The following is a 52,042-nucleotide window of genomic DNA, read 5'->3' on the forward strand; positions in this document are numbered from 1 at the left end:
ATAATTTTCTCTTGCCAGATTTCATCTCCATTTTATCATGGTACAAAATACCTGCGATGAGAGATTCGTTCTGGCATCAAGGGTGGAATGAAATCCTCCTGATTGTGCCATCAAAGTATTCTCTTTTCGCTATCATTGGAAGAATTATGACAGTAAGAAGACATGTGGTAACCATCATCGTAGATGATATCGAAAAGGCCTTTCAACCTGTTAGTGAAATGCTGCATAGTCATGCCCCGCATATATTGTTGCGGGTGGGCTATCCTATGCGGGATTGGGGTGCATCTGTTATCTTTCTGATCATGGAAATGGAAACTTCCGAGATGGGAGCATTTTCTGGAAAGATGGGCATGTTGGACGGTGTGAGAGTGAAAACACAGACTTTGAAAATTGAACCAGGAGATAAAAATGAAGATTAGCACAGAAGGAATCAAATCCTTTATCCCAGATGCCACGATCGAAGCTTTGCTGGAAAGTGAAAAAAACGCTTCCGCAAGCAGAATCAGGGACATCATCCAAAAGTCACTGGATAAGAACAGATTGGAACCAGCAGAAACCGCAGCTCTAGTCAACGTTAAAGATCCAGAATTGCGAAAGATGATCATGGAAGGGGCACATGAACTGAAGGAACGGATATATGGAAACCGTATTGTTCTATTTGCACCTCTTTACGTGGGTAACGAATGTGTAAACGACTGCGTTTATTGCGGATTTCGTATATCGAACAAAGAATGCCAACGCAGCACCCTCAGTCACGAACAATTGGTTGAAGAAACCAAATCTTTGGTTGAGACGGGACATAAACGTCTTATCATGGTCTATGGTGAGCATCCGATGTATGATCCGAAGTACATCGCGGAGACAGTGCAAACGGTATATGACACCAAATACAAGAAGGGTGAAATTCGCAGAGTAAACATAAACGCTGCTCCCATGGATATTGAAGGGTACAGGGTGGTTAAGTCTGTTGGTATCGGAACCTATCAAATATTCCAGGAGACATACCACCAGAAGACTTATGAAAAACTACATCCCAAGGGTCCAAAGAGCAGCTTTCTGTGGCGCTTGGACGGCTTAGACCGTGCCATGAAGGCAGGGATCGACGATCTGGGCATTGGTGCGTTGATGGGTTTGTATGATTGGCGCTTTGAGGTAATGTCATTATTGTATCATACCATTCATTTGGAAGATACCTTTGGCGTAGGTCCTCATACCATTTCATTCCCGCGCATCGAACCTGCCATTGGAACCGCTTTTACCCAGCATCCTCCTTTCAGGGTATCGGATGAAGACTTCAAACTGTTGGTAGCTGTTATTCGTCTCAGCGTACCTTATACCGGCATGATTCTTACGGCTCGCGAATCAATTGAAATTCGCAATGAAGTTCTGCGCTTTGGAGTCTCGCAAATCGATGCCGGAAGCTCAATCGGTGTAGGCGATTATTCACACAAGGATGATGAGTCTCGCAAAAAATCCCAGTTTGTACTGGGTGATACGCGATCTTTGGACGATGTGATCTATGAACTTGCTAAAGGTGGTTACATCCCATCGTTTTGCACTTCCTGTTACAGAGCTGGTAGAACGGGTGAGCATTTTATGGAATTTGCCATCCCCGGTTTTGTGAAAAGGTTTTGCACTCCCAATGCTCTGCTTACTTTTGCGGAATACCTCTTCGATTTCTCATCAGAGCGTACCCGCAAGAGCGGATTAGAGTTAATTGACAGGGAGATTGCCAAGATCGAAGATCCCAAGATGAAGCAATCCGTGATTGAGAAACTGACCGAGTTGAAAGCTGGAAACAGAGATCTCTTTTTCTAATAAAGCCTGGACATACTTGTAGCTTTGCCAGAGCACACGAGATCGTGAACTCCCCGATCCTAAACGATTATGGTTTGGGGAGTTTGCTTTTCCAGCAAGCAATCTGTATAATCGTAGCTCAACAATGAATCAGTTGAAACCTGTTTTGGGTTACAATTAGTCGATTGCCATTAGGAGCTTGCATGGAGTCAGGATGCACTTATCTTCTCTATAAAGGACAATAAGGAGTATCACATGATAATAGAAGTTACAGATACGAACTTTTCTGATGTTATTGCACAAGGACAGGTTATCATTGATTTCTGGGCTCCATGGTGTGGCCCATGCAATATGATTGCTCCCATTTTGGAAGAATTGGCATCCGAGCATCAAGATATTACAATCGGTAAAGTAAATGTGGACGATTATCCCGAACTAGCTGGAAAGCATAGTGTGATGAGTATTCCCACTCTTTTGTTTTTTCGAGATGGTATACTGCAGGACAGTTCCATCGGTGCTGTGTCCAAAAATGTGTTGATGAACAAACTGAATGTGCTGAGCTGATAAACTTTGAAGACCAATAGTAAAGCCATTCAGAACGCCTTGGAGTACTATCCATTTAGAGCTTTGATAGCCCTGCTTGGTGCATTACCCTACAGGATTTGCAGAGCGATCATTATGTTTCTATTCATGACCATCGGTTATCATCTGCGCATTCGCAGGGATGTAGCTGATACTCAGATCAGACATGTGTATCCCACTTGGTCTACAGCCAAAATAAACTGCTTGATCAGAGGAATCTATCGTCAAATGGCCTTGAACATATTAGAAGAGTACTTTATGGACGATAGTGCCTTAAGCGAAAAGTCGATTATCGTAGGCTCCGAATATATGCAAGAAGCTCGAAATCTAGGCAAAGGAGTCTTGATGGCAGCAGCTCATTTCGGAAACTGGGAAGCAGCAAGGATTCTACCGCTCCAGGGAATTCCTCTAAGCGTGATTGTAAAGAAACAACGGAATACACTCTTTGATGCCTACACAAATGCCATCAGAACACGTAGCGGAATGCATATTATCGATATGAAGCATGGTCTGCGCAAAATCATCTCCGACCTTTCTGAAAAGCGCGTTGTAGCAATTATGGCAGACCAAAATGCCGGTAGCAAAGGTATCATTCTGGATTTTTTGGGATATCCCGCTTCACACTGGAAAGGTGTGGCAAAGCTAAGCTTGCGTTATCAGATTCCCATTGTCCCCGGTTTTGTGATCCGGAGTCCTGAAGACAAAATCATCTTTGAGTTTTCCAAAATGATATACCATCCGGAACTGGAAGACAATGAAGAGAATATTGCCATCATCCTTAATAAGATAATTCGCATAACGGAAGACTACATCCATAAATACCCCGATCATTGGTTTTGGGTACACAAACGCTGGAAGCACGGCTACGATATGTTCAAGGGAAAAAAGTGATCTGAGCATCATAGAACTATCGTTATGTAACCCCTTTTTCCAAACTTGGAACACTACAAACACTCTAGAACCGTAAACGGTAGAAGATTATAAGCATTGTTGTGCAACTATAGCGAGTAATTGGGGAGCTTAAATGCACGGAGTTCAAGACACCTATGCTATCTATCTCTGTTAAAATAAACTAAGGGGTGGCTTGGACTTCGTGTAATGCAGAGAATTCACCACAGATATTGAAGTACATTAGACCTTATAACTATAGATATACTATAAGATATAAGGTCAAATGAAATCCAATCGCATTATCCGAGTTAAAACTCGAAAACTATCCAGTGTCATGTCAGGCTTGGTGTGGTATTCCACGAATTGCCACAGCGACCCAAGGGAGCTTTTGAATCATTCTCCTCTTTCCCTTTGTTCTATGCAGTGTTGAAGCTGATATCAAGCCGTTATCATCCTGTGTTCCCTCGATGATCACCCGATAATATCAGGTTCAAGTATCGATAAACCAGAGGAGGAATGAAGCTTTTGAACCGTTTGGTAGATGTATCAATGTGCTGGAGTTCAAGATACCTATGCTATATATCCCTGTTAAAATAAGTTAAAGGGTGGTTTAGACTTCAGGCAATTCATAGAATATACCCCTGTAACTGAAGTCCATTTGACCGCATAACGTATAGGTATACAATAAGAAACGTAAGGTCAAATGAACTCCATTTTCTAAGTTTAATCGTTTGTTAAAAGTATCAGCCAAATTTGGGTATGGCAGCCTAGCAGCAGAACGACATTCGTACCTTGAAGAGTCACTAGGAAAGATTCTGATTGACAGTATGATTTATGTGGAAAAATAGGCTTATCATGCTATGGGAGCAGTTGATGTACATAGATCATCGTTATGAAGTTTTGGAGAGTCTCGGATCGGGAAGCTGGGCGAATGTATATAAAGTTCGGGATATCCGCACAAACAAACTATATAGTCTGAAGCTGTTTCAATATCTATCATCAGAAGAGCTTTACCGCTATTTTAGTGCGGAAGATATGCATCACATCACAAAGATAGAGCATCCCAATTTATCTCATGTTGTGGATTTTGGACACGTGGGTGACCACATCTACTTCATATCGGATTATTTTGAAGGCAAGACCCTAGTCAACTATCGATTCTCCAAAGCCAGGATCAGTTTTATCTATGACATTGTAGTCCAGATCTCATACGCTTTACATGCCCTGCACAATCAGAATATTCTGCACAAAGACCTCAAACTGGAGAATGTATTGTATCGCATGGAAGGCCCTCATATCGTGATCAATCTAATAGATTATGGTTTTTCTAAGGTAGATCCTTCGCGAGACAGTCAGCATGTATCTGGAACATTACCCTACATTGCTCCAGAATTGCTAATGGGGCAACAAGCTACCGAGCGCAGTGATTTCTACAGCCTGGGTGTGTTGTTGTATCGCCTTTGTACTGGTTCATTTCCTTTTAGTGTGGATCAATTGAATGCTCTGATAACGGGTGGGCATCAGTACTTTATTCCCAATTTTCCTTCCTCGCTTAATAAGAGCATACCACCAGAACTGGAGCGCTTTATTCTACGGCTTTTGGAACGTAATCCAGAGAACAGGTTTCAAAGCGGTCAGGAGATCATTGGTTATATAAACCGAATTCATCACGATGAATACCCGTTTTCTGCATCTTGGTCCATTGTAAACACTTTACGTTTCAATAGTTATATTGTGCGGGGTAAGTATTCTCATCAGATCCTTGATTTTGTCCCTTCCGTTTGTGAAGCAAATGGTAAGATTATCTCCGTGATAGGGGGAGACGGTCTCGGGAAAGACAGTATATTATCCCTATTCCGCTATCATTTGTTGGGCGGTGAATTTTTCCTTTTCGATTACTCCTGCACTCGCACTGAACATGAAGCCTTTTTCGCACTGATCAAGGAATATGTGCAGTCTCTCAGTGATGAAGAGGTAGAAGGTCATGAATTTCTGGCACAGATATCGAAAAAATTTAAACAATACCTGTTTGGTGAAGAGCAAGAAGCTAAAGCACTCAGTCAGAGCGCAGAAGAGCTCAAATTGGATTTTGAAAGCGTAAAGAGTCTCCTAGTTCATCTATCAGAGCATAAGCCCATCATATTCATCATTCGCAACTTCCATTATGTGAATCGGCACACCATAGATTTCATCAACTTCATGTCTCCGATCCTGATACAGAAAAAGATGATGATTGTGCTATCCTGCAACGACTTTAATAAAGTCAGCCAGATCAATCATACGGTGATGATTAATCTTCCTTTCTTGAACATTGATGAAAGTAAATCCTACATAGACAAGCTGCTACCTGTGCCTGCACCAGATAATATATGTGAAGAGCTATATCGGAGAAGCTCTGGTAATCCCCACTTCATCCGTGAAATTCTTATCGATCTGGTGCAGAGGAAAAGCATAGTATTGGAAGATGAAGTCATCTTTCCGGAGAGCCTTAAATATTATCAACTGCCCTCACGCCTCCTGCACTCGATCTATTCCAGAATGAGCCATCTTACTTCTCAAAATTATGCCTTACTGCAAAAGCTAAGCATCGTACAGACCCCCTTGAGCCGGGAATTGATTATTTACATACTCAAGTTGAAGGATACCGAACTCTACAACCTGCTGAATGATGCCACCTACAACGAGATACTCAGCAAGAAAGGCAAGTACTACAGTTTTAGCTTCATAGAAGCAAAAGACCGTATGTTCTCGGAATCTGACCACAAGGTTCATGTGCTGGTATCAAAACGGATTTTGAAGTTTTATGCCCGAAAAGAGATCATTGACAAAGACACCTGCTTGGGATTGATCGAAAATGCATTCATTGCACAGGATCTGCAATCTGCCCGCACGTATTATTTGAAGCTCTCAAATCTCTTGAGCGAAGACTATGAACAGTCTCAGGCTTACGATGCCATGTTAAGTGTTCTCAAACTGGATTTCGATCCTCGCACTGAAGTAGAAACCAAAGATGTGATAAATGATCTGGCAATCTTTCAAGAAAAGACTGAACTAACTGGCTTTTTTGAGCGCGCTGGATTTTTACTGGACAACGCAGACCAGATACCCGAGTTGTTTGAGAAATATCACAGTATCGGCACTATACTCTTTATGCGTGAAGATCTTAAAGCCGCACTAGAGAGCTTCCAAAAAGCAGAAAGCCTTATTATTACAGGTAAGCAACAACTTCTGGTTTGGATAGGTTACATTCAAGTATATCTGCGTTCTGAGCCGGAAAAAGCTAAGCAGTATCTGGATCTTGCGCTGGCATCTAAATTACCTCTTGATTTGCATATAGTCTTTACTGATCGCCTGGCAGTGTATTACGGACAAAAGAAAGACTATGACCGTGCAATTAAGACTCTTGAAGACTTTTTGGAGACTATACCTCCGGAGCACGATTCCCGGGTAATGGTTCGCCTGGCTTCCATGCACAATGATCTGGGGGTATTCCACAGCGATCTGAAGAACATCGACGAAGCCACTGAACACCTGAATATGGCTCTCAGCATCTGGAAACGATACAACATCAGGCGTTTCTGGGGACTTATCTACAATAACCTTTCGGATCTCTATCTCAAACAAGGCATCACAGTGCAATCAAGCAGTTACTCCCAGCTGGCATACAAATACGCAAATGAGCTGAATCTCACCACCATAAAAGCCTTGGCACTATTGAATCAAGGTGAGGCCAAGATCAAAATGGGTGAGTTTAGAGAAGCTGAAACCCTATTGATTTCTTGCCGCGATTTGATCCGATCCATCAGTAGTGTGACCTATATTGATTCTATCCAGCGAAACTTGGCACTGGCAAAAAGTAAAATAAAGGGTTTTGGTCATTACTACGAGTTTATTCTTGAAAGTCAACCGGAACTTACCCGAGGAAAATTGCGTGAGATAAATCCTTTAGTGAAGACATATTTCTATTATCTAAGCGAAATGATGAGTACCAAGAAACTTCGCAAACTTCTAAGCAGCAACGTTCAAATCGATTTCAAGCATCTGCATGAAGAGGAGTTTCATCACAATGTACTAAGCTTGATTGCTATGTCCGAACATGACTATGAGAAAGCTCTGGCGGAATTGAAGCTAGCAATCCGCCATGCTGGCGAGATCAATAATACTTACGCCATAAATGTGTTTTATATCTTGGAAACTGCCTGTCATTATGGTTTGGGTGACTATGAAAAAGCCCAGGAATTGATCGATAAAGCGCGCTTAATATCAGAAGAGAACCACTATCGCTATTGGTTATGCAAATTGGACATTCTGCAACTGCGAGTGGACTTGATGAATGAGAAGATTCCCTTACGAGAGATTTTGCGGAAGGTTAAAAAGTATTTCCTTGAATGGCAGGAATATGAATACTATCAGCTCTTTGTTGAGCTGTATCAGATACGTATCCAGGTTTTACTGGAACTGAAACAAGACGATCATGCAGAACATAGTTACGCAGAATACCAAGGCTATTTGGAACAAATTACTGAGAATACACCTGAAGATGATAGAAGCAACTACCTGGAAGTAAACCTATATAAACTTAATCAACTCCGCAAGTTCAATCTGATTCCTGTGAAGTCTCGAGCCAAGGACCTTAGACACAAGTGGAACGAGCTCCTCTTCAACATAGCAAACGTTTACAATGTGGATCGCATCAAATTCCTTATTGGAAAAGGTATCCATGAAGTTTTGAGCCCTTGGCAGTTCAGATTGATGGAATATAGTGACAGAATTCAGAATTACACTACTTTCCATCAATACAATAGTTCTCAATCCAGCGTGGTTGATCCGCAATTGGGGCAGGACATCGATAAAGCTATGCGTAATGAGAATCTTGTGTTGAGCGTGATTGATGGTAAGAACATGGCGATAATACCTCTGCAAACAGGCATGAAACGAGTGGGTTATCTTGCATTGAATGATGATGGGGAATTGCCTTTTACCAAGCAGGAAATATCTATTATGCGCAACATCAAACAGCACCTCTCTGCTCTGATAGTGCGCATTCAAGATTTCTCGGAAATAACTCTGCGCATCCAAAAGATGAACGATTTGATGAAGATCTCTCATGAAATGATGCGCATTGTGGAAATCAGCGATCTGGAACATGAGATTGTCTCCAGTGCCATAGATTTTACAAATGCCGGTAGAGGTTTTCTGATCAAAAAGGATAGCGACGGTAACAACATCTATAAAGTGCAGATTGACAGGCAAAAACAGATTCTGGGCAACGTCGCTGGAGTCAGCAAGTCTGTACTTTCGCTCTCACAAAGCACTCTGGAGATGGTCAGTACTTATAATGCTTTGGAGGACAACCGATTCAAAGCTGCGATAAGCGTTCAGGATTTTCAGCTTCACACCATATTCTGTGTGCCCATAACGGTTGATGAAAGTATCTTTGGCTTCCTATATCTTGATAATATGGATGACAATAGCAGGGGTATGTATCTTAAACAAGAGATCATTACACTATTTATAGAACAGATTTCCATTGCCATTAAAAACGCGATGCTATACGAAAGCATTCTGCAAAAAAGCACGGAGTTAAACTCCTTTGAGATGCTTAAGGATGAGTTTATGGCGATAGTCTCGCACGAACTCAATACTCCATTGACTACTTTACAGAGCTATGTGTCGCGCCTGAAACGCAATTTATACGTGGATGAAGATGAACGTAAGGACATCTTGAACAAGATCGAGAATTCCGTAAAAAAACTGATCATGACCACCGGAGATATCAACACCATGAACAATTACAATCTGAAAAAGAGTCTTAGTATGGCTGCTGTTGATATCTCGGAAATCCTGGAACTGATTCAGCAAGAAGTGGAAATACTATCACGGAAACGGAAGATGTTCATCCGCTTGGAGATAGAAAAAGACCTTCCTCCGATAATGGTGAACTGGGAAGCACTGCATCTGATGATCTATAATCTGGTTTTGAACGCGATTCGATTTACCAATGATTTTGGCACAGTGGTGATTGGAGCGCGTAAAGCAGCATTTCAACAGGAAAAACTGGAAGGTAAGGATAGCATGGTGATCTATGTTCAAGACAACGGTATCGGCATTCCAGAGTATCAATTGAAGAATGTTTTCCGCAAGTTCTATGAACTCAATGAAATCTATGCTCACAAATCTGGTACTGTGGAGTATCGTTCCAGCGGGCTGGGATTGGGACTATCTACCTCAAAACGTATAGCTGAACTGCATAAAGGCAAGATCTGGATCAGAAGCAAGGAGAATGAAGGAACTACTGTATTTGTAACCATGCCACTAAAGCATTAGAAGCTGTTCGTTCAGTGAATGTACTGATATTCTAATAGATGGAACTACGGGCGATCAATCGAGCAGGAAAGCACTGAGTCTTTTAACAGCTTCATCCTTTCCCAGGATCGATACTGTTGTGAACATGTCCGGTCCGTGTTGCTGACCAATCAATGCCAGTCTGAGAGGCAGATAAAAGTTCTTTCCTTTGATACCCAGTTCTGCTATCCCGCGATTCGCTAGCTCTGAAATTGCTTCTTCGGATTCCGTAGTGGCAACCAATGCTTCCACATACCATCTCAGTACTTTTTGCGAGCTTTCACAGCGGATAAACTCAAGGTCTTTCTCACATATGGGTGTGGGGGAGAGGAACATCTTGGAATACTCTGCCAACTCAGGCAGCAAAGTACATCTTTCCCGCGCAGCTGAGATAATTCTATGGTATGTATCGATATCTTTGATATCCAATGCGTCGAACCATGGTAGAGCGCGTTCGGCAACTGTCTCCAAAGGCAGACTGCGCAGATATTGGCCATTCATCCAATCCAGCTTGGATAGGTCAAAGATGGCTCCTGCTTTATTCACTCTCTCCAAGTCAAAAGCTTCACATAGTTCATCCAATGTGTATAGCTCACGATCGTCAACAGAATGCCACCCCAAGAGAGCTACAAAGTTTAATAATGCTTCTTTCAAGTAGCCTTTCTGTAGATAGCTATCAACGGATACATCGTTCATACGCTTGCTCAATTTGCTTCTATCCGTGTTCAGGATCAGGGGCAGATGTACCCATTGAGGTGCATCCCATCCTAGACATTCATACAGCCAGATATGCTTTGGAGTGGAGGATAGCCACTCTTCACCACGAATGACATGCGAGATTTGCATATAGTGATCGTCCACTGTTGCTGCCAAATGATAGGTTGGAAATCCGTCTGATTTGATCAACACTTGATCATCGCTTTGCGAGGCATCCATTTCCACATGACCACGAATTACGTCATCAAAACCAAATCTACGGTTGTCAGGCATTTTTAAGCGTATCACGCTGGATTCTCCGGCTGAGAGTTTGGCCTGTACTTCTTCCTTACTGAGCTCCAGGCATCTGCGGTCATACTTCACAAATTCTCCTCGAGCCTGCTGATCCTCCCTCATCTTCTGCAATGTATCAGGACTACAAAAGCAATGGTAAGCATGATTGCTTCTTACCAGTTCATCAGCATGTTTGCGATACAGTTCCAATCTTTCTGATTGTATGTAGGGGCCGAACTCGCCGCCTTGTACCGGGCTTTCATCAAAATCGATGCCCAGTTCATGGAGTGTGTTGATTAGCATTTCTGCTGCTCCGCTTACTTCGCGGCTTTGGTCCGTATCTTCAATGCGGAGGATGCATTTACCTCCAGTCTTGCGGGCAAAAAGGTAGTCGTACAGTGCGGTTCTCAATCCGCCAATATGCAGATAGCCAGTTGGGCTGGGGGCAAAACGAACTCGAATGGTTTTCATGTATTTAGCTCCAAAAAATCTTCTCGATATTGCTTCAAACTCATATCAACTAAACGGTAATGGGGTTCGTAATGTTGATGGAACAGCTTGGAATGAGAGGGCAGTTCACCTCTCTCTGCCAAGGAATCGGCCAATTGCCAGGCTTCAGGACTTGCAGGCAGCGCATTACTCAAAAGGTGTCTGTTGTTCCGCCAGCGTTCACGGAAGTCTTGTCTCACATCTTCGCATAGCATACAAGAAGCAAGAATCCAATTACTCAAGCTTTCAATTCTTTCATTGAGTCTATCAACGCTACCATCATGCTTGATAGAACTCAGGCTGATCCTGGTATAACCAGGGCCAATATCCTGATAGTGAGGAAGATATGGTTCTGTGATCCGCCAGATTTCTGCGCTTATCCCCAGACAGAGTTGTTTGAAATCCCGCACTATATGAAAAGGGCCGTATAGGGCCTGATAAAGCAGTTTATACAGATCAACAGGTTCCAGAAACGGATGCAGACGAAGCTCTTCAGATACCATGCTTTCGATTTCTGACTGATCAATCTGACATATTTTCATATAGAACTTGTTCTTTTTTGACCACCATTACTACTTTTTGTGCCAAATCTGGTTCTTTCGCTGAAGGTATATAATTTAACATGGTAAAATCCGCATCCATGCCTTTTTTTATCTCTCCCCAACGATGTTCATCATGAGACAAGCGAGCTGCATTGCTGGAGTAGATTTGCACTGCTTCGGCAAGGCTCAGCCGCTCATGGGGATTGTGGTGATTCATGGCGGCATAAAGAGACTTTCGGATGTCCAACTCCGTGATATACCAATCCGAAGAGCCGGTGATTGAGATGCCGAGGTTCATCATACTCTTAAACCGATTCATGCTTCGGGAACGTTCCGGACCCAACATTTGTGCATAGAATCCCTTGTCTCCACCCCAAAGCATATCAAACGCAGGCTGCATTACTGGAATCGCTGTAGAATCCTGGATTTGGCTCAGTAAATCGTTGTCCGTTACTTCACAGTGGATCAATTGATGCCGCAGATCCCTGTAATCCTCTTGCGCCAGTTTGAGATACACGTTATTTATCTGGCTGATAGCGCGATCTCCGATGCAATGAACTCCCACTTGAAGATTGTGATTATGAGCTTTACTGATGAAGTCGTACCAAAACTGATCGCTTTGGTACAGAGTACCAAAAATTGGCCGTCCTTGATAAGGCTGGAAGAATGCTGCAGTGAGGCTGCCAATTGAGCCGTCGGCAAGGATACATCCCCCGATTCTGGTTGCGCCCATATCCAATGCGGCTTCAATATTGAAAGATTGGGGGTACAGGACATAATCCACGGCAAGCTCAAACAGATGCTTTTCTAAGAGATCGTAATGCCCCATGGACATATCGGCATCACCTACCATAGTGTGAACGGTTCCAAAGCCTCCCTTCAAAGCAATCTGAGAAGCTGATTGATATGACCTTAGGATGAGCTCATTATCCAAATTGCTGTGAAACCAATGCACTGCTTTGTCGTTCTCTACACCTTTCAGTATATCGTCTTCACAAAAGGCTTTCCGGATTGTGCGGGTAATATTGTTGAAGGCAAAGGTATTTATTATGCAGCAATGTCCGTCGATTCTTCTTAAAACCAGGTTCTTGTCCGGCACTACTTTATCCAGTTCTGCTTTGGTTGGGAAGCGGCCTTCAGTGATTTTCCTCTCATCGAAGTTCCAGGCGAACACACAATTACCCTTGTCAACGCTGCCCTCGGCGATCATCGTAAATACATCCTCCAGATTTCGAGCTGAAGAAAGGTCTATCATCAGGGAATACAAGCCGCCTTCAAAGCTATGAGTATGAGTATCTATGAATCCCGGAAATACATAAGCGCCATGTAAATCTATGCCAAAGAGGTTGTTATCAAGATCACAATCTTGATACACGATATCCTTAATCTTCCCTTTTTCACAAAGGATTCCCCGCACATCCTCATCGAATGCATTGCCTATCCAAAAATGACCATTATAAAAGTAGTTCACAGTTTGCCTTCCAGTTTCATATTGCTGATGGTTTCGTAAAACCTGCGTACTGGGAAGCCCATCACGTTGAAGTAACAGCCTTCGATACGAGTAATAAATTGACTGCCAAAACCCTGAATACCATAAGCTCCGGCTTTGTCCATGGGTTCTTGGGTAAGTATATAGTCTTCAATTTCGTTGTCATTCAAAGGCGCAAAGAATACTTTAGTGCTTTCATAAGCGAACCTTTGATACTCTAGGCTACCAATGCAGATGCCTGTTATCACCATATGGCCTTTTCCGCTTAGAGATTTTAAGTAACTGCGCGCTTCCAAAGCATCAACAGGTTTACCCAAGATATGGTTTTCCAATACTACGATAGTATCAGCGGCAACCACCAAGTCCTGACTACCGGCACTGGCTAGAATAGCGCTACACTTATTCTTTGCATGCATCATCGCTTGTAGGGCGGGATCTTCTCCCGAGATTGGCTCATCGATGTCGCTTATGCGTATTTTGCACTCAATTCCCAAGAGCGCAAAAATTTCTTTGCGTCGAGGAGAGGCAGATGCCAGGATAACCTTATAATTCTTTAATATCTTATCTATCATTGGATTATTCCTTTGAGTCACACTTGGCAAGACCCATTATACGTCAACAAAATTCTCATGAGTAAAAAAATAGCTTGCCTGAAAGAATAGCATCTGAAATCCTTGCACCAAAGTACAAAAAATACATCCAGGAGGATCCAAATGGAACGCGTACACAATTTCAACGCGGGACCCGCAGTGCTCCCCGAAGAAGTTCTTCGTGAAGCTCAGGCAGACCTATTCAATTATAAAGGCATGGGCCTTTCCGTGATGGAGATGAGCCATCGCAGCAAAGAATTCCAAGCTATTATCGACGAAACTCACGCAGCCGTAAAACGCATTTACGGTCTTGGTGATGATTATGATGTCCTTTTCCTGCAAGGCGGCGCCAGCATGCAGTTCTTGATGGTGCCGATGAACTTCATTCCGGAAGGTAAGGTAGGAAACTACATCAATACCGGTGTATGGAGCAAGAAGGCCATCTCTGAAGCAAAAAAGATAGGCAAAGCTCATCATGTGGCAGCCAGTTCGGAAGACAAGAAATTTAGCTATATTCCCAAAAGCTATGAACTATCGGAAAATCCAGCTTACTTGCATATCACTACAAACAACACCATCTATGGTACCGAATGGCATCATGATCCGGATGTTGTCTCCGGTGTTCCTTTGATTGCCGATATGAGCTCGAACTTCATGAGCAAACCCATCGATGTGAAAAAGTATTCCATGATCTATGCCGGTGCTCAGAAGAACGTTGGTCCCGCCGGATGCGTGGTTGTGATCATTAAAAAAGACTACCTTGTCACTGCCCAGAAAGACCTGCCCTCCATGTTGGACTACAATGTCCACGCCAGCAAAGGTTCCATGTACAATACTCCTCCCTGCTTCACTATCTACATGATTGGTCTGGTGCTGAAATGGATTGAAGATATGGGCGGACTCACCAAGGTTGCCCAGAACAATCAAGCTAAAGCTAAATACATCTATGATGTGATCGATGCTTCCAACGGCTTCTACAAAGGGGCTGCAGTGAAAGAAGACCGTTCATTGATGAATATTACCTTCAATCTGGGTACCGAGGAACTTGAAGCTCTCTTTGTAAGCGAAGCCAAGAAAGCCGGAATGATCGGTCTGAAAGGACATCGCGACGTAGGCGGCTGCCGTGCCAGCACCTACAATTCACTCCCTCTGAACGCAACTTACGTTCTGGCAGAGTTCATGAAAGACTTCATGAAGAACCACGGATAAAAAAGATATAGAAAACAATAGCGGGAGCCCTTCTTTTAGCTGATGCTTATTTTGTGGGACTAAAAACCTGCACAATTGAGTAGCACGAAGAAGGGCATCTTTATTAGAATGAACTATGAGGTATTATGACTGTTCTTTCTCTTATGCTTCGCGGTGGCATCTTGATGTATGTGCTACTTCTCTTGTCAATTGCAGTGATCGCCATCGTAATCGAGAAGTATCGCCAGATCTTCAGAGTGCTGAAGAGCAATAAAAAGCTATTGAAGCACCTGGAACCATATAATGATCCCTCTTCGCTCAGGAAGGCCCTCTCCGAAGTTGATTCCGATAGCCCCATGGCAGTAATGCTGGATAAGCTTATCAATGCCAAAACTGATGATAGTGAATTGATAACCCAGAGCATGGAGACCGCTGCTCAGAGTGAGCTGCATAAACTGGAAAAAGGTATGGGATGGCTTAGCACCTTTGCAGCGATAGCCCCTCTTATAGGTTTTCTGGGTACGGTTATCGGCATGGTTCGCGTCTTCATGAGCATCCAGATTCACAGCAGCGGGGGAGTGGATATCAGTTTACTTGCCGGTGGTATCTGGGAAGCACTTTTGACCACTATTGGCGGTTTGATTGTTGGCATTGTCGCGATCATATTCTACAATGACATAGTTCAAAACCTGGAAAACATCGTAAAGACGATGCAGGAAAGTGGAGTAGAATACACTATCCGTATGAGGAAGCAATCGTGAAATTAGAGCTCTCCAAGAAAAAGATTAGCTCCACCGTTCTGATATCGATGACCGACGTTGTCTTCCTCCTGATTATCTTTCTCTTGATTGCCTCAAATTTTAGTAGCCAAAACGGATTACCGGTAAAGCTGCCAGGCTCCAAAACAGCGAGCCGGCACAGTCTGCAAAACATATCCATAACCTATTTTTCCGATGACAGGGTCTATTATAACAATGAAGCCATCTCCTTCGAGCAGTTAGATGAACGCCTCAGAAAGGACTATCAAAGCCCAGATCAGGTTGTAAGGCTCTCAGCAGAGGAAAATCTACCTTTGCAAAAGTTGATCAATCTGATGGATACCATACGTAGCTCCGGATTCGAGAAAATCTTTGTAGCCACAGAGGTGGAAGGTCAGTGAAATCCAGCAAAGCTTATAGTCCATATCTTATCTCCGGATTCATTCATCTGCTTCTATTGCTATTACTTGGCTTCCTGTATATCAACATTGATACTCGGCAAAGATGGCATCAGTTTGAGTGGATCACCGAGATGGAACCTGGTGTGGTAGGCAAAGCATTTCCCCAAGCAGAATTCGGCGAGGATAGCACAAAACCATCCGATCCAACAGCTTCTGAGGAGGTCGAGCCCACTACTCCTCTTATTGAGAATCCGCATTGGGAAAACACAGAACAGCAAAATGTAATCATAGATCCCAGTACAATCAGCCGTGATAACATCTCAGCTCTTAAGGACGACGGCCGGGTTGGTAATGGCGAATCCCTGGCCTATTCATCAAGTCTGATTGAAGGTGGGGCAGATGTCTTTTTTATCAGGGAAACAATCCCCTCTATCACGCCATTGATGGACGATAGTGTGGTGGTGGAATTTAGCATTAACCGGGATGGAACTGTGGATATGAACAGCATCAAAGTCATTTCTTATCGCAAGGCGGAACATTGGTACTCTTTGTATGAAGCCATGCGAAGCTGGCGTTTTGGCTTCACTGGTGCATACAATCCCCGTAAGCTCTATCAAATCCGGTGCAATTTCCGCTTGAAGTAGCTGCTATGTTGAAAGATATCTTTAAATCTATTAGCATCCCCAGTATCATGGGAATACTCAACCTTACCGAAGATTCATTTTCAGATGGTGGAAGATACCTTAGCACAGACTCCGCAATAAGCTACGCGCAAGAGTTGATCTTTGCCGGAGCGACAATTTTGGATATTGGTGCTGAATCCACACGACCAGGTTCAAAGGAAGTCTCTGCCGAACTCGAATGGGGGAGGATTGAACCTGTATTGACCAAGTTGAAGCAAAGCTTTCCCCATATACAGATATCCATCGATACGCAAAAAGCTTCTGTGGCACGCAAAGCCATAGCATTGGGTGCGGACATCATCAACGATGTCTCCGCTTTACGTAATGATCCTGATATGGTGCAGGTATTAGCAGAAGCCAAAGATACGCGTTTGGTTCTCATGCATATGCAGGGCAGGCCAGAAAACATGCAAGATAAACCTGAGTATCAAGATGTAGTGAAAGAGGTTCACGACTTTCTGAAAGAACGCAGTGAATATGCTATAATGATGGGAATCTATCCCCAGCGTCTGATCCTGGATCCGGGCATCGGATTTGGAAAGAATTTGGAGCATAATCTGAAGCTGTTATCATCTCTGGACAGCTTCAATGATCTGAATATACCCTTACTCTTGGGCACTTCGCGAAAACGCTTTATCGATGAGATAACTCGATCCGAAGTTCATCGACGCATCGGTGGAACACTCACAACCACAATGCTTGCTTGCCTCAGCAAAGCGCAGATCATCCGAGTCCACGACGTATATGAACATGCACAATTCCTCAAAGTGCTTGCCGCAGTTGCAGTTATGGGAGAAACATAATGGAATTTCTCATTCCACGCTTCAAAGATATTGTAGATATATTCATTATAGCCTTTTTAATCTACCAATCGCTACTCATCATACGCAAGTCCGGTGGCTATCAGGTACTGTGGGGTTTGCTCTTCCTGTTGGTACTCTACTTTATAGCAAGCTTATTCGAATTGAAGGTGCTTTCAGGTTTGCTAAGCGGCATACGTACCTATTGGATTATGGCTATAGTAATCCTCTTTCAACCTGAACTACGCACCATCATTTCCAATCTAAATCTTGCCAAGGAACTGAAGTCCGTCTTTACTCGAGGAGAAAAGTCCTCACTCTATACGCCTTTGATCGATGCGGTTTCATCTATGAGCTTTCGAAAGACTGGCGCTCTCATAGTCCTGGAAAACAAACGCAAACTGAATGAATATATCCAGGCTGGTGAACAGATCGACTCACTGATCTCCATGCGGCTGATACTTACCATTTTCAATACCAAAACTGTTCTTCACGACGGAGCCATCATTATCAGGGGAAACCGGATTATGGCAGCTAAAGTAGTATTACCACTCTCCAAAAACTCCGAGTACTCCCGTAAGTTTGGCACACGCCATCTGGCGGGAATCGGGATCACGGAGATTTCCGACGCCATAGCCGTCATTGTATCGGAACAAACTGGGCAGGTCTCAGTTGCTCGTGGCGGACAAATCACTCAGAACATTGCCTTTGAAGAATTGATGCAGATCATCAGCGATGCCGGAAAATAGAATAATGAACATCGGTATCACGGGCAATATCGGCAGTGGCAAGAGCAGCTTTTGTGCCTGTTTGGAAGCTTTGGGATACAAGGTATATTACGCAGATCTCATCGCTAACCGGATGTTGCCAGAATTGTCTCCTTTTCTCAGAAAGCGCTGGGGAGATGCTGTGTTTTCGGGTCAGAATCCCGACCGTTTACGCATCGCCGAGATTGTATTCAATCAACCACAAGAACTGGCGTATCTGAATAGCATTCTACACCCCTTGGTAGTAGCTGAAGTGGACAGATTACTCTCGGAACCTTCCGCAAAAGCCCGATTCTTTGAAATCCCGCTCCTCTTTGAAGCCAGTCTGGAAGATCGATTTGACTTCATCGTACTCGTCAGAAGTCCCTTGGAACTGGTCATCGAGCGCATAAAGCAAAGAAATCCCGATAGTTGGGAGAATCAAATCAAGCGGTTGGAACAGCAAATGCCGGATTATCAGAAGGCAACTATGGTGGATATGGTTATTGAAAACGATGAAGATCTCGAGAAGCTGAAAAACGCTGCCGTCATGCTGATTGAACAGATCGAAGACCTCAATAAGTAACTCCTATCCATTTTTCCATATAAATTTATTGCTGCATTTATCTCGGATGATGCGATGGAGTTCATTTGATCTCATGTATCTTATTGTATATCTATATGTTATATGGTCACATGGACTTCAATAACTGGGGTGGATTCTATGCATTGCCCGAAGTCCAAGCCACCCCTTAGCTTATATTAACATAAGATAGATAGCATAGGTGTCTTGAACTCCGTGCATTATTTGGGTTTATAGGCTTCCAATCAGGTAAGCTATATATTTCTTTACAATTGCATTATGTACAAATTATCAAAGGGAACTCCATATCAGAGCACTTCCTCTGCAGTCATGTGGCATAAAAAACCTTATGCGATTCTCCTGAGAGACTCTTCTGCCAGGCTCAAGTAGTGTTCAACCAGAAATCAAGGTGTTATCAAGCAGTCAGTACTCGATGATGACCCGATGATATCTGCTTCATGTATGGATGAAGCCAAGGGAAAACAATTGGTTCAGCTAACTTCAAAAGTATAATGAGTTCGAGGACGTAGATATTGTCTTCAAATAATACATCTGCGTTGATCAAAATGCCCGGGGCATAACCGGGAATATTTGTTTACTTTTTTTGTCCGTGAGACCGTCCGTGAGATTTGTGGCAAATGGCTGTAAACCCTGGAGCTAAATGGGGGATTCGAACCCCCGACCTACTGATTACGAATCAGTTGCTCTACCGAACTGAGCTAATTTAGCATATATATATTGAGGTTTATTTTGATATCGGGGATATCCACGAAGAATGTATCAATTCTTCTGAGTCCACCACTGTCTTCTTCTTTTATGATCCGATCCATGCTATGATAGATGGAACTCAAAGCATGAATATTCACTTCGGAACTGGCATTCAGATTACGGGGATAGAAGAAGGGGATGTCTCCCAGCATGATTGCCTTTCTACCGTCTTCGAGTACTGAGTAATCCGGCAGGGGTAATCTGTATTCAAGATAGATTTCTAAGGTGTCTGGCAAGTTTTCCAAGCTTTCGGCTGCGATTGCATAGCATGAGACATCACTGTCAGCAAGGATGAGATCATCCCTTTTCAACTCGGGCACGAAGTGCTTGGGATGCAGATTTGAGCATAGAAAGTACTGAGTATTCATTCCGTTTATATGGAGGTGTTCCAATAGTGCTTCTTTATTGAGGAAAAAGCTGTAGTAGTCCGTTTGGGGAAGATCTTGTTTGTTTACACTGTATTTCACATTGGCATAAAGGCGGCCTACATTTGCACCCAAGGTAAGGTTGAGATCGTAATCGAGCCCTTCCAGCAGGCTGAACCGGATGGGAGATCCATATATCGGTTCTTCGGCAAACAGGGCAAAAAACATACAGAGCAGGATCAGGCAAAAGGCTATACGTTTCATCGACTCTCCTTTATGGATGTGAATTTAATGATACTATGGATTTGAAGAGGTCATTTTCGTCAAGTGAAAAGTGGTCTAGATGGGATGATTACAAGGGAGTTGAGAATCTTTGGCTTAGTTCCGCAATGTTGCCTCTACCGCTTCATGAAGGGGCAATACTTTGAGGTTCTGTGCTTGCAGAAAGCTTAGAATGTTTCGAAATACCGGTGAAGAGCAGGAGTCCTGGTAGTCGTTGGTATCAGCGTCAAAGCGATGAAAACCGATGATGATGATTGATTCATTGTTCATGATGCCGCGCAGGATTCTATGTTTTACAGGTTCCTCCGTCCAACCGCTTTGAAAAGCCAAATATCCCAAAGCTTTACGGTCGATGGGGGAGTGCATGGCAAAGTCACTGCTGCCGCGGATGTTTTGATATAGATCCAGGATGATGGGATAGACCTGTTCGGGACATTGTCCGCGAGGTAGCGCAAAAGACCTGGGTCTCAAGCCATGAAGGCGGAGATTTTGATAATCTTGATTCAGGTTCTGCTCTGCTTCATCCAAGTCCAATTGGTTCAATTGTTCATGATGCAAAGTATGTCCGCCGGTTTCCCAATGGTGATCCAGTTCCATTTCTCTGATCTGTTCCCAGTTCATCAGACCCTGATTACCAATTGAAGCGCTATTTACAAAATTGGTACCCCGATAACCAAATTCACGCATGAGTGGGAATGCTTTTTCATATACGGATAAATGCTGGTCGTCGAAAGTGAGTACCACAATGGGAGTTTCGATGGATGAAGGAGATACTAATCTACATCCCGCTGGCAGCATCAGAAAGATCAAGGCCAAAAGACAGGGCCAGACCGATGCTATGGCGACCTTTCGTATCTGAGAAATAGCTGTATTCATAATAGAGACCAATTATTGATTGGGGTAGAACTTCGTAATTGCCTAGAAGCCGGTATTGCCACAGTTCTTCATTGTCCATTACATTCAGTTGGCAGATGGGAAGCACATCAATCTTGTCGGTGATTGAGTGTTCCAGACGGATTTGATAGCGGGAGTTTTCATAAGGTGCATATTCCCGCATTGTGTATGCTGCTCCCAGATGGAGAGAGCTTTCTTCCTTGATACTGTGCTTGGCTTCCGCTTGTAAATAGAGCTCATGATGAGCTTTGGTAGAATCCCATCCCGGTAGAATTGAGAGCGCGCAAGTGGAATTAATCTCCAGAGCAGTATTCTTTGCTTGAGCAGAAATGGCAGAGATAGACACGGGAGTACGCCAATGGTTGTCCATACTACGGATTTCCTCCGAAACCACGAGATTCATGCTTGGTTTACGGTAGTGGTAAGCAAACAATCCACTGGCTTGATTGTGAGTATTGCCGCCCAGATCGAGGCTGAGAATGGATGATGAGCCGCAATGATGGTGGATTCCAAGAGAATTCATACGCATCATTTGAAAATTGTAGGTATCATATCCATATATCAAGGGAGGCAAATTATCCATCCCAAAAGCTGTACCGTATCCAAACTCTCTGCTGCCTGCTTTTACCGTCCAGCGAGGATTGATCTCCGCGCTGAAAATGATGTTCTTTAGTTTGATGTGGCTTTGGTCAAAAAAATGTTCGGTGTTGAGCTCCATATCCAGGCACATCCGATCGTAGCGAAGTTCTTTGACGCCAATCTCAGCACGGTACAACTCGTCCCAGCTAAGTTCCTTACCATTCTGTGTCGCATCATAGTACATGTTATTTAGTGATTGCCATCTGGCATAAAAAGGAAGGGATACGACAGCCTGAAGGGAGCTAACGAGTATAAAAATGAACAGAAAAGCAAAGCATGCTTTATTCATTGATACCATATTTCAGGATGTCGCGTATGCTCTGCGCCACTTTCTCTATGTCCATTTTTTCCTTTTGCATCAACCACACACTCATTGAAAAGTCCATAGCCCCAACCAGAAGGATAGCAAAGGCTTTGGGGTCTATGGATCGGATACGTTTTTCGTTGATGGCCAGCTTTGTGATGGTCTCCACATAGTCCACATACCGCTTCAGGGGATTGTAATCTGGAAATGAGACATAGAAATCTTCATTTTGGCGTGCTTCCATCGTGAGAAACCTGGCGATAAAAGGCTTTGCTTCAACCAAGCGAATATGGAGAATGAAGAATTCATAGAGGCGGTCCATGGTGTCCGGAATGTCCTTTGTGGAATCAATAATAGATTGCAATACAGGGGCGATGATCTCTTGCATGCACTCATTCAGCAGGGCTTCTTTGCAGGGGAAATAGACATAGATAGTGCCCTGTGCGATCTTCGCTGCTTTAGCGATATCGGAGATAGTGGTTTGTTGCGAACCTTTCATTGCGAATACTTCGATCGCTTTCTCCAAGATTATCTCTTTCTTGTATTTTCTGTTCGCAGATCGTTTGAGATTCATCTTTCCTCCAGAGGATTGAAGTTATTTCAAGTAGTCGGGAGAGTGCATTTCTGTCAATTCTTTTTGCGCGCCACCAGTATTATTCCGGTTCCTCTGGGATTGTCCTGCAGCATATCAAGCAGCATAAAAAGCTGAGCTGGCAGGAAAATAACTGCATAATACAATGGCCATAATAAACAGAGCAGTTTATGCCGGGCATAAAGCGACAGGGGAGTCTTAATCATCAGATTCCAGGATATTGCGCCCCAAAAACCATAACTGAAGCGTGAAGAGACGATCTCAAAGCCGGTGTCTATCAGCTTTTGCTCCAGATCTGCTTTGCGGTATCCGGGGCGAACATGCTCTGCAGCAAAGGCTGCAGCTTCATCCATGTCGCTCGGAGTGGATATAATGAGGATACCGTCGCTAAAAAGTGCACTATGCAGGTTTTGCAGAACCGAGATGTCGTCTTCTATGTGTTCCAGAATATCTATGGCTATAGCAAGATTGTAGTGTTTTGGGGGTACGAAGCACTGCAAATCTGCACAATCGAAGCTGAAATGATCGCTGGCAATGGCAGCATAACTTTCTATGTAGTCACTTTTGATATCGCAAGCAAAAACCTCAGCTTTCGGATATGCTTTTAGTACGAAATCGCTATATTGGCAAAAGCCTGCACCAGCATCATAGAAAGAAAAGCCATCCCTGAAGTAACGTTTGATCTCCCGCTTCACATATCGTTGACGTAAAAGCAATTGATCCAGGATATGATAAAAGAGCTTTCGCAAAACAGGGAATATGGACACGTAGGTGGCAAGCTTGTCCTTGATGGGGTCATATTGCATTGCAGGCTCCTGTAAAGAATTTCATTGACGATTTTGACGACTATGCATTTTCGTCAATAGATAAAATGGCTTATGATAATAAAAGAAATAAATGACATCAGGCACATCAACCTGCACCTGCATACGCGTGCTTCTGATGGAGCATTCACGGTGGAACAGATCATCAGACACTCAAAAAGAATTGGTCTTGATCTGATTTCCATCACCGATCACGATACTGCAGACGCATATACCAGGCTTCCAGTCTCGGTAGCGCCCCTTCGCATTCTACCTGGCATGGAGATCAGCTCCATGCATCAGGGACACGACGTTCACATCCTGGCATACGGATGCGATTTTGATAATCAGGGACTCAAAGAACTAAGCGCAATGTATCTTGAAGGGCGAAGGAGCAGAGCCATCAAGATGATATCATTGCTAGCAGAATTGGGTATGAACATCACAATCGAGGAAGTGACATCGATGGCAGGAGCCCGGGAGTTGATCGTGCGTCCGCACATCGCTCAGGTTTTGATCCAGAAAGGATACGTGCAAACCAAGAATGAGGCTTTCGATAAGTATATCGGAAATTTCAAACCTGCATTTGTCCCAAAGCCAGAACTTAGCGTGTCCAATGTGATCAAGGTGATACATCAGGCAGGAGGTTTTGCCGTCATTGCGCATCCCGGGAAACTGGTGGATCAAGCCTATATATCCGAATTCATAGCCTTTGGAATCGACGGGCTGGAGGTCTGGCATCCGGATCATTATCAATTCCAAGTTGAGAACTATATCGACATCGCGCAAAGGAATGGATTATTCATGACTGCTGGAAGTGACTTCCACGGTGAAGGAACTGAAATAGCCCTTTCAGACATGGTTCCGGCCTCGGAAATCATTCTGGAAAGCGTACGCAAGCTATACAAGGAATACCAATGTCGAAGCAATTGAAGCTGGAATATGTAAGAGACAGGCTTCCCGTCTGCTATCGTTATAAACCTGTTATTCGCTGGTTCATGATCCTTATGTCCTTCTCAATTATGGTATATAGCATATACTTCATGATACGCTTTGTCAATAACAGTACTCCTATCTTCTTTAAAATGTTACCATTAGCCATTACTTTTGTTGGATTGGATTCCGTACTTAAGAAGATTAGTTCTTTGGACAGCGTGACCTTCCACAAAGATCACTTACGTTTGGGATTCATCGCCAGAAAGCCACTGGAAATACCCTATGACAACATCCTGGGGTTGGAGTTGCATAAGAAGATTACTTTCTATTTTGGTGTCAGATACATGGATTTGCACGGTAAGCAGCAGAAATACACAACTCAGGCTTCATTTCCTCATACATTGGAGATTATCCTGAATATAGCGGATATGGCACCAAAAGCGGAGGTTCCTGATCAGATGAAGTCTATAGTGGAATACTTGAAAGCGAGTGTGAATGATGAGATTCGACAAGATAATTGACCGCAAAGGAAGTGGATGCTACAAGTATGACGCGCTCAAAACAATGTATGGTCGAGATGATCTCATTGCTTTGTGGGTAGCAGATATGGATTTTACCGTAGCGGATGAGATCCAAAAAGCTCTTCAGGAGAGGTTGGAACATCCCATCTTTGGCTACAACTTCCCCAAAGAGATTTTTCATCAATCCATCCAAAACTGGATATTGAAGCACTTTCACTGGGATCCCACAGATCAGCAAGCTATATCCGTACCAAGTTTAATGACGGCACTTGCGATTGCGATATTGGCATTAACCCGATCCCAGGATAAGATACTTATTCAAACCCCTGTGTATCCTCCGTTTCACAGCACAGTGGTGGAACACTCAAGAACTCTGCTAACTAATCCTCTCAAAAAAGTAGATAATCATTATGAGGTGGATTGGGAGGATTTTGAAGCCAAATGCCACCAGGCTAGAATGTTCATTCTATGCAATCCCCACAATCCTGTCGGAAAAGTGTTTAGCCATCATGAATTGAAGAGGATGCACGACATCTGCACAAAACATGATGTGTTAATCTTCAGTGACGAGATACACGCTGACATTGTTTACTCAGGTTGCCAACACATTTCCATAGCTTCTTTGGGGGCAGAAAATGTGATTACTGGTATTTCGCCGGCAAAGAGCTTCAATCTGGCAGGTATGGCTACTGCTGTGATGTTTGCCCAGAAAGGAGACATTGCTAAGGCACTGACAGATATGAACAAATCATTACACACTTTTATGGGAAACAGCTTTGGCATCGCAGCCTTTACAGCTGCATACACAAAAGCAGAGTACTGGCTGGATGAATTGTTGCAGTACTTAACAGCAAATCGTGATCTGCTGAAGACCTACTTTACTAAAGAGCTACCACAAATCCCAATGGCGGATTGCGAAGGCACATATTTGGCTTGGCTGGATTGTCGACAGTTGGGTTTAGACGATTACAAATTGCAGGATTTCTTTGTGAACAGAGCTCGCTTGGCGCTAAATCCGGGGATCGCTTTTGGAGAGGAGGGGAGCGGCTATATGCGGCTCAACTTTGCCGTACCAAAGCAGATTCTCATCCAAGCACTTGATAGAATGAAAAAAGCTGTGAGTGAAATCTTATGAACATTAAAGAGCAAATCGTAGCGTTATACAATAATTCCAGTAGAAGTTACACCCCAGCTGATCGAGAATTGTTCCTCAGCTTTGTGAGCGCTTTGAATAGCGGGGAGATTCGCTCCTGCGAAAAGAGTGAAAAGGGCTGGATTGTGAATGCATGGGTGAAGATGGGTATCCTTCTGGGCTTTCGTATGGGTCAGCTTACGGAGATAACCGCGTACAATGGGAAAAGCTTCTTTGAGAAGGATACAATGCCGGAAAAACTCTTTAGTCTAGCCGATAAGGTTCGCATTGTCCCTGGTGGTAGCTCGGTACGCATCGGAGCATACATCGCACCCGGAGTAACCATTATGCCTCCCAGTTATATCAATATCGGTGCATGGGTAGATAGCGGTACCATGATCGACTCTCACGCTCTGGTAGGTTCATGCGCTCAGATCGGAAAAAGAGTGCATCTTTCTGCCGGAGCAATGATCGGTGGAGTTCTCGAACCTATCGGAACCAGACCTGTGATTGTGGAAGACGATGCTTTTATAGGTGGAAACAGCGGCATCTACGAAGGAATAATCGTAGGAAAAAGAGCCGTGATTGCATCGGGAACAGTAATAAACTCCTCCACTCCTATATTTGACAGTATAAATGGTAGTTTTCTGCAACGCGATGAATCCGGCAGCTTTAGCATTCCCCCCAATGCGGTATTGGTTCCTGGTTCAAGAGCTTTGAAGAGTAATCCCTCCTTCCATATTTATTGCCCTATCATTATAAAATACCGGGATAAAAAAACAGACGCAGCGGTAGTATTGGAACGTGAACTTAGACATTCGTTGGACTGAAGCTGAGCGTTTGGCTTCCATAGAGCTTTCGCTATTACGAAAGTTGATGGCAAGAGCCCCCCAAAATACCATCAATCTCGCTTTGGGAGAGCTTGGTTTCAAGTTCCCCCAAGTTTTGGCAGATAAAGCCATAGAATTGATGCAAAATGGGCAACCGAGATATAGCCCCAATGCTGGAGTGGATGTTTTACGGGAAAGGATAGCTCAGGACTACTCTGCATCGGGAGAAAACATCTGTGTTTGTAATGGTGCTGAAGAAGCCTTATACACTACTATCCATTCCCTTGTGAATCCAGGAGATAGAATAGCCATTCCAGATCCTGATTATCCTGCTTATCCGGTTCTGGCAAAACTAGCAGGTGCGGAAGTCATCCGCCTGCCTTTTGAACAAGACCTTTGCTCGATTGATTGGGATTTGTGGGAAAAGAAGCTTCAGGGAGTAAAAGCCATTTTAATGAGCAGCCCATCCAATCCCAGCGGATACTGCTTAAATAGGGGAGATGCGCAGCAATTAAATGAGACTCTGAACAATCTGGGTATTACTCTTATTTTGGACGAAATCTATCGTGAAATATATATACAGCAGCCTGATAAGATCGATTACTCCATGTTTGACCGACTAATCCGCATTGGCGGTGTGTCAAAATCCCACTTGATGAGCGGATGGAGAATAGGATGGTTATTCGCATCCAAGCCATTTATCACGAGCGCTATCAAGCTGAAACAATATATCTCTACATGTCCTGCCTGGTTATCGCAATATCTGGCACTATATGCTCTTGATTGCCCTCATATATCTTTATCCGTAAGAGACAGAATGAACCAGAATCATGCTCTGGTAAAAAATGCACTATCCCATAAAAGGATGCATATCCCCACTGCAACGCCTTACATCCTTATCCATTGTGATGAGGCTGATAAACAGGTAGAGACTTGGTTGCAAAAAGGGCTGCTGAGTTCTCCGGGCAAGGCGTATGGTTTTGTGACCAAGGATTGGATCAGGTTGAACTATGCTGTAGAAAAAGAAACTCTGGAAAGAGCAATAAGGATACTATTGTGACATACATCATTTATGGGGGATACATATACGGACAGCCCAATATTGAAGCTGTATTGATCGTAGAGAACAGGATCGTACATGTTGGCAAGCTCTCTGAATGCAGGAATCTGGCTCGAACAGAAAGTATCGAGATTCACTTGCATGGCAGATGTCTGTTACCTGCTTTTACAGATGCTCACACCCATTTTGTGGAATATGCCAAATCTAGATTATTGGTCAATCTATTGAGCTGTAAGAGCATTGATGATATTGATAGCGAACTGAGACGTTACCGTGATACACTCAGTTGGAACGCAGAATGGATTCTTGGTGGTGGTTGGGATCGCAATATCTTAAGTGATCCCATTGCGCTGAATCGGGACTTATTGGACAGAGTGTTTCCAGATGTTCCTGTTGCTTTGTTCAGTAAGGATTATCATGCCAAATTGCTTAATAGCAGGGCATTGAAGATAGCTGGATGGGATGCGAATACTCCCGATCCACCCGGGGGCAAGTTTGAACGAAGGTCAGACGGCTCTCTGAGTGGAGTATTGTTTGAATCCGCTACTGAGATGATTGATGCATTCATCACAGCGCCACCGGATCAGATTGTGGTGGACAGCATTATCAATACAATTCAAAGTATCTACGAGTGCGGACTGGTTGGTTTTCATTCCATGGAATGCCATGCGAGTGCCAGGTTGCTTCAGCAGGCTCTAGCTCAAGGTGCTCTCTTCAGAACTTGCTGGCATTTCCAATCCGGTGAGTTGGATATGGTGATAGAGCAGGAACAGAAAAGCTATGATGGAGATGAGTTCTTCAAGATAGGCGGGTTGAAACTGTTTGGTGATGGCTCTCTGGGTTCTCGCACGGCAGCTATGTTCGATCCATATCCCAATGACAAGACCAACCGAGGTATCCTACGCTATGAAGACAGCGATCTCTTCCGACAGATGGAAAAAGCAGCCAAAGCAGGCTTGGCGTGCACTATTCATGCCATTGGAGATAGGTGTGTGCGTCAGATTATTGATGCAGCATTACACTTAGGGATGAATCCTTCGTATCGGAACTTATTCCAGCGCATAGAACATGTTCAATCTATTCGCTTGAGTGATATTCCGAGCTTGAAGAAATCCGGTCTTTTTGCCAGTTTACAGCCGGTTCACATCGCCAACGATATCCCAATGATCCACAAGAGTTGGGAGCATATCAAAGAGGAAGCCTATGCATTCCGCAGTATGTTGAATGCTGGGATACCATACGCTTTCGGATCTGACAGCCCGATTGAGACTATCAATCCATTTATGGGTATCTACTGTGCGATAAAACGCAAGCATCTGAATGATCCCCAAAGAGAGGCTCTGAACACAAAAGAATGCCTAAGTGTGGAACAAGCCATTGATGGCTATACCATTGGTGCTGCAGCTGCTTCAAAGTCTGACACGATAAAAGGAAAGATTGCTTCTGGATATCTGGCAGACCTCATTGTGCTGGAAGACTATCGAAAGCTTCCGGATGAATACTGGTTGGAAGCACGATCTCTTTTTACCATGATAGACGGCGTTATAGTATTGAATAATCTATAACAGCATCACATCAAACTCTTTGTGGAAGCCAAGATTTGTATTGACACAGACTACAGTGTCCAAACATTTGATTTCAATAGTACGTGCGGGAGAAGAACATGCCTAATAAGCTGATATCTATATTACTTATGCTTAGTATAGCTTTGCTGTTTGCGGATGACTTGGATGACAAGGTGCGTGAATTGCAACGCTTGCAGTCTCAGCTTGAAAGCACACAAGCCAAAGCACAGCAGACTGCTGACAAGAGAAAGCAGACCAGCAGTGAAATACAGCGTAATTCTTCGTTAAAAAAGCTTGCAGATCAAAACATCAACAGATACAAGAGTGCAGAAAGAGTAGTAAGGGATTCTCTGTCTCAATTGGAGTTACGCATTGCCAATGCCAATGATCGACTGGGTACACTACAGAACGCCCAAAACTCTGAACTGAATATACTGATGAGGGTTGATCGCAGCTATTCTCCCCGCATGATCTCCCATCGGGATCACCGCTATTTGCAAAGCCTGATATTGCATCAAAAGCGGGAATTAGATATTCTGAATGGATATAAAGTGTCATTACTTCAAGCTCAGGATATCCACAGCAGCGAAGTAGCCAGAATAAACCGGAACCTGCTTAATGAGAGCCAGAAGAGCCGCAAGCTGAACAAGAGTATCAGCAACTTGAACACACAAATAAAAAAATTGAGTAAGGAAGAACAGGATTTACAAAATAAAATTGCCAATCTGAAACGAGATGCTGCTGCCCTTGAAAGCTTGATAGCTCAACTGATGCAAGACAGCGGCAATAAATCCCCCAGTTACGAATTTACCCAGATCAAGATCGCCTGGCCAGTGAGAGGCAAGATCATCCGTAGCTTTGGTGAAGAAACCAGAAACTACAATACCAGCATCGTAAGCAATGGAATCGACATAGCTGTGCCAGAGGGTACCAATGTCGTAGCTGTCGATGACGGGGATGTAGTCTTCTCGGGCAGATACGGCGGACAGGGGAAGCTCATTATCATCGATCATCTGAACGGCTATTTCAGCCTATACGCATACAACAGCGATCTTTTAGTGCAAAAAGACGCTAAAGTGAAACGTGGCCAAACCATCGCCCGCAGTGGGATGACAGGTTCTGCCAGCCAAGCCTCATTACATTTTGAACTACGCAAGAAAGGTGTGGCGGTAAATCCGATCCCATACTTTCAATAACAGGTAAACATCCTCTGTGCCAAAACTGATATTTTACTGCCAGTAGAAAGGATAAGCAGATGTATAAAGTCAAAAATCCCTCGGGAAAAAAGCTACAAAAGCTATTGATAAAGGATCCTCTTCCGGAATCAAGCATCTTGCATTACACTGGCAGCATGTGGGGAATTGGAGCTCGCTTATCTGCACATTCCACCATTGAGCGGATTAACCGCTTGAAGCAACGCAGTAAAGCTGGTATGATCGCCCTGATCCCAGATATATCCTGGTTTTCACATCAGAATATCCCAGTTCCCAAACGCTTATTTTCTTTAATGCAGCAATATTATCCCGGTAACCTCAGTATCTCTTTTGAAATGAAGGATTCACGTTTCGATCATATCGCTGTGGATAATAAAGTAGCTTTCAGAGTTCCTACAGCCCCTTTATTACGGTATTTTATCGACTTACTCGGTGAACCGATGGTATCTACGAGTGTGAACTTATCCAATCTCCCGGCAGAAAACGATTTACAGCGATTGGAGACAGTATTCGGTTCCTGGTTCGATTTTGCTCTAATTCCACACCCCAAGGCCATTCAGGATAATCCTGCTGAGTCCACTTTGGTTGAATACATCGGAAGTAATGAAATCGGGAAAGAGGATATAAAATGCCTTCGCGAGGGTTCGGTGCCTTTCTACGAGGTTAAGAATTCATTCAGTATGCCCCTGGTTATGTTTGTGTGTACCGCCAATATCTGTAGAAGCCCCATAGCGGAAAAGCTCTTTGCCCGCATGATAAAAGAACATGGGATGCGTTTGACTACGGACAGTTGTGGGCTCTTGGAGGGCGGGCACATGATTTCGATGTCTTCAATGCAGTTACTTATAGAGCAGGGTATTCTGGAAGCTCAAGAGCATGTATCAAAAATGATCAGCCCTCAGATGGTGGCTGCTTCCTGGATAATCCTGACCATGGAAGAACGGCAACGGGATCTCATTCGTCAAGCACATCCCGAAGCCGCACATAAAGTTCTTACGTTAAATGAGATAACCGGTTTCGAAGGAGATATCACTGATCCTTATGGCAGTGAGATCGATTTCTACCGCAAAACCTACCAGACTATTGAGGAACGTCTGAAGATACTAGTGCAACGTATCAAAAACAATGATATTATACTAAACAAGGATAAACAATGATCCAGATTACCGATCAGATAATCGCCGAGCACGGCATATCCCCGGAAGAATACCTTTATATAAAAGAGATTCTGGGCAGAGAACCAAACATCGTAGAATTGGGCATCTTCAGCGTGATGTGGAGTGAACATGCCAGCTACAAGAACTCCATATTACAGCTTAAAACCTTACCCAAAGAAGGCAGCATGATGCTTGCCAAAGCCGGTGAGGAAAATGCCGGAGTAGTAGATATTGGAGACGGTCTCGCCATTAGCTTCAAAATCGAGAGCCACAACCATCCTTCGGCTTTGGAGCCTTATCATGGTGCTGCCACAGGAGTAGGCGGCATCCTGAGAGACATTTTCACCATGGGCGCCAGACCCATTGCGGCTTTAAACTCCCTGCGTTTTGGCAATCCCGACAATCCCAATGTGAAACATCTGCTTGTAGAAGTAGTGCACGGGATAGCTGATTATGGTAATTGCTTTGGAGTTCCAACGGTTGGCGGAGAGGTCTATTTTGAAGAATCTTACGAAGGAAATCCCTTGGTGAATGCCATGGCAATAGGGCTATTGGAACACAAAGATCTGGCCAAATCTGCCGCTACTGGACCCGGAAATGCTGTGATAATAGTAGGGGCAAAAACCGGCAGAGACGGCATTCACGGCGCCACGTTTGCCTCCATAGAGCTATCCGAAGAATCAGAAGAAAAGAGAACTGCGGTACAGGTGGGCGATCCTTTCTATGAAAAACTACTTCTTGAAGCCACTTTGGAGATTATCAAAGCAGGACTGGTGGTAGGTATTCAAGACATGGGCGCTGCTGGACTCACTTGTTCCAGCAGCGAAATGTCCGGTAAAGGCGGAGTAGGAATTGAGATCGATGTAAACAAAGTTCCTCAGCGGGAGAGCGGCATGAGCACATACGAGATAATGCTTTCTGAATCCCAGGAACGCATGCTGGTGATTGTGGAACCTCAGAACATTGACCGGGTATTGGAGATATTTGGCAAGTGGGATCTTGATGCAGTTCAGATCGGAAGCATTACCGAGGACAAGATTCTGCGCGTTAAATCTGGGGACATGATCGAAGCGGAAATTCCTGCTGAATACCTTATATTGGGTGGGAAAGCTCCGGTTTACAAACGCGAAACGAAACGTCCGGAATATCTGGATGATGTTCAAAATCAAGATACTGAGAATCTGGAATGCCCCATATCGCCAACCCAGGTGTTGATGGATTTGCTGAGCAGTCCCAATATAGCTTCCAAACACAATATCTTCAGGCAATATGATCACATGGTGGGAATCGGAACCAGTGTGGAACCGGGAAGCGATGCTGCGGTTATCCGCATCAGGGATACTGACAAAGCCATCGCCGCTGCTACGGATTGTAATGGAAGATATTGCTATTTGAATCCTTATGAAGGCACCAAGGCAGCGGTCGCAGAATCGGCCAGAAATGTAGCTTGCAGTGGAGCGAAACCTATTGCTATTACGAACTGTTTGAATTTCGGGAATCCCTACAAACCAGAAGTGTATTATAGCTTCAGTGAATGTATTCGTGGTATGAAAGATGCCTGCGTGGCCTTCGATACACCTGTTACCGGCGGGAATGTGAGCTTTTACAACGAAAATCCCAATGCTGCCATTTATCCTACGCCTGTGATTGGCATGCTGGGTTTGATGAAAGATTTCAAAAAAGCTATAACCCAACATTTTAAGCAAGCCGGAGACAAGATATTCCTCTTGGGTAATGTAGAAAAGAGACTGGCGGGAAGTGAATATCTGAAAGTAGTGCATAACAAGGTTTGCGGAAGGATCGCACCGATTGATCTCAATGAGGAGAAACGCCTTCAGGAATGTGTTTTGGAACTCATTGATCTTGAGATGCTCCACAGCGCTCATGACCTTAGTGACGGCGGATTGGCCATAGCCCTAGCAGAAAGCTGCTTTCATCCCGAAAAATCTTTTGGCATAAAAGCTTCATTTACTTTGTCCCAATCTCCTATTACCGCATACTTTGGAGAATCTGGAGCGAACATTATCGTATCTTTGGATGATAAATATGAACACGATCTACATCGTATATCCCAAAAGCATGGAATTCACTGTATGAGCTTGGGCGAAGTAACATCCAGCGAAGCGTTTATCATAAACGATGATATTAAAATGTGTGTTTTATCGATGAGAGAAGCATACGAAAATGGGTTAAAAATCTAGAGAAAAGTGGAGGAGGAAATGAGAATGAATTTCTTCTTTGGAAACATCTTTTGGGGGATTCTCCTGATACTGTGGGGAGCCTCATTGATCTTGAAGACCTTCAATATCAATATGCCACTGGCAAAGATCTTTATAGCTGTAATAATTATCATGTTTGGCTTGAAACTACTTATTGGTACATCCAGTAAGACATATCATAAGCCTGGTCCTACCAAGGGAAGCTATTATCATAGCAATCGCAGTGGAGAATACAACATTATTTTCTCTTCTGGAACCATCGATCTGCGAGACATCACAGAGAACACTCCGTCATTGGAAATCACGGTTGTTTTTGGCTCTGCCACTGTAATACTACCGGCGCATCTCAATTATGATATTGAGCCTACCAGCGTGTTTGGATCCACGGTGATGCCGGAGAAAAGTCATTATGGATTTGGTGGAGGTAGGTACCGAAGAGGAAATGAGAAAGCAACTCCGATCCATATTGAGTCCAATGCAATATTTGGACAACTGGTATATGTATTCGAAGATGTAGAGAATACTCAAACTGATCCGGTTGTGGAGGATGTCGCTACCGAGAATACTCAAAGCGGATTATAGCTACTTATGACATGAAGCGAAAGCTACTAATCTTCATAATTTGCACTTTCTGCAACACGGTCTTCGCCACCGGGATCGGTTATGCCCTTTCTGGTGGTGGAGCCCGTGGCTTTGCTCACATCGGAGTTTTGAAGGTTTTGGAAGAAGAGGGTCTGAAACCGGATTACATCTCCGGAACCAGCATCGGGGCAGTAATTGGTGCTTTTTATGCAATGGGTTATAATGCCAGCCAAATCGAAAGTCTAGCTATCAATATCGATTGGTATCGTTTGTTGCAAGACAATGTTCCCCGGCGAGACCTTTATGTTGGGCAAAAACGCTGGGCGCCCTATGGAAACACCATACTGGAGCTGGACGAGAAATGGAATCCAAAACTGCCTACAAGTTTGTATAAAGCAAACAATTTGAACCTGGAACTGTTTGAACTATATGCTCCTGCATCCGGGATCAGAGACTTCAATAAGCTTGATATCCCTTTCAGTTGTATTGCCACAGATCTACAAAAAGGCACAGGTAAAGAGTTTGTAAACGGTTCCTTATGGCAGGCAGTACGCGCCAGTTTATCCGTACCAAGTTTGATCCTGCCGTTCAAAGTAGGGGAAAGCTTGTACATAGATGGCGGAATATCTCAGAACCTGCCCATAGCCGAGGTGAAGCAAATGGGTGCTGGTCTCGTGTTAGCTATCAAGGTTAATTCCTCCTTGCGGGAAGAAGAGAACCTGGAAAGCATCATCGATATCCTGGATCAGACCATCAATATTGGCATCAGTAGAAATCTGCAAAAGAATCTGGATCAATGCGATTTGCTGCTGGAACCGGAGCTTAGTCCTTACTCTTCCCAGGATTTCAAACATGTAGATCAAATCATTGCGATTGGTGAGGACTATGCTCGCAAGAATATCGATCAGATTCGCTTGTTCATTCAGAGTAATAACATTGAACCCAGGTCCATTCCACACTATAATCAGCATGAAGAGCCAATTTTCCAAGTTAACAAGCTGGAAGGAAGCGGTAATGAGCGTATCAGCCTGGCAAAAATTCGAGAGTATCTGGGAATCAAAATCCCTGGAAGATACAACGCTGAGGAGATATCAACAGCAGCTCGTAGAGCTTTAAATTCCCAGTACTTTAATGTCCTGTATCCAGAATTGATCCCGGACGATAAGGGCGGCTACATCCTGAGGATAATTGTAAATGAGAAACAAGCCAAGTCTTTGACCTTGAACACAGCATATAACAATGAAGAAAAACTGACTGCAGGTGTGGTACTGAATATTAATAACAAACTGTTGAAGAATAGCAGGCTGTTAGCACAAGCAGTTTTAGGCGGGAAAAACGAACTCAATATTGACTATGTAAAGAACTTCGGGGATCTATGGGGGATATACTATCGGCTGTTTTCCTATATCAACGAAAAAACCCTGTATGCCTATAATGAAGATCATTATCAGGTAAACAGCTCAAAATCCCTGGAATGGGGCGCTACGGCTGGTTTGGGCATCTTTAGCATTCACAATATCATCGGAGAAGGATTCCTGTACTACAGCAATACCAGCTTGTATCGGGGGATATCCGAAACGGATATGCCATCCAGATATTATTCTGTAGCAGGATTTGGAGTCAAAGCGTACTATGAAAGCCTGGATGATTATTTGTTCCCCATGCAAGGAGTAATGATGAAAGGCAAGTTCAACTTTGCCCGCGAAGAAGAACTTTCGGATTATCTGTATAGTAGTTTTCGAGGAAAGGCAGAAGCATACATCCCTATTACCCACAACCTGTCCGCGGATGTCGGTTTGAGTGTCGGTACCTATTTCGATTCTCAAGCTTCTCAGCGCTTTGACTTCTTTACCCTCGGAGGAATAGATGAATTCAAGGGTTATTCACGTTACGAGATCAGTGCTCCTCATTTTCGGATAATGCAACTGGGTTTTGTGTCTGAGCCTTGGAAAGATGTGTTCCTGAAGGCAGGATTGCAGGGCTTGAGCTATAGCGATGGAGAGTTTGTAGCCGATGTGTTTAGCGATCAATCCTGTTATTATGCCGGGCTTGGAATACGTCCATATCGCCTTCCGATGCGCTTTTTTGTAGCTTTAAACAAAAGAAATGTATTGAATACAATGTTCTCAATCGGCTACGATGGTGACATTTTCCATTTCTCGCGAAAATAATATATTCTTTCCCTTCATCCAAAGCATATCTCTCCATCACTTTTACATTTATTATCCCCAATATACTGGCGAGTATCCATCGGGATATAATCGGGTTATCATCGAGTGATCACTGCTTTATTACGGGACTATATCTGGTTCATGTCGGGATATTCAATAGGGCTAGTGCAATTATACAGACAATCTTTTAGCCGGAAACATTCAATTTAATGTGCTTAAACTATATCGTGAAGATAATACCTCCGGATTCTGTCTTGACAAATCCAGCAATGATATACTTTGGTAAGCAAATTCAATAATTGATGAGGAGAAAATGGAAGAGAGCCTTGAGATATGTTCATTTCTCAGTCGCAAACGTGTTTTATGTATTCAGACCGGGAAAAAGCAAGATGTTCTGGAAATGCTTGTAGATCTGGTAGTCCAGGATCCCTTGGTAAATGATCCTGTGGAAGTAAGAAAAGCCATCTTTGCCAGAGAAAAAGTGATGAGTACTGGCATCGGAAATCACGTTGCCATCCCTCATGCACGATGCGCAGGCGTGGAGGATTTTGTGATTGCTTTTGCTAAGATAGAAGAGGGCATGGATTTCGATTCGGTAGATCAAAAACCAGTATATCTTGTCTTTATGATCGTGGCAAACGAGCATCAAGATAAGGAATACATCAAACTTCTATCAAGATTGATGTTACGCATGAGAAACGAGCAACTGCTGGAAAGATTGAAACAAAGCAACGATGCGGATGAATTGTACAGGATAATGGTGGAAAGCAAGTAATGCAAGATGTCCATATTCTTTCATTTATGGGCATTTGCATGCTGTTCTCCTTACTTACCGGAAGAGCTGCGAATTATATTAAAGTTCCCATCATAATAGGCTACATCATCACTGGAGCCATCTTTGGTCCGGCAATTATCGCCTACGTGAGTTCTGCTCAGATCGATGCTATGGGTTTCATTAACCTCATCACACTGGCTTTAATAGGCTTTAATATCGGTACTGAATTGCGCTTTAAAGAACTACGGAGAATGGGGAAGAAGATAATCATTATTGTTCTGATGGAGGCTAGCCTAGCCTTTGTGGTTACAGCTATCGCTACCGCAATAGTCTTGAAGAGCATTCCCATGGGCATCATCTATGGAGCATTGGCCAGCGCTACTGCTCCTGCAGGAACTATCGACGTAATCAGGCAGTATCAGGCCAGGGGAGAGCTTACTTCCACTCTTTTTGCCGTGATGGGTCTGGACGATATATATGCTTTGGTGATATATTCATTGGGAATTCCCTTGGCGGGAATACTTTTGGGAGCGAAGAATCTAAGCATATCACATGCTCTTCTGGGTGCATCCTTCGATATCGTAGTTGAGATAGGTCTCGGGGCGGCAACAGGATACTTATTGGTACTTTTGGGTAGATACATTCACGAACAGTCGCTGTTTCTCATCTACTCTCTGGGCTCGCTGTTTATCATGTGTTCTCTTGCGGAATATTTGGGTCTTTCGCCGATTTTATTAACTATGAGCGCTGCAATAGTAATGACAAATCAAAATGGCATTATCACCCAGAAATTTGCTCATTCACTTACCCAGTGGTCACCTCCGGTATACCTAATGTTCTTTGTGTTGCTGGGATCACGTCTTGATTTTAAGATCATTGCTTCCTATGCATTGCTGATTGTGGCATACATTGTGTTTCGCAGCATCGGAAAGTTTGCCGGTGCTTTCTGGGGAGCGAAGCTGGCGAAAAGCGAAAGCAAAATCCGCAAGTATCTGGGCTATACTCTACTATCGCAAGCAGGAGTAGCCATAGGTCTCAGCTTAGGAGCAGCCGGTATTCTGAATAATTTGGGATTGAAGGCTGAAGCCACCCAAGTGATTAGCGTGATGACAGCGTCCACGTTTTTGATCATGCTTTTAGGTCCGGTATTGGTGAAGTATGGCTTGAACAAAGCTGGAGAATTAAGGGTGAAGGATTAACACAGGAGAACTTTATGTACATGATCTTACATCTCTATAACGACAAATATCTGGACGACATGATATTGGCATTATCGGAAGCAGGAATTGAGGACACCATCGTACTTTCAGGAGAGACTCTGGGGCAAAAAATGCTTTACGACATTCCATTATTTGCCTCATTCAAAGATTCTCCGGATATCAGACAAGGATATGGCAGTGTGATCCTGGGCATAGCCGAGAAGGATGAGGTGGATTTTGCTTTGGCAGAGCTTACAGAGTCCGGTCTGGATCTACTCAAGATGGGAATGGTAAAGGTCTTTCTGATACCCATAGCCTCTACAATCGGATGATAGAAAAATGCTCTCCATACAATTATGTTATCATTGGTTGCAAGGTCATTTTGCCCAGTTCATAAAAAAGATTGACTGCTTTTGAAGAGCTGTAATAATTGCTCTTACACTGTAAAGTGCTGTGTGAAAGTCATATCTGCACTACAATTATTGGGAGACTATATGCGTCGATTACTGATCTTAGTGATCTTAATCAGCCTACTTTTGGGCGCTTGTGGAAAAACGCTTACATCCGGTAAAACAAGGGTAACTTTTTGGCACGGTCTTAGCGGTCCATTGGGTGATACTCTAAACGAAATGATTATGGAATTTAACCGTGAACACGAGGATATCGAAGTGGTGGCGAATCCCATCAGCAGCTATACGGCATTATCCCAGAAATTGATGGCATCTATTCAGGCAAAGAAACAACCTGATATAGCTCAGGTGTTCGAAAGCTGGGCCTCAAAATATATCGAATCCGGTGTTTTGGCATCTTTGGATGAATTGATTGCCGAAGATGACGATTTTGATGAGGACGACCTCAACGACGTGTATCCAGTATTTAGAGACTCCAATACATTTAACGATACCCTGTATTCTTTCCCTTTCAATAAAAGTGTAAGAGCCTATTTTTATAATAAAGACGAGTTTTATAGAGCCGGTCTGGATCCGGATTATTTTCCCAAAACCTGGGATGAATTCAGAAAATATGCCCTGTTGCTTACCAGGGACATTGATAATGATGGAGACATCGATAAATATGGCACAAACTTCAACGTAAATGAATGGCAATTTATCAATCTCTTGTATCAAGCCGGTGGAGCCTTGATTGACGAAGAGGGAAATCCCACTCTGAATAGTGCACAAGGTATTAAAGCTCTAACCTTTATTACAGATATGATGTTCAAAGATAAGAGCGTGTATCTGGTGCGTGAGTATGAAGGGCAAAACGACTTTCTGGCAGGTGTGGTGGCTATGTATGAGGGATCAAGCGTGTCTATCACACATATGCGTCAACAACCGATAAACTTCAATATTGGTTATGCTTCGCTTCCCACCGATGTTACTACTCAAAGTGCAGTGTCCGGAGCCAATATCGTGATCTTCAAATCTGGAGACAGAAAGCGGGAACGAGCAGCATGGGAGTTTATCAAATGGTTTACAGACACCGAGCAAACTGCCAGGTGGAGTGTAGCAACCAGTTATATGCCAGTTCGCAGAAGCGCAATGAAAAGTGAAATAATTGTGAACTTCCTGCAAAAGAATCCTCAGTACAAAGGCATCTACGAACAGCTGGAAACAGCAGTATATGAACCGCAAACAGCGGCTTGGTTCAAAGCCAGACCAGAGCTAAAGGGCTATCTGGAAAAAGCAATGCGCAATCAAAATAGTCCTCGTGAAGCGCTGGACGGCGCTGCCCAGAAATTCGCTGAACTGATAGCTGAAGAGTCTAGATGAGCATTTTTCCCTTGACAAAGAACGGGATTTGGAAGTTTTGAAACATACGCGTGCCGAAGTGGTGAAATTGGTAGACGCAGTGGACTCAAAATCCACCGGGCTTTTTGCCCATGCCGGTTCGATTCCGGCCTTCGGCACCATAATTTGCAAGGAGCGTAACGGCAATTTTGCTATCCGGCAGTATTCTATGATTTTAATGGCAATTTGTATTACAACACTATTTTATATACCGACAGCTTTGTATACGATGTTTGCCTTTAGATACACAGGGATATTCAGTGCCCTGTTGAAACTTAAATTTAGCCTGAAACATATGGAGGTATAGATGTCTACCAGACATATCACTCTGACCCTTTGCTTGCTGTTGCTGGCTGCTGCACCTTTGGCAGCTGTTTCTCAAGCAGCATTGCTCTTCTTATCCTTCGAACCCGGCGGTCGTGCCAATGGCATGGGCCGAGCCTATTCTGCTGTTGCTGATGATGCATTCGCCATGTGGTGGAATCCGGGTGCCACCGCTTTCAACCGAAAGGGACAAATTGCTTTGAACCATGTTCCGTGGCTTCAAGGTTCCGGAATAAACGATATCTATTATGAGTACTTGGGCTGGAACCAATATTTCGAGAGCATTGGAAATATCAATGCACACATAGTGCTACTGGATGCCGGAACTCAGGAACAGACGAGTATTGACGGCAACTTCGAAGGTACCTTCCACACATTGGATATTGCCGGAGCAGTCGGTTATGCATATGAAGCAATCCCTGCAAAACTGGGCGTGGGAGCCAATTTCAAGCTGATCTATAGCTATCTGGCGCCGGGAACGGGTCATACTGAAACAGAAGGCAAGGCTTTTAGCTTTGGTTTCGACGTGGGTGCAAAATACAAAGACCTTGCTAATGTGAAAGGTCTGGACCTTGCTCTGGTTATTCAAAACTTTGGTCCCGACGTAACTTTCGTGGACCGCGACCAAGCTGATCCTCAACCCCTTACCATGCGATTAGGCGCAGCATACAAAGTTCTGGATAATCCTATGGGAAAGCTTACTGTTTCCGGTGAAGCAAGCAAGATCCTGGCAAATTCCGATCCATTGATTGAGCGCTTTATAAGCGGATGGGAGTATATGGATGAGACTATCTATGGAGCAGGTGCAGAATATGTGTATCTGGATCTAATCTCTCTACGTGGCGGATACTTCAACGATGGAGCGGGAAAGATCACTGGTCCCAGCTTTGGTGTAGGTCTTCAATACTCCTTTGATAATCGCTACAAGTTGAATGCAGATTTTTCAATGGTTCCCGGTGGAGAATTGGTAGACTTCAATAAAGTCTTTTCCCTGGGAGTTGAATACTAACTCTTTCACGAGATTCAGAAGCAGATTATATATATATGGTCTGCTTCTACTCTTATCTTGTACATAAACTTATGGTAAAAGGAAAAATGAAAAAATCAAATTTGTCCCCAATGCCGTATCGCAGTTTATCGATTCTGATCCTTATATGCTTTGCAGCTCCAATCTTTGCGCATAAGATGGTTTTGAAACCAGCTGCCCATTCTGTGCGGCAAAAAAGACACCCTTTTACTGAAAAGCTTTTGCAGACAAAAAACGATATAGTCTCACGTAAATCCGGGGGAGAATATCAGAAGTTGCTGGTAATCCTGGTGGATTTTCAAGAGGATTCCGATACTAGAAGTACAGGGAATGGGAAATTCATGTTGGAAGCGGATCCAGATTACATATATTCTGTTGGTGCTCCACCTCATGACCGCCAGTATTTCGAGGCCAATCTGGAAGCAATGCGCTACTACTATTTGGCTGCATCCGCAGGAAGCTACGAATTGGAATATGATGTGTGGCCAAAGGACAAACCAGCTTATACGCTATCGCAGAACATGGGCTACTACAATCCTCCCGATGCAGAATCAAGCGAGTTTGTGGAGAAGATGGAAGAGTATTTTAAGGAAGCCTTTGAAACTGCAGACAGGGATGATCCTGAGATCGATTTTGCTGCATATGCACACTATATGATAATTCACGCAGGTTCGGATTGGCAGCATGATATAGCTGGTGATAGCCCTCTGGATATCCCATCATTCTTCATAAAAGTGGGAGATGGCAAACAAGTAGAGGTAGATGACGGAAACCACGAGATATTCCACGCTTGTAACGTTCCAGCCACGATCTCTCAGGATTTCCAAACGGAAGAGATAGACGGGCAAGTGATCCACAGCGGTTATGGAGCTTTGAATTCGGTATTGTTCCATGAGTTTGGCCATTCTCTGGGCTTGGTGGATCTGTATAATGTAAGAAACTTCAGTCCCATGGTTGGTGCATTTGACATCATGGACAGCGGTGGCTCTGGTGTTCTAGTGGATCAGTTAAATAATGGCGATTTTGTCTATCTGGAAGGGGCTATGCCAGTACTTCCCGGAGCATTTAGCCGCCTATTGCTGTTTGAAGAGGATTTTGAGAACAGGGGTTTGTTCAAAGAAGTAACTGATCTGAAGCTTTTTCCCAGATTGGATCTGGCTGCCAGCAGCTTGAAACAAAGTGGGGATATGGGTCCCAGTATTATCCGGTTTCAGATCAATCCGGATGAATACTACTTGATCGAAAACCGCAATCTTGATCCCGACGGAGATGGTGGGACAGCTGTGTATGGCACTTTGGAGTATCAAGCAGATCCAACCAGGAAAAGAGTGATTCTGTATCCCACAGCTTATGATGACAATAACAATAGTCCTACCTACGAGTATGATTATCTTTTGCCTTCCTTTATAGATGCTCAGGACAATGTACATGGCGGCGGCATTCTGGCCTGGCGTGTGAACGAAAAGGTATTGTATCAGGAAGGAACAGTATATGAGGATGGGTCTTTTGCATCTAACTTCGATACGAACTATGTGAACACAAGTTTTTCACGTCCCGGTGTGATGGTATTGGAAGCAGACGGTATCAGAGATCTGGGCGAGTATTACTCTCAATATTGGACAGGCACAGCCTACGAGTATTTCCATGCTCACAAACCTTTTCTGAACAATATTGGCCAGTTTATGCAGTGGAGTCCGGAAGAGTGGCGTCCGCGCCTGAGTTCGCAAAGCAAACCGGCAATGTTGGATGAGAAAGGTTTGGGCACTATGTTTTATCTGGACGAGATCAGCGATCCGGCTCCAATAATGAACTTTGTTTTAAAAGCAGGGATGTTCGAAGAATCCGTGAACCTCAATGTTAATGGTTCTTCCTTTGCAGGGCAAGTAATCAATACATCGTTTGGCAACACTCTGCTCCCGTTTAGCGGTTATAACTACATCAACCTTTATTCTGATGAATACGGGGATTGGTCGCCCATGCTTGAGAATGAACCTACCAATGCTGGTTTCTTCGATTATCCACTGATAAACATGAACTTCAACAATGATCAATACATGGACTTAGTTGGAGTTTCAGGCAATCTATTGTATCTGATCGATATCAGCACAGGTGTGTGCAATACCACTACAATCACATTTCCGGATAGTGTATCCCGGCCTTTGGTTTATGAAGACGCTGTGTATGTATACGATTCGGATATCCTATACAAAATAAAAGATGGCGCTATAGAATGTTTTGTCCCCATGGAAGGCATCAAAAACTTGACTGCTTATTCGGATTGCATCCTGGCAACACAGAAGTCCCGGCTTATGCAATTATCGAAAGAAAGTCTGGAAATAGAAAGAACTATTATGATTCCGGAAGAAATTGGTGATTATGAGCCGGTAATCTGTATGGATGCAGAAGAAGCGATTATCTTTGTTACAGCAAATAATGGAAACATCTACCGTTATGCTGCGTACAATGATAAACAAGATGAGGGTATCATTGTTCGCATCTTCAGCAATACCGGCTCCTATTTGCCTTCTCAACCGGCACTGATCGCACTTGAGGACACAGAGCTGAGAATTTTCTTCGGACTGGGCAATAATGCTTATATGCTATCTCAAAACGGTTATCTGCATGCAGGTTTCCCTCGTTATCTCGATAAAATACATATAGAGGCCAAGGCAGATGCGAAAGCACTGCGCTTAGGAGATGAGACTTTGCTACTATTCCCTGTGGCTCAGCAGGGCTATATCGCCGTTAATGAAGAAGCAGAACCGCGTTATCAGTATTCATTGCTAATGCCACATAACGCCATGAATGAATCCTCTGCATGGTCAGACTTCATGTATTATGATGAGGACAATCATAGATTGCTATGGTATTATTCAGTTGTAGATGGCCAAAACAGCAGAAACTATATCCATAGTATAGCTTCCGATACCAATCCGATTCTTTGGAATGGATACTTGAATTCCGGTTCCGGAGTAGTGTATGGTAGCATTACAGGAACAGCAGCACCGGATAATGCTCCTCTACATGCTTATGTGTTTCCCAATCCCGTGAAGAGCGGCATTTATAGATTGAGAGTGGAGAATGCTTCTGCGGATACAAAACTGCATATCTACGATATTAGCGGAAGCATGGTGTATTCGACCCACAAAAACGATGAAAGATTTGATCTGGAACTGGATTCCAAAGACTTAAGTTCTGGTGTGTATGTAGTTCACGTAAAAAGCGGCGTCAAGGATAAAACCTTCAAATTCGCCGTTGAAAAATAAGGAGGAAGCAAATGCGCAATACTATCCTCTGTCTATTCATACTTACTCTCGCGGTAAGCCTTTTTGCCCAAAGTGCTGAAGATTGGTTGTGGGATGAAACAGAACCTGAAGAAGAAAAGCTGGAAGCTGATTTCATCAAGGTAAATTACGATAAAAAAGATGCTCGCCTGGCCATGGTGATGTCTATGCTGGTTCCAGGTGCGGGACAGTTTTATGCGGATCGCAGCGCTATAACCACATACATATTTCCGGTTGTAGAGATTGGGATGATAGCTGGTTATCTCTATTTTGAGAACAGTGGCAACGACAAGACAAAAGATTATGAGCGATATGCAAATGGAGAGGAGATCACATATACTCTTCACAATGGAACAGAAATTACGACGACTCGTTATGACAGGGAGCGACAAGCATCAGTGGAAAGCCACCTGATCAATTTTAACACTGCTGATATATACGAGGATTTATTCTTCCGCTTGGACGACAACAATTCCCAGCATTTCTATGAGGACATCGGCAAGTATTCTCACTACGTATTTGGCTGGGCGGATTGGTATTATACTTTTGCTGCAAATGAGCAAGGTGAATTTATGTATCCGAATTGGTATCCTGAAGGTGGAGAAGCTAATGATTCGGGTTGGATATGGACAGGTAACTACCCTCTATACAATGATCCTGACCATGGATTTTCCACCGACGAGCAAGTGGATAAAGCAGATCACCGCTCCAGCCCCATGCGCAAGACCTATATAGATATGCGAAACGATGCCAAAAGTGAATTTGGCAAAGCTCAGATCTTTACCTTTGGTCTGGCCTTGAACCACATCGTAGCAGGCTTGGACGCTATCCGGGTCACAAAGAGTTACAACCGCAACGCCATCACCGACAGCGGATTTCGCATGAAGTATTATACCGGGATTAGAAACCAGCATATTACTCCCATGATAAACCTAAACTGGACGTTCTGATGAAACATATCATTTTGCTGGTCACTATCCTGATGCTATGCGGAGCTTTGGCAGCTCAGTCGCACTTGGCATATATTGGTATGAGCGTAATTCTTCCCGGAAGTGGTGAGCTGGCAATGGGGAAGACCAACCGGGGTATAGTGATGATCGCAGCCGATATCCTCTCTGCATACTCCTACTTTAAGACGGATTACGATATCGACTTGCAGAGGGATCAGTATAAGCAATATGCTCACGAATATGCCGGAGTACCTCTGGATATGCCAAACGGTCATTATCAGTCCATTCAGGAGTACGAAAGCAGCGAGGAATATAATAATTACTTGGAAATGATAGCGCGCAACTACTACTTGATCTCGAACTATGATCCAGCTGGATATGCAGAATATATGCAAAGCGAGAGCTTTGGCGAAGATGAACAATGGACATGGCAATCCGATGCTCATTGGGAAAAGTACAGGGATATGCGTAAGAAACACCAAAAAACAAAGATGAATCACACTCTTTCCATAGGATTGTTGCTCCTAAACCGTGCTATTAGCGTAGTCGATACAGCTATCTTGAATCGAAATATGCATCTATACGCCCAGCCTTCCGGATTGGATGGCATGATGCTCAATTGTGAATTGAGGTTCTAATGTGTGCTCATAAAAGACTATTGGTGTTTTCTCTTTGCCTTGTTTCCTTGAGTGGATTGTGGGCACAGAATAAGGACTTTTTGCTCTCATTAGCAATTCCAGGCTTATCTCAAGTCAAGAACGGCAGAAATATCGGATATGCACAAATGGCTACTGAAGCCGTTTTTATTGGGACTCAACTCTATTGTAACAGTGAAGCAAAACTCTTGAGGGATGAATCCTATACCTATGCACTGAAGTTTGCCCATATCAACCCAGGGCATTACGATAGCAGCTTTTACAAAAATTTGGGTAAATATAATAGCAGTGGATTCGACGCCATGGGATATAATGCATCTGTCAGGGAGGAAGCCTTGAGTCTGTATCCCGGTGATCCCATCAGCCAGCAGCAGTACATAGATGATCACGCTTATGGCGAGGATAATTACTGGAATTGGGATAGTGAACAGCATAAGTCTTCTTTCAACGGTATGCGTAATGATGCCCTGGACTTCGAATCTTATGCTCAACTGGCATTAGGAGTTACCATTTTGAACCACTTGTGGAGCGGTATAGATGCTTTAAGACACAGCAAACAGAAGCGAGATGCTCAATTTAGCATAGATATCCTGCACAATGTCCCCCTTTTGAAGCTCTCGGTAAAGTTATGATGAAGAATGCCAAAATCCTGCTATGCGTGAGCGGCGGAATCGCTGCTTACAAGGCTATTGACCTAGCCAGTAGATTGCAAAAGATGGGCTTTGAGATACGCACAGTGCTCACTGAATCTGCATGTAAATTCGTTGCGCCCATAAATTTCTCTGCCATCACGCATAACGACGTATATACTTCGTTGTGGGATGGAAGTGATCCTATACCGCATATCACCCTTGCGGATTGGGCAGATTTGGTAGTGGTAGCCCCAGCATCTGCAAACACAATCGCAAAAGCTGCTCATGGTCTTGCGGATAATCTACTCAACTCAATACTGTTGGCCCATCGCAAACAGGTATTATGGGTACCAGCAATGAATGTGAATATGTATGAAAACCAGGTTACAGGAGAGAACTTACAAGCGCTAAAACTACGCGGACACCATATATTGGATCCTGCATTTGGTATGTTGGCTTGCGCCTACACAGGAAAAGGGAAGTATCCTCCCAATGAAGAGATAGTGTATGCGATTCGCACCTATCTGGAGTATGGAGAAGACCTTTGTAGTGTAAAAGCCTTGGTTACTGTAGGCGCTACAGTTGAATCCATAGATCCCATGCGTATGATCAGCAATCGTTCCAGCGGGAGAATGGGCTTGTCTTTGGCACGTGCGCTATATTTGAGGGGGGCAGAGGTAATATTGGTATATGCTTCGATCAGTGAAAGCAAGCCCTACTACATTAGTGATGCATTTCACACGCTATCGGTGGACGAAATGCACAATAGAGTAATGCTCGAAGCCCCCAAATGTGACTGGATATTCAAGTGTGCCGCAGTATCAGACTACAAACCAGCAGAATATCGTGAAAACAAGATTAAGAAAGCTTCTGATCTTCAACTGAACTTGGTTAGGACAAAAGACATATTGTCCGATCTGGGGAGTTTGAAACGGGATAATCAACTTCTGATCGGATTTGCTGCAGAAACTCAAAACCTGGAAGAGAATGCAAAGAAAAAGCTGGAAAAGAAAAACTTGGATCTGGTGGTAGCCAATCATCTGAAGCATGCCGGTTCTGCTACTAGCGATATACTCATGATAGACCGAAAACACAATTTGTGCTCTGCTCAAGGCGACAAATTTGATCTTGCTCACCTAATAATCGATCGCGTAATAAGCTTATGAATACAATTCTCATCAGTGGAGCAAATTCTCAGATAGGCAGCTTTCTTGCCCGTGCTTATGAAGCGGAAGGACATAAGCTAATCTTACTTTACCACCAGCGCACAGATCGCATTAATGACCTTATCTCTCCCAAGATTCAGGTAGATCTCAGGGATCTGGATGCTCTTGAGCAGAAGCTATTGAATCACTTGAAATCCATAGACTGTCTCATTCATTGTGCCGCGATTCGTAGTGAGGATCATCAAGCTATGTGCGACATAAATCCTCAGATTTTCCGCAGGGTTCTGGAAGATAATGTGTATCCAGTGTATAATCTTTTGAAAACCATACTGCCGGATATGCGCTCGAGAGCTTTCGGTAGGATTGTGTTATTTACTTCTGATGTTACCCGAACCGGATTAGCGAATGGCTCTGCCTATGCTGCAGCCAAAGCTGCTATAGCCAATATGGCAAAAAGCGCCGCATTGGAGAACGCTGGTAGAAACATTCTAATAAATTGCCTTGCTCCGGGACCGGTAGAAACGAATATGGAAGAGGATTATAACTCCGATTATCTGGAATTCAGGAAAGAATATTTTAAAAAGCATCTGGAGCGGACAGCATCCGGTAAACTGGTGACAAAGCAAGAGATCAAAGCTGTTGCAGACATGCTCATATCCCCTTTGATTTCCAATCTTTGTGGAGAGGAAATCATCATGAATGGAGGTAGTAAATGAAACGATATATTGTAATACTGGCATTGTTGATAGCTGTGAATCTAGGTGCGAATGTGTTTATGGATGGAGAGAAGCTTACCTTCAACATAAATTACGGGATCATTAATGCGGGTCAGGCTACTTTGGAAGCCAAGACATCCGTGTATCAGGGTAACCCAGTGTGGTACCTTTCTACAAACGCAAAAACGCATAGCTTCTTCGACAAGATCTTCAAAGTAAGGGACAGGGTTGAGTCCTGGTGGGATAAAGAATCCCTTTTGCCCTACAAATTCGCCAAGAATCTTCAAGAAGGGAAATACCGCCAGCACAGAGTACATATATACAATCACGCCCGTGGACGCACAACGTATCAAAGGTGGCACTTCAAGAACAGCCGCTTCGACAACACTGAGATGGATTTACCCATGGATTCACAGGATATTCTGAGTGCATTTTATTGGGTACGTCATCAACCCCTAAAGGTTGGACAAAGATTGATGGTAAATATCACTGCCGACGGCCGCATTATGCCTACTGAGGTAGTTGTCCATCGCAAAGAGAAAGTGAAGAGTATATTTGGTGAAGTGGAATGTCTGGTTATTGAACCAAAACTGAAAGGAGAAGCAGTGTTCAAGCAGACAGGAGACATCTTTATTTGGGTCACTAATGATGAGTACAAAATCCCTGTGAAGCTGGAAAGCAAGATTACTTTCGGTTCTTTTTCAGCAACCTTGGATAGCGCACAAAAGGTACCCCTGAAGTTGAAATGACCACGGATTTGCATTATAAGCAAGCGTACCATTATGATCTCCCCATGGAGTTGATCGCTCAGTATCCCGCCGATAAAAGAGATCACTCCCGTTTGATGCATTTGTATGCTACAGATGAGGGTATCAGTCACAGAACATTTACTGATTTGCCCGATTTACTGCGTCCAGGCGATCTTTTGGTACTGAACAACAGCAAGGTGTTTCCGGCCAGGATATTCGGGCATAAAGACAATGGAACAAAGATCGAAGTACTATTGCTAAATCCTTCTTCCGAGACGGATAAATGGAAGTGCCTTCTATACCCAGCCAAACGAATAAAACAAGAGCAATACATTACCTTCTCAGGCAATATGAGAGGTTGGGTATATCCTGAAAACATCGATGGAGTACACGACATAAAGCTTGAATACAGCGGGGAGTTTTGGCAAGAGATAGAACGCATAGGACACATTCCCTTGCCTCCATACATTGATCGTCCCGATGAGCAAAGCGATAGAACGCGATATCAGACCGTATATGCGCAGCTACAAGGATCTGTGGCTGCTCCAACAGCAGGATTGCATTTTAGCCATGAATTAATTGAGAAGTGCAAAAGCAAGGGAATACAGTTCGCTGAGCTTACTCTTCATGTTGGGATTGGCACCTTTCGGCCAGTTAAAACCGACATCATAACCGAGCACAAGATGCACAGCGAATGTGTTCAAATCTCAGCCGATACTGCTGAGACGATAAATGAAGCTAAAGCAGAAGGGCGCAGAATTATTGCAGTGGGCACCACCTCCGTTCGAGCTTTGGAAAGCTTCTGGGAAGCTGGAAAGCTACAAAGCGGCAATCGTTGGACAGACATCTTCATCTTTCCCGGATACGAATTTAAAGTCCCAGATGCACTGATTACGAACTTCCATTTACCAGAATCCACTCTATTGATGATGGTTTCTGCTTTTGCCGGATACAGTTTTATCCGCAAAGCATATCAGGTAGCAATTGCTGAGCGCTACAGATTCTTTAGTTATGGCGATGCCATGTATATAGAGCGATGAAAGAGAGAAGCTTTTTTTACTATGATGTGCTGGACAGCACGATGCTGGAGTATAAGAGACTACGGGAGTACCATAATGGTCTGATTTCCGTTCGCACCGGCTCACAAGACGATGGAGTAGGCAGAGACAATCATATATGGCTATCTCCGCCCGGAGGATTGTGGTTCACTTTTGACCTGATGTCTAGTGGAGTAGTATCTTCTTTTGCACTGTTTGCCGGATACTGTGTGCACAAGGAGCTATGTCGCCTGTTTTCGCCTCTGTCTGACAAGTTGCAGATTAAATGGACAAATGATCTTATCTACGACGGAAAGAAACTGGGCGGTCTACTCTGTAAAAGCCATCCCGGACGTTATACGATCGGGGTGGGATTGAATACAAACAACGAAATTGACTCAGAGTTAGGGAAATTTGGTGCTATCAGTCTGAAAAGCATTTTAGGTGATGAGATATCGAACGTAGAGCTTTGTTACAATCTGATCAATGCAGTAGAGAAGAGCGAACGCCTTCTTGCTCATGAAATCACATACATTACGTATTGTAACGAGCATCTCTTTGGCAAAGACCATGATGCAGTAATTGATTCGGGGGGCACTTCATTTGAAGCTCAAATACTGGGAATTGACCTGAAAGGAGCCTTGATCGTCCGAAAAGATATGGGAGAAATCGTAAACATCCATACAGGTTCCATTCTAAGCATCAAAGCTTTTTCTTGACAGATAGTGCAATCCCAAATCTTTGTGAAAGTCGATAAATGAATATTCATACCCTGGAGGATCTAATGAACAGATTGTTGCTGATTGCCATGGTTGCCTTCATGCTGATT

Annotated in this window: 46 protein-coding genes and 2 tRNA genes; 38 read left to right on the top strand and 10 right to left on the bottom strand. The window is 43.7% G+C overall.

The window, feature by feature from the left end:
- Window positions 1-146: 146 nt before the first annotated feature.
- The 5 genes from PHF32_03270 (at window position 147) to PHF32_03290 (ending at window position 9,597) form a co-directional block, all read left to right on the top strand.
- A complete protein-coding gene (locus PHF32_03270; GenBank protein ID MDD4559749.1) occupies window positions 147-419 on the top strand; it encodes an iron-only hydrogenase system regulator in 273 nt (90 codons plus the stop codon).
- Window positions 409-1,818: a [FeFe] hydrogenase H-cluster radical SAM maturase HydG gene (gene hydG, locus PHF32_03275; GenBank protein ID MDD4559750.1), complete on the top strand. Its 1,410-nt coding sequence runs from the start codon at window positions 409-411 to the stop codon at window positions 1,816-1,818. Before PHF32_03270 ends, hydG begins: the two co-directional genes overlap by 11 nt.
- A gap of 234 nt (window positions 1,819-2,052) precedes the next feature.
- Complete coding sequence (gene trxA, locus PHF32_03280; GenBank protein MDD4559751.1) at window positions 2,053-2,361, top strand: thioredoxin; 309 nt, start codon at window positions 2,053-2,055, stop codon at window positions 2,359-2,361.
- Window positions 2,362-2,367: 6 nt separating this feature from the next.
- Window positions 2,368-3,270, top strand: a complete 903-nt coding sequence (locus PHF32_03285) for a lysophospholipid acyltransferase family protein (protein MDD4559752.1) — start codon at window positions 2,368-2,370, stop codon at window positions 3,268-3,270.
- An 873-nt stretch (window positions 3,271-4,143) separates the two neighbouring features.
- On the top strand, window positions 4,144-9,597 hold the full coding sequence (locus PHF32_03290; GenBank protein MDD4559753.1) for an ATP-binding protein: 5,454 nt from the start codon (window positions 4,144-4,146) through the stop codon (window positions 9,595-9,597).
- Window positions 9,598-9,651: 54 nt separating this feature from the next.
- Here PHF32_03290 and gltX read toward each other — a convergent pair whose 3' ends face one another.
- Genes gltX through PHF32_03310 form a run of 4 tightly spaced genes read right to left on the bottom strand, consistent with a single transcriptional unit; the run spans window position 9,652 to window position 13,697 of the window.
- On the bottom strand, window positions 9,652-11,076 hold the full coding sequence (gene gltX, locus PHF32_03295; protein ID MDD4559754.1) for a glutamate--tRNA ligase: 1,425 nt from the start codon (window positions 11,074-11,076) through the stop codon (window positions 9,652-9,654).
- Complete coding sequence (locus PHF32_03300; protein MDD4559755.1) at window positions 11,073-11,636, bottom strand: hypothetical protein; 564 nt, start codon at window positions 11,634-11,636, stop codon at window positions 11,073-11,075. Before PHF32_03300 ends, gltX begins: the two co-directional genes overlap by 4 nt.
- Entirely contained in the window at window positions 11,617-13,107 is a 1,491-nt protein-coding gene (locus PHF32_03305; protein ID MDD4559756.1) for an amidohydrolase family protein, read from the bottom strand. Before PHF32_03305 ends, PHF32_03300 begins: the two co-directional genes overlap by 20 nt.
- Window positions 13,104-13,697 (bottom strand): Maf family protein, encoded by a 594-nt coding sequence (locus PHF32_03310; GenBank protein MDD4559757.1) that lies wholly within the window; start codon window positions 13,695-13,697, stop codon window positions 13,104-13,106. The genes PHF32_03305 and PHF32_03310 overlap by 4 nt, the downstream gene beginning before the upstream one ends.
- A gap of 141 nt (window positions 13,698-13,838) precedes the next feature.
- On the opposite strand from PHF32_03310, the gene serC reads away from it, so the two are divergent.
- From serC to coaE, 7 genes are all read left to right on the top strand, one after another.
- On the top strand, window positions 13,839-14,924 hold the full coding sequence (serC, locus tag PHF32_03315) for a 3-phosphoserine/phosphohydroxythreonine transaminase (GenBank protein ID MDD4559758.1): 1,086 nt from the start codon (window positions 13,839-13,841) through the stop codon (window positions 14,922-14,924).
- A gap of 125 nt (window positions 14,925-15,049) precedes the next feature.
- Window positions 15,050-15,664: a MotA/TolQ/ExbB proton channel family protein gene (locus PHF32_03320; protein ID MDD4559759.1), complete on the top strand. Its 615-nt coding sequence runs from the start codon at window positions 15,050-15,052 to the stop codon at window positions 15,662-15,664.
- A complete protein-coding gene (locus tag PHF32_03325) occupies window positions 15,661-16,062 on the top strand; it encodes a biopolymer transporter ExbD (GenBank protein MDD4559760.1) in 402 nt (133 codons plus the stop codon). The genes PHF32_03320 and PHF32_03325 overlap by 4 nt, the downstream gene beginning before the upstream one ends.
- Window positions 16,059-16,706, top strand: coding sequence for a hypothetical protein (locus tag PHF32_03330; protein ID MDD4559761.1), 648 nt, complete (start codon window positions 16,059-16,061; stop codon window positions 16,704-16,706). Before PHF32_03325 ends, PHF32_03330 begins: the two co-directional genes overlap by 4 nt.
- 5 nt (window positions 16,707-16,711) lie before the next feature.
- A complete protein-coding gene (folP, locus tag PHF32_03335; protein MDD4559762.1) occupies window positions 16,712-17,548 on the top strand; it encodes a dihydropteroate synthase in 837 nt (278 codons plus the stop codon).
- Complete coding sequence (gene cdaA / locus PHF32_03340; GenBank protein ID MDD4559763.1) at window positions 17,548-18,294, top strand: diadenylate cyclase CdaA; 747 nt, start codon at window positions 17,548-17,550, stop codon at window positions 18,292-18,294. The genes folP and cdaA overlap by 1 nt, the downstream gene beginning before the upstream one ends.
- Before the next feature lie 4 nt (window positions 18,295-18,298).
- Window positions 18,299-18,877 (top strand): dephospho-CoA kinase, encoded by a 579-nt coding sequence (coaE, locus tag PHF32_03345; protein MDD4559764.1) that lies wholly within the window; start codon window positions 18,299-18,301, stop codon window positions 18,875-18,877.
- Between the two features lie 649 nt (window positions 18,878-19,526).
- On the opposite strand, the gene PHF32_03350 is transcribed toward coaE, so the two are convergent.
- The 6 genes from PHF32_03350 to PHF32_03375 form a co-directional block, all read right to left on the bottom strand.
- Window positions 19,527-19,603: transfer RNA gene (locus PHF32_03350), tRNA-Thr, on the bottom strand.
- A complete protein-coding gene (locus PHF32_03355) occupies window positions 19,594-20,271 on the bottom strand; it encodes a hypothetical protein (GenBank protein MDD4559765.1) in 678 nt (225 codons plus the stop codon). The genes PHF32_03350 and PHF32_03355 overlap by 10 nt, the downstream gene beginning before the upstream one ends.
- A 114-nt stretch (window positions 20,272-20,385) precedes the next feature.
- Window positions 20,386-21,105, bottom strand: a complete 720-nt coding sequence (locus PHF32_03360) for a polysaccharide deacetylase family protein (protein ID MDD4559766.1) — start codon at window positions 21,103-21,105, stop codon at window positions 20,386-20,388.
- Window positions 21,068-22,006, bottom strand: coding sequence for a hypothetical protein (locus PHF32_03365; protein ID MDD4559767.1), 939 nt, complete (start codon window positions 22,004-22,006; stop codon window positions 21,068-21,070). Before PHF32_03365 ends, PHF32_03360 begins: the two co-directional genes overlap by 38 nt.
- A gap of 97 nt (window positions 22,007-22,103) precedes the next feature.
- Complete coding sequence (locus PHF32_03370) at window positions 22,104-22,700, bottom strand: TetR/AcrR family transcriptional regulator (GenBank protein MDD4559768.1); 597 nt, start codon at window positions 22,698-22,700, stop codon at window positions 22,104-22,106.
- 53 nt (window positions 22,701-22,753) lie between these two features.
- Window positions 22,754-23,524, bottom strand: coding sequence for a methyltransferase domain-containing protein (locus PHF32_03375; protein MDD4559769.1), 771 nt, complete (start codon window positions 23,522-23,524; stop codon window positions 22,754-22,756).
- A 72-nt stretch (window positions 23,525-23,596) separates the two neighbouring features.
- Here PHF32_03375 and PHF32_03380 point away from each other — a divergent pair, with 72 nt between their 5' ends.
- The 26 genes from PHF32_03380 to PHF32_03505 all read left to right on the top strand — a co-directional run bounded on the left by PHF32_03380 (window position 23,597) and on the right by PHF32_03505 (window position 51,932).
- Entirely contained in the window at window positions 23,597-24,454 is an 858-nt protein-coding gene (locus tag PHF32_03380) for a PHP domain-containing protein (protein ID MDD4559770.1), read from the top strand.
- Window positions 24,439-24,978 (top strand): hypothetical protein, encoded by a 540-nt coding sequence (locus PHF32_03385; protein ID MDD4559771.1) that lies wholly within the window; start codon window positions 24,439-24,441, stop codon window positions 24,976-24,978. Before PHF32_03380 ends, PHF32_03385 begins: the two co-directional genes overlap by 16 nt.
- Entirely contained in the window at window positions 24,953-26,113 is a 1,161-nt protein-coding gene (locus PHF32_03390; protein MDD4559772.1) for a PatB family C-S lyase, read from the top strand. Before PHF32_03385 ends, PHF32_03390 begins: the two co-directional genes overlap by 26 nt.
- Complete coding sequence (locus PHF32_03395; GenBank protein ID MDD4559773.1) at window positions 26,110-26,940, top strand: 2,3,4,5-tetrahydropyridine-2,6-dicarboxylate N-succinyltransferase; 831 nt, start codon at window positions 26,110-26,112, stop codon at window positions 26,938-26,940. Before PHF32_03390 ends, PHF32_03395 begins: the two co-directional genes overlap by 4 nt.
- Window positions 26,915-28,000 (top strand): pyridoxal phosphate-dependent aminotransferase, encoded by a 1,086-nt coding sequence (locus PHF32_03400; protein ID MDD4559774.1) that lies wholly within the window; start codon window positions 26,915-26,917, stop codon window positions 27,998-28,000. The genes PHF32_03395 and PHF32_03400 overlap by 26 nt, the downstream gene beginning before the upstream one ends.
- Window positions 27,997-29,565, top strand: a complete 1,569-nt coding sequence (locus PHF32_03405) for an amidohydrolase (GenBank protein MDD4559775.1) — start codon at window positions 27,997-27,999, stop codon at window positions 29,563-29,565. Before PHF32_03400 ends, PHF32_03405 begins: the two co-directional genes overlap by 4 nt.
- 98 nt (window positions 29,566-29,663) lie before the next feature.
- Window positions 29,664-30,761 carry a peptidoglycan DD-metalloendopeptidase family protein gene (locus PHF32_03410; GenBank protein ID MDD4559776.1) on the top strand — a complete coding sequence of 366 codons (1,098 nt, stop codon included), beginning with the start codon at window positions 29,664-29,666 and terminating at the stop codon, window positions 30,759-30,761.
- 59 nt (window positions 30,762-30,820) lie between these two features.
- Window positions 30,821-31,936, top strand: a complete 1,116-nt coding sequence (locus PHF32_03415; GenBank protein ID MDD4559777.1) for a Sua5/YciO/YrdC/YwlC family protein — start codon at window positions 30,821-30,823, stop codon at window positions 31,934-31,936.
- Window positions 31,933-34,137, top strand: coding sequence for a phosphoribosylformylglycinamidine synthase subunit PurL (gene purL, locus PHF32_03420; GenBank protein MDD4559778.1), 2,205 nt, complete (start codon window positions 31,933-31,935; stop codon window positions 34,135-34,137). Before PHF32_03415 ends, purL begins: the two co-directional genes overlap by 4 nt.
- Before the next feature lie 18 nt (window positions 34,138-34,155).
- Window positions 34,156-34,737: a hypothetical protein gene (locus PHF32_03425; GenBank protein MDD4559779.1), complete on the top strand. Its 582-nt coding sequence runs from the start codon at window positions 34,156-34,158 to the stop codon at window positions 34,735-34,737.
- Window positions 34,738-34,748: 11 nt separating this feature from the next.
- A complete protein-coding gene (locus PHF32_03430; GenBank protein ID MDD4559780.1) occupies window positions 34,749-36,908 on the top strand; it encodes a patatin-like phospholipase family protein in 2,160 nt (719 codons plus the stop codon).
- Between the two features lie 313 nt (window positions 36,909-37,221).
- Window positions 37,222-37,683, top strand: a complete 462-nt coding sequence (locus PHF32_03435) for a PTS sugar transporter subunit IIA (protein MDD4559781.1) — start codon at window positions 37,222-37,224, stop codon at window positions 37,681-37,683.
- A complete protein-coding gene (locus tag PHF32_03440; GenBank protein MDD4559782.1) occupies window positions 37,683-38,882 on the top strand; it encodes a cation:proton antiporter in 1,200 nt (399 codons plus the stop codon). Before PHF32_03435 ends, PHF32_03440 begins: the two co-directional genes overlap by 1 nt.
- A gap of 14 nt (window positions 38,883-38,896) precedes the next feature.
- Window positions 38,897-39,214, top strand: a complete 318-nt coding sequence (locus tag PHF32_03445) for a hypothetical protein (GenBank protein ID MDD4559783.1) — start codon at window positions 38,897-38,899, stop codon at window positions 39,212-39,214.
- Window positions 39,215-39,376: 162 nt separating this feature from the next.
- Window positions 39,377-40,654, top strand: a complete 1,278-nt coding sequence (locus PHF32_03450) for an ABC transporter substrate-binding protein (GenBank protein ID MDD4559784.1) — start codon at window positions 39,377-39,379, stop codon at window positions 40,652-40,654.
- Between the two features lie 52 nt (window positions 40,655-40,706).
- Window positions 40,707-40,794, top strand: a tRNA-Leu gene (locus PHF32_03455).
- Window positions 40,795-40,979: 185 nt separating this feature from the next.
- Complete coding sequence (locus tag PHF32_03460) at window positions 40,980-42,005, top strand: PorV/PorQ family protein (GenBank protein MDD4559785.1); 1,026 nt, start codon at window positions 40,980-40,982, stop codon at window positions 42,003-42,005.
- Between the two features lie 86 nt (window positions 42,006-42,091).
- On the top strand, window positions 42,092-45,289 hold the full coding sequence (locus PHF32_03465; GenBank protein MDD4559786.1) for a T9SS type A sorting domain-containing protein: 3,198 nt from the start codon (window positions 42,092-42,094) through the stop codon (window positions 45,287-45,289).
- A gap of 11 nt (window positions 45,290-45,300) precedes the next feature.
- Window positions 45,301-46,257 (top strand): hypothetical protein, encoded by a 957-nt coding sequence (locus tag PHF32_03470; GenBank protein ID MDD4559787.1) that lies wholly within the window; start codon window positions 45,301-45,303, stop codon window positions 46,255-46,257.
- Window positions 46,257-46,895, top strand: coding sequence for a hypothetical protein (locus PHF32_03475; GenBank protein ID MDD4559788.1), 639 nt, complete (start codon window positions 46,257-46,259; stop codon window positions 46,893-46,895). The genes PHF32_03470 and PHF32_03475 overlap by 1 nt, the downstream gene beginning before the upstream one ends.
- 146 nt (window positions 46,896-47,041) lie before the next feature.
- A complete protein-coding gene (locus PHF32_03480) occupies window positions 47,042-47,545 on the top strand; it encodes a hypothetical protein (protein MDD4559789.1) in 504 nt (167 codons plus the stop codon).
- The gene (gene coaBC / locus PHF32_03485; GenBank protein MDD4559790.1) at window positions 47,542-48,711 is read left to right on the top strand and encodes a bifunctional phosphopantothenoylcysteine decarboxylase/phosphopantothenate--cysteine ligase CoaBC; all 1,170 of its coding nucleotides are present in this window, start codon (window positions 47,542-47,544) and stop codon (window positions 48,709-48,711) included. Before PHF32_03480 ends, coaBC begins: the two co-directional genes overlap by 4 nt.
- Complete coding sequence (locus PHF32_03490) at window positions 48,708-49,427, top strand: SDR family NAD(P)-dependent oxidoreductase (GenBank protein MDD4559791.1); 720 nt, start codon at window positions 48,708-48,710, stop codon at window positions 49,425-49,427. Before coaBC ends, PHF32_03490 begins: the two co-directional genes overlap by 4 nt.
- Complete coding sequence (locus PHF32_03495; GenBank protein ID MDD4559792.1) at window positions 49,424-50,176, top strand: DUF3108 domain-containing protein; 753 nt, start codon at window positions 49,424-49,426, stop codon at window positions 50,174-50,176. The genes PHF32_03490 and PHF32_03495 overlap by 4 nt, the downstream gene beginning before the upstream one ends.
- Window positions 50,173-51,216, top strand: coding sequence for a tRNA preQ1(34) S-adenosylmethionine ribosyltransferase-isomerase QueA (gene queA / locus PHF32_03500; GenBank protein ID MDD4559793.1), 1,044 nt, complete (start codon window positions 50,173-50,175; stop codon window positions 51,214-51,216). The genes PHF32_03495 and queA overlap by 4 nt, the downstream gene beginning before the upstream one ends.
- The gene (locus tag PHF32_03505) at window positions 51,213-51,932 is read left to right on the top strand and encodes a biotin--[acetyl-CoA-carboxylase] ligase (protein ID MDD4559794.1); all 720 of its coding nucleotides are present in this window, start codon (window positions 51,213-51,215) and stop codon (window positions 51,930-51,932) included. The genes queA and PHF32_03505 overlap by 4 nt, the downstream gene beginning before the upstream one ends.
- Window positions 51,933-52,042 lie beyond the last annotated feature (110 nt).

It is taken from the genome of Candidatus Cloacimonadota bacterium, from assembly GCA_028706475.1.
GTDB lineage: Bacteria > Cloacimonadota > Cloacimonadia > Cloacimonadales > Cloacimonadaceae > UBA5456.

What these genes read in the sequence shown, in the direction of transcription:
- PHF32_03490 (MDD4559791.1), top strand. Translation starts at nt 48,708, where the DNA reads ATGAATACAATTCTCATCAGTGGAGCAAATTCTCAGATAGGCAGCTTT.
- PHF32_03385 (MDD4559771.1), top strand. Translation starts at nt 24,439, where the DNA reads ATGTCGAAGCAATTGAAGCTGGAATATGTAAGAGACAGGCTTCCCGTC.
- coaBC (MDD4559790.1), top strand. Translation starts at nt 47,542, where the DNA reads ATGATGAAGAATGCCAAAATCCTGCTATGCGTGAGCGGCGGAATCGCT.
- folP (MDD4559762.1), top strand. Translation starts at nt 16,712, where the DNA reads ATGTTGAAAGATATCTTTAAATCTATTAGCATCCCCAGTATCATGGGA.
- PHF32_03495 (MDD4559792.1), top strand. Translation starts at nt 49,424, where the DNA reads ATGAAACGATATATTGTAATACTGGCATTGTTGATAGCTGTGAATCTA.
- purL (MDD4559778.1), top strand. Translation starts at nt 31,933, where the DNA reads ATGATCCAGATTACCGATCAGATAATCGCCGAGCACGGCATATCCCCG.
- PHF32_03465 (MDD4559786.1), top strand. Translation starts at nt 42,092, where the DNA reads ATGAAAAAATCAAATTTGTCCCCAATGCCGTATCGCAGTTTATCGATT.
- PHF32_03430 (MDD4559780.1), top strand. Translation starts at nt 34,749, where the DNA reads ATGAAGCGAAAGCTACTAATCTTCATAATTTGCACTTTCTGCAACACG.
- PHF32_03320 (MDD4559759.1), top strand. Translation starts at nt 15,050, where the DNA reads ATGACTGTTCTTTCTCTTATGCTTCGCGGTGGCATCTTGATGTATGTG.
- cdaA (MDD4559763.1), top strand. Translation starts at nt 17,548, where the DNA reads ATGGAATTTCTCATTCCACGCTTCAAAGATATTGTAGATATATTCATT.
- queA (MDD4559793.1), top strand. Translation starts at nt 50,173, where the DNA reads ATGACCACGGATTTGCATTATAAGCAAGCGTACCATTATGATCTCCCC.
- PHF32_03355 (MDD4559765.1), bottom strand. Translation starts at nt 20,271, where the DNA reads ATGAAACGTATAGCCTTTTGCCTGATCCTGCTCTGTATGTTTTTTGCC.
- PHF32_03300 (MDD4559755.1), bottom strand. Translation starts at nt 11,636, where the DNA reads ATGAAAATATGTCAGATTGATCAGTCAGAAATCGAAAGCATGGTATCT.
- PHF32_03375 (MDD4559769.1), bottom strand. Translation starts at nt 23,524, where the DNA reads ATGCAATATGACCCCATCAAGGACAAGCTTGCCACCTACGTGTCCATA.
- PHF32_03480 (MDD4559789.1), top strand. Translation starts at nt 47,042, where the DNA reads ATGGCTACTGAAGCCGTTTTTATTGGGACTCAACTCTATTGTAACAGT.
- PHF32_03445 (MDD4559783.1), top strand. Translation starts at nt 38,897, where the DNA reads ATGTACATGATCTTACATCTCTATAACGACAAATATCTGGACGACATG.
- PHF32_03290 (MDD4559753.1), top strand. Translation starts at nt 4,144, where the DNA reads ATGTACATAGATCATCGTTATGAAGTTTTGGAGAGTCTCGGATCGGGA.
- PHF32_03365 (MDD4559767.1), bottom strand. Translation starts at nt 22,006, where the DNA reads ATGTACTATGATGCGACACAGAATGGTAAGGAACTTAGCTGGGACGAG.
- PHF32_03435 (MDD4559781.1), top strand. Translation starts at nt 37,222, where the DNA reads ATGGAAGAGAGCCTTGAGATATGTTCATTTCTCAGTCGCAAACGTGTT.
- PHF32_03425 (MDD4559779.1), top strand. Translation starts at nt 34,156, where the DNA reads ATGAGAATGAATTTCTTCTTTGGAAACATCTTTTGGGGGATTCTCCTG.
- PHF32_03380 (MDD4559770.1), top strand. Translation starts at nt 23,597, where the DNA reads ATGATAATAAAAGAAATAAATGACATCAGGCACATCAACCTGCACCTG.
- PHF32_03440 (MDD4559782.1), top strand. Translation starts at nt 37,683, where the DNA reads ATGCAAGATGTCCATATTCTTTCATTTATGGGCATTTGCATGCTGTTC.
- gltX (MDD4559754.1), bottom strand. Translation starts at nt 11,076, where the DNA reads ATGAAAACCATTCGAGTTCGTTTTGCCCCCAGCCCAACTGGCTATCTG.
- PHF32_03270 (MDD4559749.1), top strand. Translation starts at nt 147, where the DNA reads ATGACAGTAAGAAGACATGTGGTAACCATCATCGTAGATGATATCGAA.
- PHF32_03310 (MDD4559757.1), bottom strand. Translation starts at nt 13,697, where the DNA reads ATGATAGATAAGATATTAAAGAATTATAAGGTTATCCTGGCATCTGCC.
- coaE (MDD4559764.1), top strand. Translation starts at nt 18,299, where the DNA reads ATGAACATCGGTATCACGGGCAATATCGGCAGTGGCAAGAGCAGCTTT.
- trxA (MDD4559751.1), top strand. Translation starts at nt 2,053, where the DNA reads ATGATAATAGAAGTTACAGATACGAACTTTTCTGATGTTATTGCACAA.
- PHF32_03395 (MDD4559773.1), top strand. Translation starts at nt 26,110, where the DNA reads ATGAACATTAAAGAGCAAATCGTAGCGTTATACAATAATTCCAGTAGA.
- serC (MDD4559758.1), top strand. Translation starts at nt 13,839, where the DNA reads ATGGAACGCGTACACAATTTCAACGCGGGACCCGCAGTGCTCCCCGAA.
- PHF32_03390 (MDD4559772.1), top strand. Translation starts at nt 24,953, where the DNA reads ATGATGAGATTCGACAAGATAATTGACCGCAAAGGAAGTGGATGCTAC.
- PHF32_03370 (MDD4559768.1), bottom strand. Translation starts at nt 22,700, where the DNA reads ATGAATCTCAAACGATCTGCGAACAGAAAATACAAGAAAGAGATAATC.
- PHF32_03505 (MDD4559794.1), top strand. Translation starts at nt 51,213, where the DNA reads ATGAAAGAGAGAAGCTTTTTTTACTATGATGTGCTGGACAGCACGATG.
- PHF32_03470 (MDD4559787.1), top strand. Translation starts at nt 45,301, where the DNA reads ATGCGCAATACTATCCTCTGTCTATTCATACTTACTCTCGCGGTAAGC.
- PHF32_03475 (MDD4559788.1), top strand. Translation starts at nt 46,257, where the DNA reads ATGAAACATATCATTTTGCTGGTCACTATCCTGATGCTATGCGGAGCT.
- PHF32_03450 (MDD4559784.1), top strand. Translation starts at nt 39,377, where the DNA reads ATGCGTCGATTACTGATCTTAGTGATCTTAATCAGCCTACTTTTGGGC.
- PHF32_03460 (MDD4559785.1), top strand. Translation starts at nt 40,980, where the DNA reads ATGTCTACCAGACATATCACTCTGACCCTTTGCTTGCTGTTGCTGGCT.
- hydG (MDD4559750.1), top strand. Translation starts at nt 409, where the DNA reads ATGAAGATTAGCACAGAAGGAATCAAATCCTTTATCCCAGATGCCACG.
- PHF32_03415 (MDD4559777.1), top strand. Translation starts at nt 30,821, where the DNA reads ATGTATAAAGTCAAAAATCCCTCGGGAAAAAAGCTACAAAAGCTATTG.
- PHF32_03410 (MDD4559776.1), top strand. Translation starts at nt 29,664, where the DNA reads ATGCCTAATAAGCTGATATCTATATTACTTATGCTTAGTATAGCTTTG.